Annotated in this window: 55 protein-coding genes and 2 pseudogenes (1 of these 57 cut by a window edge); 29 read left to right on the forward strand and 28 right to left on the reverse strand. The window is 71.7% G+C overall.

The features are described 5' to 3' along the window. The first annotated feature begins 144 nt into the window (after positions 1-144). Both ACIA8D_RS26815 and ACIA8D_RS26820 read left to right on the forward strand, forming a co-directional pair. Positions 145-771: pseudogene (locus ACIA8D_RS26815) on the forward strand (transcriptional regulator). 73 nt (positions 772-844) lie between these two features. Next, entirely contained in the window at positions 845-1,573 is a 729-nt protein-coding gene (locus tag ACIA8D_RS26820; RefSeq protein ID WP_399236116.1) for a class I SAM-dependent methyltransferase, read from the forward strand. Between the two features lie 15 nt (positions 1,574-1,588). Here ACIA8D_RS26820 and ACIA8D_RS26825 read toward each other — a convergent pair whose 3' ends face one another. From ACIA8D_RS26825 to ACIA8D_RS26855, 7 genes are read right to left on the reverse strand one after another with little or no spacing between them, the layout of a single operon-like run. Beyond that, entirely contained in the window at positions 1,589-2,383 is a 795-nt protein-coding gene (locus ACIA8D_RS26825) for an SDR family NAD(P)-dependent oxidoreductase (protein ID WP_399236117.1), read from the reverse strand. Between the two features lie 4 nt (positions 2,384-2,387). Then, a complete protein-coding gene (locus ACIA8D_RS26830; RefSeq protein ID WP_399236120.1) occupies positions 2,388-3,884 on the reverse strand; it encodes an aldehyde dehydrogenase family protein in 1,497 nt (498 codons plus the stop codon). Next, positions 3,881-4,729, reverse strand: coding sequence for an ATP-binding cassette domain-containing protein (locus ACIA8D_RS26835; protein WP_399236121.1), 849 nt, complete (start codon positions 4,727-4,729; stop codon positions 3,881-3,883). Before ACIA8D_RS26835 ends, ACIA8D_RS26830 begins: the two co-directional genes overlap by 4 nt. Beyond that, a complete protein-coding gene (locus ACIA8D_RS26840) occupies positions 4,722-5,762 on the reverse strand; it encodes an ABC transporter ATP-binding protein (RefSeq protein WP_399236123.1) in 1,041 nt (346 codons plus the stop codon). Before ACIA8D_RS26840 ends, ACIA8D_RS26835 begins: the two co-directional genes overlap by 8 nt. Further along, positions 5,759-6,625, reverse strand: a complete 867-nt coding sequence (locus tag ACIA8D_RS26845; RefSeq protein ID WP_399236125.1) for an ABC transporter permease — start codon at positions 6,623-6,625, stop codon at positions 5,759-5,761. Before ACIA8D_RS26845 ends, ACIA8D_RS26840 begins: the two co-directional genes overlap by 4 nt. Next, positions 6,625-7,572, reverse strand: a complete 948-nt coding sequence (locus ACIA8D_RS26850) for an ABC transporter permease (RefSeq protein ID WP_399236127.1) — start codon at positions 7,570-7,572, stop codon at positions 6,625-6,627. Before ACIA8D_RS26850 ends, ACIA8D_RS26845 begins: the two co-directional genes overlap by 1 nt. A gap of 16 nt (positions 7,573-7,588) precedes the next feature. Beyond that, positions 7,589-9,139, reverse strand: coding sequence for an ABC transporter substrate-binding protein (locus ACIA8D_RS26855; protein ID WP_399236129.1), 1,551 nt, complete (start codon positions 9,137-9,139; stop codon positions 7,589-7,591). A gap of 121 nt (positions 9,140-9,260) precedes the next feature. Between ACIA8D_RS26855 and ACIA8D_RS26860 the strand changes: the two genes are divergently transcribed. The 9 genes from ACIA8D_RS26860 (at position 9,261) to ACIA8D_RS26900 (ending at position 18,246) form a co-directional block, all read left to right on the forward strand. Further along, the gene (locus ACIA8D_RS26860) at positions 9,261-10,691 is read left to right on the forward strand and encodes an amidase (protein ID WP_399236131.1); all 1,431 of its coding nucleotides are present in this window, start codon (positions 9,261-9,263) and stop codon (positions 10,689-10,691) included. Next, a complete protein-coding gene (locus tag ACIA8D_RS26865) occupies positions 10,688-11,458 on the forward strand; it encodes a FadR/GntR family transcriptional regulator (protein WP_399236134.1) in 771 nt (256 codons plus the stop codon). Before ACIA8D_RS26860 ends, ACIA8D_RS26865 begins: the two co-directional genes overlap by 4 nt. Positions 11,459-11,738: 280 nt before the next feature. Next, the gene (locus ACIA8D_RS26870) at positions 11,739-12,941 is read left to right on the forward strand and encodes an ATP-binding protein (RefSeq protein WP_399236135.1); all 1,203 of its coding nucleotides are present in this window, start codon (positions 11,739-11,741) and stop codon (positions 12,939-12,941) included. A 17-nt stretch (positions 12,942-12,958) separates the two neighbouring features. Beyond that, a complete protein-coding gene (locus tag ACIA8D_RS26875) occupies positions 12,959-13,777 on the forward strand; it encodes a roadblock/LC7 domain-containing protein (RefSeq protein ID WP_399236357.1) in 819 nt (272 codons plus the stop codon). Further along, positions 13,770-14,153: a DUF742 domain-containing protein gene (locus ACIA8D_RS26880; RefSeq protein ID WP_399236137.1), complete on the forward strand. Its 384-nt coding sequence runs from the start codon at positions 13,770-13,772 to the stop codon at positions 14,151-14,153. The genes ACIA8D_RS26875 and ACIA8D_RS26880 overlap by 8 nt, the downstream gene beginning before the upstream one ends. A gap of 2 nt (positions 14,154-14,155) precedes the next feature. Then, positions 14,156-14,719, forward strand: coding sequence for a GTP-binding protein (locus tag ACIA8D_RS26885; protein ID WP_399236359.1), 564 nt, complete (start codon positions 14,156-14,158; stop codon positions 14,717-14,719). A gap of 10 nt (positions 14,720-14,729) precedes the next feature. Continuing rightward, the gene (locus ACIA8D_RS26890; protein ID WP_399236139.1) at positions 14,730-16,157 is read left to right on the forward strand and encodes a cytochrome P450; all 1,428 of its coding nucleotides are present in this window, start codon (positions 14,730-14,732) and stop codon (positions 16,155-16,157) included. A gap of 89 nt (positions 16,158-16,246) precedes the next feature. Then, entirely contained in the window at positions 16,247-17,494 is a 1,248-nt protein-coding gene (locus tag ACIA8D_RS26895; RefSeq protein ID WP_399236141.1) for a cytochrome P450, read from the forward strand. Then, on the forward strand, positions 17,491-18,246 hold the full coding sequence (locus ACIA8D_RS26900) for an enoyl-CoA hydratase/isomerase family protein (protein WP_399236143.1): 756 nt from the start codon (positions 17,491-17,493) through the stop codon (positions 18,244-18,246). Before ACIA8D_RS26895 ends, ACIA8D_RS26900 begins: the two co-directional genes overlap by 4 nt. 89 nt (positions 18,247-18,335) lie before the next feature. Here ACIA8D_RS26900 and ACIA8D_RS26905 read toward each other — a convergent pair whose 3' ends face one another. Further along, positions 18,336-20,279 carry a primary-amine oxidase gene (locus ACIA8D_RS26905; RefSeq protein WP_399236145.1) on the reverse strand — a complete coding sequence of 648 codons (1,944 nt, stop codon included), beginning with the start codon at positions 20,277-20,279 and terminating at the stop codon, positions 18,336-18,338. Positions 20,280-20,478: 199 nt separating this feature from the next. Here ACIA8D_RS26905 and ACIA8D_RS26910 point away from each other — a divergent pair, with 199 nt between their 5' ends. After that, positions 20,479-21,936, forward strand: a complete 1,458-nt coding sequence (locus tag ACIA8D_RS26910; protein ID WP_399236147.1) for an aldehyde dehydrogenase — start codon at positions 20,479-20,481, stop codon at positions 21,934-21,936. Positions 21,937-22,208: 272 nt separating this feature from the next. Here the strand turns inward: ACIA8D_RS26910 and ACIA8D_RS26915 are convergent, their stop codons facing one another. The 6 genes from ACIA8D_RS26915 to ACIA8D_RS26940 all read right to left on the reverse strand — a co-directional run bounded on the left by ACIA8D_RS26915 (position 22,209) and on the right by ACIA8D_RS26940 (position 28,286). Continuing rightward, on the reverse strand, positions 22,209-22,988 hold the full coding sequence (locus tag ACIA8D_RS26915) for an SDR family NAD(P)-dependent oxidoreductase (RefSeq protein WP_399236149.1): 780 nt from the start codon (positions 22,986-22,988) through the stop codon (positions 22,209-22,211). Further along, positions 22,985-23,347: a hypothetical protein gene (locus ACIA8D_RS26920; protein WP_399236151.1), complete on the reverse strand. Its 363-nt coding sequence runs from the start codon at positions 23,345-23,347 to the stop codon at positions 22,985-22,987. Before ACIA8D_RS26920 ends, ACIA8D_RS26915 begins: the two co-directional genes overlap by 4 nt. A 57-nt stretch (positions 23,348-23,404) precedes the next feature. Further along, a complete protein-coding gene (locus ACIA8D_RS26925) occupies positions 23,405-24,550 on the reverse strand; it encodes an acyl-CoA dehydrogenase family protein (RefSeq protein WP_399236152.1) in 1,146 nt (381 codons plus the stop codon). A gap of 125 nt (positions 24,551-24,675) precedes the next feature. Beyond that, entirely contained in the window at positions 24,676-26,178 is a 1,503-nt protein-coding gene (locus ACIA8D_RS26930) for an ATP-binding protein (protein ID WP_399236154.1), read from the reverse strand. Between the two features lie 6 nt (positions 26,179-26,184). Next, positions 26,185-26,817: a response regulator transcription factor gene (locus tag ACIA8D_RS26935; protein ID WP_399236156.1), complete on the reverse strand. Its 633-nt coding sequence runs from the start codon at positions 26,815-26,817 to the stop codon at positions 26,185-26,187. Then, positions 26,814-28,286 (reverse strand): APC family permease, encoded by a 1,473-nt coding sequence (locus ACIA8D_RS26940; protein WP_399236158.1) that lies wholly within the window; start codon positions 28,284-28,286, stop codon positions 26,814-26,816. Before ACIA8D_RS26940 ends, ACIA8D_RS26935 begins: the two co-directional genes overlap by 4 nt. Before the next feature lie 155 nt (positions 28,287-28,441). Here ACIA8D_RS26940 and ACIA8D_RS26945 point away from each other — a divergent pair, with 155 nt between their 5' ends. After that, complete coding sequence (locus tag ACIA8D_RS26945) at positions 28,442-29,446, forward strand: helix-turn-helix domain-containing protein (protein ID WP_399236160.1); 1,005 nt, start codon at positions 28,442-28,444, stop codon at positions 29,444-29,446. Here the strand turns inward: ACIA8D_RS26945 and ACIA8D_RS26950 are convergent. Genes ACIA8D_RS26950 through ACIA8D_RS26965 form a run of 4 tightly spaced genes read right to left on the reverse strand, consistent with a single transcriptional unit; the run spans position 29,413 to position 32,064 of the window. Then, positions 29,413-29,985, reverse strand: a complete 573-nt coding sequence (locus ACIA8D_RS26950; RefSeq protein ID WP_399236162.1) for a nuclear transport factor 2 family protein — start codon at positions 29,983-29,985, stop codon at positions 29,413-29,415. The genes ACIA8D_RS26945 and ACIA8D_RS26950 overlap by 34 nt on opposite strands. Further along, positions 29,982-31,244 (reverse strand): amidase, encoded by a 1,263-nt coding sequence (locus tag ACIA8D_RS26955; protein WP_399236163.1) that lies wholly within the window; start codon positions 31,242-31,244, stop codon positions 29,982-29,984. Before ACIA8D_RS26955 ends, ACIA8D_RS26950 begins: the two co-directional genes overlap by 4 nt. Then, positions 31,241-31,528 (reverse strand): hypothetical protein, encoded by a 288-nt coding sequence (locus ACIA8D_RS26960; protein ID WP_399236164.1) that lies wholly within the window; start codon positions 31,526-31,528, stop codon positions 31,241-31,243. Before ACIA8D_RS26960 ends, ACIA8D_RS26955 begins: the two co-directional genes overlap by 4 nt. Further along, positions 31,525-32,064: a flavin reductase gene (locus ACIA8D_RS26965; protein WP_399236167.1), complete on the reverse strand. Its 540-nt coding sequence runs from the start codon at positions 32,062-32,064 to the stop codon at positions 31,525-31,527. The genes ACIA8D_RS26960 and ACIA8D_RS26965 overlap by 4 nt, the downstream gene beginning before the upstream one ends. Positions 32,065-32,215: 151 nt before the next feature. On the opposite strand from ACIA8D_RS26965, the gene ACIA8D_RS26970 reads away from it, so the two are divergent. The 7 genes from ACIA8D_RS26970 to catC are packed head-to-tail and all read left to right on the forward strand — an operon-like array spanning position 32,216 to position 38,665. Continuing rightward, a complete protein-coding gene (locus tag ACIA8D_RS26970) occupies positions 32,216-33,514 on the forward strand; it encodes a Rieske 2Fe-2S domain-containing protein (protein WP_399236168.1) in 1,299 nt (432 codons plus the stop codon). Further along, complete coding sequence (locus tag ACIA8D_RS26975; RefSeq protein WP_399236170.1) at positions 33,507-34,025, forward strand: aromatic-ring-hydroxylating dioxygenase subunit beta; 519 nt, start codon at positions 33,507-33,509, stop codon at positions 34,023-34,025. The genes ACIA8D_RS26970 and ACIA8D_RS26975 overlap by 8 nt, the downstream gene beginning before the upstream one ends. Next, entirely contained in the window at positions 34,022-34,975 is a 954-nt protein-coding gene (locus tag ACIA8D_RS26980) for a PDR/VanB family oxidoreductase (protein ID WP_399236172.1), read from the forward strand. The genes ACIA8D_RS26975 and ACIA8D_RS26980 overlap by 4 nt, the downstream gene beginning before the upstream one ends. A 23-nt stretch (positions 34,976-34,998) precedes the next feature. Beyond that, entirely contained in the window at positions 34,999-36,360 is a 1,362-nt protein-coding gene (locus ACIA8D_RS26985; RefSeq protein ID WP_399236174.1) for an MFS transporter, read from the forward strand. Further along, positions 36,357-37,460, forward strand: coding sequence for a mandelate racemase/muconate lactonizing enzyme family protein (locus tag ACIA8D_RS26990; RefSeq protein ID WP_399236176.1), 1,104 nt, complete (start codon positions 36,357-36,359; stop codon positions 37,458-37,460). Before ACIA8D_RS26985 ends, ACIA8D_RS26990 begins: the two co-directional genes overlap by 4 nt. A 42-nt stretch (positions 37,461-37,502) precedes the next feature. After that, complete coding sequence (gene catA, locus ACIA8D_RS26995) at positions 37,503-38,351, forward strand: catechol 1,2-dioxygenase (RefSeq protein ID WP_399236178.1); 849 nt, start codon at positions 37,503-37,505, stop codon at positions 38,349-38,351. A 29-nt stretch (positions 38,352-38,380) separates the two neighbouring features. Further along, positions 38,381-38,665 carry a muconolactone Delta-isomerase gene (catC, locus tag ACIA8D_RS27000; RefSeq protein WP_399236180.1) on the forward strand — a complete coding sequence of 95 codons (285 nt, stop codon included), beginning with the start codon at positions 38,381-38,383 and terminating at the stop codon, positions 38,663-38,665. A gap of 160 nt (positions 38,666-38,825) precedes the next feature. On the opposite strand, the gene ACIA8D_RS27005 is transcribed toward catC, so the two are convergent. The 3 genes from ACIA8D_RS27005 to ACIA8D_RS27015 form a co-directional block, all read right to left on the reverse strand. Next, positions 38,826-40,205, reverse strand: coding sequence for an aminopeptidase C (locus ACIA8D_RS27005; protein ID WP_399236182.1), 1,380 nt, complete (start codon positions 40,203-40,205; stop codon positions 38,826-38,828). A gap of 136 nt (positions 40,206-40,341) precedes the next feature. Next, the gene (locus tag ACIA8D_RS27010; protein WP_399236184.1) at positions 40,342-40,728 is read right to left on the reverse strand and encodes a VOC family protein; all 387 of its coding nucleotides are present in this window, start codon (positions 40,726-40,728) and stop codon (positions 40,342-40,344) included. Positions 40,729-40,771: 43 nt separating this feature from the next. Further along, complete coding sequence (locus ACIA8D_RS27015) at positions 40,772-40,915, reverse strand: hypothetical protein (RefSeq protein ID WP_399236186.1); 144 nt, start codon at positions 40,913-40,915, stop codon at positions 40,772-40,774. Between the two features lie 205 nt (positions 40,916-41,120). Here ACIA8D_RS27015 and ACIA8D_RS27020 point away from each other — a divergent pair, with 205 nt between their 5' ends. From ACIA8D_RS27020 to ACIA8D_RS27035, 4 genes are read left to right on the forward strand one after another with little or no spacing between them, the layout of a single operon-like run. Then, positions 41,121-42,323, forward strand: a complete 1,203-nt coding sequence (locus tag ACIA8D_RS27020; protein WP_399236188.1) for an FAD-dependent oxidoreductase — start codon at positions 41,121-41,123, stop codon at positions 42,321-42,323. A 44-nt stretch (positions 42,324-42,367) separates the two neighbouring features. Further along, positions 42,368-43,801, forward strand: a complete 1,434-nt coding sequence (locus ACIA8D_RS27025; protein WP_399236189.1) for a rhodanese-like domain-containing protein — start codon at positions 42,368-42,370, stop codon at positions 43,799-43,801. Then, positions 43,798-44,649 carry a sulfite exporter TauE/SafE family protein gene (locus ACIA8D_RS27030; protein WP_399236191.1) on the forward strand — a complete coding sequence of 284 codons (852 nt, stop codon included), beginning with the start codon at positions 43,798-43,800 and terminating at the stop codon, positions 44,647-44,649. Before ACIA8D_RS27025 ends, ACIA8D_RS27030 begins: the two co-directional genes overlap by 4 nt. A gap of 41 nt (positions 44,650-44,690) precedes the next feature. Beyond that, a complete protein-coding gene (locus ACIA8D_RS27035) occupies positions 44,691-45,491 on the forward strand; it encodes a GntR family transcriptional regulator (RefSeq protein ID WP_399236193.1) in 801 nt (266 codons plus the stop codon). A 27-nt stretch (positions 45,492-45,518) separates the two neighbouring features. On the opposite strand, the gene ACIA8D_RS27040 is transcribed toward ACIA8D_RS27035, so the two are convergent. From ACIA8D_RS27040 to ACIA8D_RS27060, 5 genes and pseudogenes are all read right to left on the reverse strand, one after another. Then, positions 45,519-46,340: a class I SAM-dependent methyltransferase gene (locus tag ACIA8D_RS27040; protein ID WP_399236195.1), complete on the reverse strand. Its 822-nt coding sequence runs from the start codon at positions 46,338-46,340 to the stop codon at positions 45,519-45,521. Positions 46,341-46,387: 47 nt separating this feature from the next. Beyond that, positions 46,388-46,866, reverse strand: a pseudogene (locus ACIA8D_RS27045) (FAD-dependent monooxygenase); the annotation flags it as partial. Between the two features lie 126 nt (positions 46,867-46,992). Continuing rightward, the gene (locus tag ACIA8D_RS27050) at positions 46,993-47,604 is read right to left on the reverse strand and encodes a TetR/AcrR family transcriptional regulator (RefSeq protein WP_399236197.1); all 612 of its coding nucleotides are present in this window, start codon (positions 47,602-47,604) and stop codon (positions 46,993-46,995) included. A gap of 239 nt (positions 47,605-47,843) precedes the next feature. Then, positions 47,844-49,292: a flotillin family protein gene (locus ACIA8D_RS27055; protein ID WP_399236198.1), complete on the reverse strand. Its 1,449-nt coding sequence runs from the start codon at positions 49,290-49,292 to the stop codon at positions 47,844-47,846. Positions 49,293-49,502: 210 nt separating this feature from the next. Beyond that, complete coding sequence (locus ACIA8D_RS27060; protein WP_399236201.1) at positions 49,503-50,018, reverse strand: hypothetical protein; 516 nt, start codon at positions 50,016-50,018, stop codon at positions 49,503-49,505. Positions 50,019-50,194: 176 nt separating this feature from the next. On the opposite strand from ACIA8D_RS27060, the gene ACIA8D_RS27065 reads away from it, so the two are divergent. From ACIA8D_RS27065 to ACIA8D_RS27085, 5 genes are all read left to right on the forward strand, one after another. Beyond that, on the forward strand, positions 50,195-51,256 hold the full coding sequence (locus ACIA8D_RS27065) for a PucR family transcriptional regulator (RefSeq protein ID WP_399236203.1): 1,062 nt from the start codon (positions 50,195-50,197) through the stop codon (positions 51,254-51,256). 289 nt (positions 51,257-51,545) lie between these two features. Continuing rightward, the gene (dhaK, locus tag ACIA8D_RS27070; protein ID WP_399236204.1) at positions 51,546-52,538 is read left to right on the forward strand and encodes a dihydroxyacetone kinase subunit DhaK; all 993 of its coding nucleotides are present in this window, start codon (positions 51,546-51,548) and stop codon (positions 52,536-52,538) included. A gap of 55 nt (positions 52,539-52,593) precedes the next feature. Further along, positions 52,594-53,202, forward strand: coding sequence for a dihydroxyacetone kinase subunit DhaL (dhaL, locus tag ACIA8D_RS27075; protein ID WP_399236206.1), 609 nt, complete (start codon positions 52,594-52,596; stop codon positions 53,200-53,202). Further along, positions 53,199-53,612 (forward strand): PTS-dependent dihydroxyacetone kinase phosphotransferase subunit DhaM, encoded by a 414-nt coding sequence (locus ACIA8D_RS27080; protein WP_399236207.1) that lies wholly within the window; start codon positions 53,199-53,201, stop codon positions 53,610-53,612. The genes dhaL and ACIA8D_RS27080 overlap by 4 nt, the downstream gene beginning before the upstream one ends. 157 nt (positions 53,613-53,769) lie before the next feature. Further along, positions 53,770-54,774, forward strand: a complete 1,005-nt coding sequence (locus tag ACIA8D_RS27085) for a fibronectin type III domain-containing protein (RefSeq protein ID WP_399236209.1) — start codon at positions 53,770-53,772, stop codon at positions 54,772-54,774. 4 nt (positions 54,775-54,778) lie between these two features. Here ACIA8D_RS27085 and ACIA8D_RS27090 read toward each other — a convergent pair whose 3' ends face one another. Both ACIA8D_RS27090 and ACIA8D_RS27095 read right to left on the reverse strand, forming a co-directional pair. Next, the gene (locus ACIA8D_RS27090) at positions 54,779-55,306 is read right to left on the reverse strand and encodes a PadR family transcriptional regulator (RefSeq protein WP_399236210.1); all 528 of its coding nucleotides are present in this window, start codon (positions 55,304-55,306) and stop codon (positions 54,779-54,781) included. Positions 55,307-55,582: 276 nt separating this feature from the next. After that, positions 55,583-55,657: the 3' end of an FAD-dependent oxidoreductase gene (locus ACIA8D_RS27095; protein ID WP_399236212.1), read on the reverse strand. 1,941 nt of this gene lie beyond the right edge of the window; the window shows 75 of its 2,016 coding nt (coding positions 1,942-2,016); the start codon falls outside the window, past its right edge — the gene reads right to left on this strand; its stop codon occupies positions 55,583-55,585.

Consider the following 55,657-nt stretch of genomic DNA (forward strand, 5'->3'; position numbering starts at 1 on the left):
AGGGAGGCGACGCGGAGCGTCGTCGACCGACGACAACGCCGCGAGCGTGCGTGCCAGGCCCCGCGAGCCCGGCCTGATCCAAACGACAGGCCCTACGTCGTGCGCCTCGAACAGGCCCGCGGGCTGCGGCCCTCCGCGGACGTGGTGGAGGCACTTGCCCGCGCCCTTCGCCTGTCCCCCGTCGAGCGGTCCTACCTCTTCGACCTGGCCCAGCAGCGCCCCCGCACCACCCCGGAGCCGTCCGCCATCGCGGCGCCGCCCTTGGCCCGCCTGGTCAGGGACCTGTCGCCGCTGCCTGCGATGCTGCTGAACCACCGCTACGACATTCTGGCTTGGAACCACGAAATGGCGGGCGTGCTCCTGGACTTCGACACCCTGCCGCCGGAGCACCGCAACGCGATGTGGCTGTGCCTGATGCATCCGCGCATCCGCGAGTTCTACGTCGACCGGGAGCGCGTCCTGCGCTAGGGCGTCGCCCACTTGCGCTCGGCGTGGGCCGCGCATCCCGAGGACCGGGCGCTGAGCGGCCTCATCGCCGAATTCCTCGCCAGGGACGAGGAGTTCGCGCGCCTGTGGGCCGAGCGGGACATCCGGGTGAACGGCCGCGGGGACAAGGCGATGCGGCATCCGGACGTGGGCGAATTCACGGTGCGCTTCGAGGTGCTCATCCCCGTGCAGGACCCGGACCAGCGCTTGCTGATCTTCCACGCGGCGGACGAGGCCTGCCAGTCGGCATTGGACCGGCTGTGCGCACGCGCCCCGGCCTCGTAGGCAGCCGCGTACCGCCGCCCACCGCCGAACAATTGACGCGACAACAGGTCCGGCCGCGCCTACCGTCGACCGCATGGCTGATGCATGCTTCGCCCACTCCCGGCTCGCCGCGGTCTACGACCCGCTCGACCCCGATCGCAGTGATCTCGACGCCTACCTCGGGATCGCGAAGGAATTCGGGGCGCGCCAGGTGCTCGACATCGGGTGCGGCACCGGGGTCTTCGCGCTTCTGCTGGCGGAGCGCGGCATCGAGGTCGTCGGGGTCGACCCCGCCGCGGCATCCCTCAACGTCGCCCGCACCAAGCCGGGTGCCGAACAGGTGCGGTGGCTCGACGGCGATGCCACGACTCTCCCGCCGCTGCGGGTCGACCTCGTGACCATGACGGCGAACGTCGCCCAGGCCATCGCCGACCCGCAGGCGTGGCAGGGCACGCTGCGGGGCGCCTACGAAGCGCTGCGCCCCGGCGGGCACCTCGTCTTCGAGACCCGCGACCCGGCCCGCCGCGCCTGGGAGGAGTGGACCCGCGACCTCACCCATCAGGTGACGGACGTCCCCGGCGTCGGGCCGGTCGAGAAGTGGGTGCAACTGGTCGAGGTGGAGGGTCCGTTGGTGGCCTTCGACCAGACCTATGTGTTCGCCTCGGACGGGCAGGTGCTGACCTCGCGGTCGATGCTGCGTTTCCGGGAGCGGGACGAGGTCGAGCGGGATCTGGTCGCGCACGGCTTCGTCGTGACGGACGTCCGCGAGGCGCCCGACCGACCGGGACGGGAGTTCGTCTTCGTGGCGCGACGCCCGCTCTGAGACCCGTCGTCCGGATCAGCTCGGCGGTGTGTACCGGCCGTCGACGGCCGTCCAGCCGCCGTCCACGAACAGCTGGCTGCCCGTCACGAAGGACGCGGCATCGGAGGCCAAGTAGACGACCGCGCCTGCCAGTTCGTCGGGCCGTGACCAGCGGCCCAGCGCGCTCTTGTCGGCGTACGCGGCGGACCACTCCGGGACCGCGCGGATCTGTTCGGTCAGTGGCGTGGCCACGACGCCCGGCGCGATGGTGTTCACCCGCACGCCCGACGGGCCCAGTTCGGCCGCCGCCGTGCGCGCGAGCTGGACGAGGCCCGCCTTGGTCGCCGCGTACACGCCCTGGCCCGGCTCCACCGTCACCGCGCGGATCGAGCTGAAGCCGATGATGCTGCCCCGGCCGCGCTCCGCCATGCCGCGCCCGAACGCCCGCACCAGGTCGAACGAGGCCCGCAGGTTGAGGGCGACGACCCGGTCGAACTCCTCCGACGTGTAGTCGAGGAGCCGCTTGCGGACGTTCGTCGCCGCCGTGAAGACGAGGGCGTCGACCGGGCCCAACTCGTCGGCCGCGCGAGCGACCGCCTCCGCGTCGAGCACGTCCAGCGCGTACGCCGACATCCCGGGGGCAAGGGACGCCGATTCCTCTGCCGCCTTCAGGTCGCGGTCCGCGCACACCACCTGCGCGCCGTGCGCGGCCAGCGCGAGGGCGCTCTCGCGGCCGATGCCGCCGCCCCCGCCCACCACGACCGCCTTGCGTCCGTCGAGGCGGAACAGGCCCGCGTAGTCGGCGGGCCCGGTCGGTTCCTGGGTCGTCATGGTGTCACCGGTCCTTCTTCGTCGTCGGGCGGATCACGGCCATGCGGGTCACCGTCAGTTCGTCGATCGCGAACCTCGGGCCCTCGCGGCCCGCCCCCGAGTCCTTCACACCGCCGTACGGCATGGCGTCGGAGCGGAAGCCGGGCACCTCGTTGACGACCACGCCGCCCGCTTCCAGGCGTTCCACCGCGGCGAACGCCGTGTCCAGCGAGGCGGTGTAGACGCTGGCGTGCAGCCCGTAGCGCGAGTCGTTGGCCAGGGCGAAGGCCGCGTCCATGTCGGGCACCGAGCGCAGGCACACCACCGGGCCGAAGATCTCCTCGCTCCACACGGGCAGCGCGGGATCCGGGTCCAGGAGCAGCGCGGGCCCGATGACACGGTCCGGGATGTCACCGCCGACGGCCGGCACGGCGCCCGCCTTGACCGCTTCCTCGACCCAGGTGCGTACGCGGTTCGTCGAGCCCTCGTCGATGAGGGCCGACACACGTGTCGTCGCGTCCCTCGGGTCGCCCGTCGCGATCTTGGGGATGCGCCGCTTCAGGAGCGCCACGAAGTCCCCGCGCACCGCCTCCTCCACGATGACCCGCTGCACGCTGATGCAGGCCTGTCCCGACGCGTAGTAGCCGCCGCGCACGACGGCGTCCGCCGCGGCGTCGAGGTCGGCGTCGGCGGCCACCAACAGGGCTGCGTTGGAGCCGAGTTCGAGCAGCGTCCTGGTGGGGGCCGCGTCCTTGGCGATGCGGTGGCCGACGGCGGCGGAGCCGGTGAAGGAGACCGCGCCGATCCGCCGGTCCGTGGTGAGCACCTCGCCCACCTCGGGGCCCCCGGTGACCAGTTGCACCGCCGCCCGTGGCGCCCCGGCCTCGTACAGTGCCTCGCGCAGCAGGTGGACGAGGCAGAGCGTGGCGAGCGGGGTCTGCGGGGCGGGCTTGGCGATGACCGGGCAGCCGGCCGCGACCGACGGCGCGAGCTTGTGCGCGGCAAGCAGCAGCGGGTAGTTGAACCCGGCGATGCCCACCACGACGCCGATGGGCTTGCGGGTCCAGAAGCCGAGCAGTCCCTCGCCGGAGGGCAGCAGGTCGAGCGGCACCGTCTCGCCGTGCAGCCGGGCCACCTCCTCGGCGGACGTGCGCAGCGTCAGCAGGGTGCGGTCCACCTCGACGCGGCAGTCGACCAGCGGCTTTCCCGTTTCCAGGACGAGGAGACGCTCGAAGTCGGCGCGGCGGGCGGCGAGGGCGTCGTGCGTCGACTGAAGGGCCGCGCTGCGCACGTGCGAGGGCAGCGCGCCGACCCGGGTGCGGACCGCGACGGCCTCGTCGAGGGCGCGGCCGGCCAGCGCCGTGTCGCCGACGGGCGCGCGGCCGACGAGCGACCCGTCGTACGGGAAGCGCACCTCGTCGCTCGTGGGGGCCGGCAGCCAGGTGTCGCCGACGGGCAGCCCTTCGGGGAGGTCCGACGTCAACGAGCTTGCCGCCGCGGCGGGTTCGGGGTGTGCGTTCACGAGGAGGGCTCCTGGTTGAGGTCGGCCGCCGTCACTCCGGCCAGTGCCTTCTCCAGCGTGGGCACGGCGGCGATCAGCCTGCGGGTGTACGGGTGCTGCGGGTTCTCGTAGAGCTCCTCGGTGGGTCCGCTCTCGACGATCTCGCCCGCGCGCATGACGGCGACGTGGTCGCACACGTGCCGCACGACGGACAGGTCGTGGGAGACGAAGACGAGGGTGAGGTTCAGTTCGTCGACGAGGTCGGCGATGAGGTTGAGGACCTGGGCGCGCACGGACACGTCCAGGGCACTGACCGGCTCGTCGGCCACGATGATGTGCGGGCGCGGGGCCAGCGCGCGGGCGATGGAGATGCGCTGGCGCTGGCCGCCGGAGAACTGGTGCGGGTAGCGCCGCGCGGCCTCGGCGCCGAGGCCGACGGATTCGAGGAGTTCGGCGACCCGTTCCTTGCGGTTGCCGATGCCCTGCGCGACGAGGGGTTCGGCCACGATGTCGCCGACCCTCATCCGCGGGTCGAGGGAGCTCATCGGGTCCTGGAAGACGAGCTGGAGGCGTTCGCGGACGAAGCGGAGCCGGCGTTCCTTGAGCCGTGTGATGTCCCGTCCCTCGATCTCGACGGTGCCGCTCGTCGGCCTGTCGAGACCGGCCAGGATGCGCAGCAGCGTCGATTTGCCGCACCCCGACTCCCCCACGATGCCGAAGCGCCCGCCGTGCGGCACGGAGAGGCTGACGCCGCGCAGCGCGTGCACGGGCGGGGCGGGGGTGCGCAGGGAGACGCGCGGCCGGTGGTAGTCGCGGGTGACGTCGGTGACGCGGATGGCGTCGCCGCTGGTCTGCTGCTCAGCCACGGCGGGCCTCCTGGGGGTCGGGGGTGTCCGCGCCGCGTACGCCGCCGTGGCCCCGCGGCACGGGATGGAAACACGCGTAGCCGGAGTCGGGGCCCGTCTCGGTCCACGCGGGGCGGGTCGCGCACAGGTCGGTGGCCTTGGCGCACCGGTTGCGGAACACGCATCCTTCAGGGAAGGCGCCGGCCGGTGGCACCGAGCCGCCGATGGTGGCGAGCCGGCCGCGCTCGTCGACGGCCGTCAGGTCGGACGCGCCGATCAGTGCCTGGGTGTAGCGGTGTCTGGGGCGCGTGAACACCTGGCGCACGGGCCCTGATTCGACGATCCGGCCGCCGTACATCACCATGACGCGCTCGCAGGCGGTCGCGACGACCGCCAGGTCGTGCGTGATGAACAGGAGCGCCGAGCCACGGTCCTCGACCCCGCGCACGATCAGGTCGAGGACGCGGGCCTGCACGGTGACGTCGAGCGCGGTGGTCGGCTCGTCGCAGACCAGCAGGGCGGGGTCGTTGGCGAGCGCGATGGCGAGGACGACGCGCTGGCGCTGGCCGCCGGAGAACTGGTGCGGGTAGGCGCGCGCGGCGGCCGCGGGCTCCGGCAGGCCCACTTGGTCGAGCAGTTCCACGGCTGCCGTGTGTGCGGAGGCGCGGTCGGTCCTGGTGCGGTGGACGAGGAGCACCTCGGCGATCTGGCGGCCGATCCGCATCGTGGGGTTCAGGGCCGTCATGGGCTCCTGGAACACCATGGCGATGTCCTTGCCCCGTACGCGGGACATCCGCGCCTCGTCCGCCCCGACCAGGTCGTGGCCGACCCCGGCGAGCCGCACCGATCCCTGGGCACGCAGCCCTTCGGGGAGCAGCCCCATGAGGCTCAGTGAGGTGAGCGACTTGCCGGAGCCGGACTCGCCGATGAGGCCGACGCGTTCCCCCGCGCGGATGGTGAAGTCGACGTCCTGGACGAGGGGTCCGCCGTCGCGGGTGGTCACGTCGAGCCCGCGGACTGTCAGTACGTCGTCGGTCGCGGCAGCGGCTGTCATCGGTGGTCCTCCACCTTGGGGTCGAAGCGGTCGCGCAGTCCGTCGCCGAGCAGGTTGAAGCCGAGTACGGCGACCGCGATGGCGAGGCCGGGGAAGACGGCGAGGCGGGGTGCGGTGCCGAGGAGTTCCTGGCTCTCCTGGAGCATCCGGCCCCAGGACGGGGTGGGCGGCGGGGTGCCGAAGCCGAGGAAGGACAGCGCGGCCTCGGCGAGCACGGCGATGGCGAAGCCGACCGAGGCCTGCACGATGATCAGGCTGCTGACGTTGGGCAGGACGTGCCGCAGCGCGATGGCCAGCCGTCCGCGCCCGGCCGCGCGTGCGGCCATGACGTACTCCGTTCCCATGACCTGGAGGGTGCCGCCGCGGATCAGGCGGGCGAAGCCGGGGATGGCGGCGATGCCGATGGCGACCATGGCGACGCCCGTCCCCGCTCCGTAGACGGCGGCGAACATGATGGCAAGCAGCAGGGCGGGGAACGCGAGGATCAGGTCGTTGCCGCGCATGAGGAGTTCGCCGAGCCGGCGCGAGCCGGCCCCGGCGAGGATGCCGAGCGGCACCCCGACGACCGCGGCGACGCCGACCGCGACCAGGCCGACGTAGAGCGTGGTCCGTGAGCCGATCATGATCTGACTGAAGACGTCGCGGCCGAACTTGTCGGTGCCGAACCAGTAGTCGGCGGACGGTTCCTGCATGCGTACGGCGGGGTCCACCAGCGTCGGATCGTGCGGGGTCCACACGAAGGAGAGCAGGGCCACGGCGACCACGAGCGCGACGACGGCGCCGCCAACGAGGAGGGAGCCGGGCAGCGGCCTGCGGCGGCGACGTGCCGGCGCGCCCGTGTCCACGGCGTTCGAAGCAACCATCAGCCACGCACCCTGAGTCGAGGATCGATCACGAGATAGGCCAGGTCGACGAGGAAGTTCACGAGCAGCACCGCCGCCGCGAGGATCATGACGACGTCCTGGACCACGATGAGGTCCCGTCCCGCGACGCTGTCGAGCAGCATGCTGCCGAGGCCGGGGATCACGAAGACCCGCTCGATGACGACGGCGCCGACGAGCAGCGTCGCCAGTTGCAGCGCGAGGACGGTGACGACCGGCACGGAGGCGTTGCGCAGCCCGTGCCGCACCAACGCCTTCATCGGGCGCAGGCCCTTGGCGCGGGCGGTGCGCAGATAGTCCTCGCGCAGCACGTCGAGCACGGAGCTGCGGACGTAGCGGGTGAGGACGGCGGCCTGGACAAGCCCCAGGGACAGCGCGGGCATCAGCAGCTGTTTGAGGAAGAGCACGGGATCGTCGGCCGGTGGTGTCCAGCCGTTCGCCGGCAGCCAGCCGAGCCCCACCGCGAACACGGTGATCATGAGCATGCCCGCGAGGAACGCCGGTACGGCGACGCCGACTTGGGACAGTGCCGACAGGACGAGCCCGGACGGTTTGCGGTGCCGGACCGCCATCAGCGTGCCCAGGGGCACCGCCACGAGGCACGCGATCACCATGCCCGTGCCGACGAGCCACAGGGTGACCAGGAGCCGGTCGGCGAGCTGCGGGCCGATGGGGGTGTGCGAGATGTAGGAGTCGCCGAGGTCGAAGGTGACCAGGTCGTGCAGCCAGCTCAGGTACTGGTCGACGAGGGGGCGGTCGAGGCCGAACTGTGCGTGCAATTGGGCCACCGCGGAGTCGGAGGCGCCGGTGCCGAGGGCGACGCGCGCGGGGTCACCGGGCAGCACCGCCATGAACGCGAACACCACGACGGAGCTCACGAACAGGCTCGCCAGCAGGATCGCGATCCGCTGCGCCAGACGGACGATCATCGGTTCGGGCCGCCTTTCAGGACGCGTCGGTCCGGCCGGACCGGCTCAGGCCGGTGAGGTCCAGGGATTCGGTGACGCTGTTGACCGGCAGTCCTGTGATGTCCGCGTCCGCCACCATCAGGTTCGGCAGCAGGAACAGCCAGTCGGCGGCGGCGTCCTTCGACAGTGTCCGGGCGGCCTCGCGCATGGTGGCGGTCTGCTCCTTCTGGCTGCCGGTGTCCGCCTTCGCGAGCAGTTCGCGGAAGGCGGGGTTGTCGTAGCGGGTGTAGTAGTTCTTGTCGCCGAACACGGCGGGCATGTCGCGGGGTTCGACGTGGGACATGATCGTCATGTCGTAGTCGGCGTTCTTGAACACGGTCGACAGCCAGGCCGCGGGGAACTCCAGCTGGCTCAACTCGACCTTGAATCCCGCCTGTTCGAGCTGGCTCTTGACGACGGTGCCGCAGGCGGCGGCGTACGGCAGGGTCGGGATCCGCAGCCGCAGGGTGCGCCCGGCCTCGCCCGACTCCTTGAGGAGCCTGCGGGCCTTGTCCCGGTCGTAGGGGTACAGGCCGGTGAGGTCCTGGTACCAGGGGTCGGTGGGCGGCACCATGCTCCCGATGAGCTTGCCGCGCCCGCCCCAGCAGGTGTCGACGAGCGCCTGGTGGTCGATGGCGTACCGGACCGCCTGCCGGGCCTTCTTGCTGCGCATCGGCCCCGACCCGTTGTTCATCGAGAGCATCACCTCGCCGTTGGTGGAGCCTTCGATGACGCGGTACTTGGGGTTGTTCTCGAAGCGGTAGAGGGAGTCCGGTGACTGCATCGCGCCGATGACGTCGATCGTGCCCGTGAGCAGCGCGTTGTTCATCGCCGTCGGGTCCTTGAAGTACTTGAGCGTGACCGTGTCGAAGTGCGGTGCAGGCCCCCAGTAGCCGGGGCGGCGGGCGAGGGTGAGGGAGTCGCCGCGGTTCCACCTCTTGAGTTCGTACGGTCCGGTGCCGACGGGGTCGGTGGCCAGCTTGCCGACGCCGGTGCGGCTGAACATGGCGCCGGTGCGGGTGGTCATCCGGTACAGCCAGTCGTTGCTGGGCCGCTTCAGCGTCACCTTCAACTCGTCGCGGGAGACGGCCCGTACGCGGTCCACGACGCTCATCTGGGCCTTGAGCGCCACCGTCCACTTGGGCACGACGCGCTCGATGGAGAACTTGGCGTCCTCGGCGGTGAACGGTGCGCCGTTGCTGAACTTGGCGTCCTTGGTGAGGTGGAAGGTGTACGTGCGGCGGTCCTTCGACAGCTCCCACGAACGTGCGAGGGCGGGCCGGATCCTGCCGTGCTGGTCGAGCTTCACCAGGTTCTCGTAGACGTTGTAGAGCAGCGCCTGCGGGATGGCGGCGCCGTCGGTCTTCGTGAAGTCGAGATTCGCGGGCTCGGCGGTGACACCGATCGCGAGGGAGTCGCCGGGGCCGTCGGGGCGGGATCCCGCGGCGGTGGAACCGGCGGAGCAGGCTGTGGCCAGGAGCAGAAGACAGCAGGTCAGCAGGGATTCGGCCGCCCGGACGGGTCGCGCGCGTCGTCGGTCCTCGCTCATGCACGACCCTTCCGCCGTAACTGGCCTGACCAGTAAGCTCACTTGACAGGTACCGTGACGACTGAGTCGGTACCTGTCAAGAGGGCGGAACCTGTCCACCGGCATGAAGGAGAGGGTGCGGATGCTCACCGAACAGAACCTGGCCACCATGTCCGCCGTCGAGATGACCGCCCGTTTCGCCGATCGCACGGTGTCACCGGTCGAGGTGCACGACGCCGTGCAGTCGGTGATCGAGGCGCGCGAGGGTGTGCTCAACGCGTTCTGGGTGCGGGACCCCGCCGAGTCCCGCAAGGCGGCAGCGGCGAGCGAGGCTCGCTGGGCGGCCGGGGAGCCGCTGGGGCCGATCGACGGTGTGCCGGTGACCCTCAAGGAGAACATCGCCCGCAGAGGCGTCCCGATGCCTTCGGGCAACGCGGGGGTGGAGCCGGTCGTCCCCGGGCGGGACGCGCCGATCACCGAACGGGTCCTGGAATCGGGCGGGTTGGTCCTCGGCTCGACCGTCATGCCGGACTGGGGCATGCTCTCCTCCGGCGTCTCCAGCCGGCACGGCATCACCCGCAGCCCCTGGAACCCCGCCTGGACGACGGGCGGTTCGAGTTCGGGGGCGGGCGCGGCGGCCGCGGGCGGGTACGGGCCGCTGCACGTCGGCTCGGACATCGGCGGCTCCATCCGTCTTCCGGGCACATGGCTGGGCCTGGCCACGCTCAAGCCGAGCGACGGCCGGGTTCCGCTGGACACCCCGTACCTGGGCCGGGCGGCGGGCCCCATGGCGCGCACGGTCGCCGACCTGGCGCTGCTCATGCGGGTGCTGAGCAGGCCCGATCCGCGCGACTGGACGAGCCTGCCGCCGCAGGACATCGACTGGTCACAGCCGACCGGGGACGTGCGCGGGCTGCGGGTCGGCCTGCACCTCGACGCGGGGTGCGGAGGGCCGCGCGATCCGGAGGTGGTGGAGGCGGTGCGCCGGGCGGCCGACACCTTCGAGGCGGCGGGCGCGACGGTGTCGCAGGTGGAGCCGTTCATGTCCCAGGAACTCCTGGACGACCTGGACCTGTTCTGGCGGGTGCGCTCCTGGAACGACCTGCGCAAGCTGTCCCCCGACGCGGCGCTGCGCGTACACCCGTACATCATGGGCTGGTGCCGCGAGGGCGCGGACGTGCCCGGCACACGCGTGCTGCACTGCTACCAGCAGATCATGCGGATCCAGGCCCGAACGGTGGCGGCGACGCTCCCGTACGACATCGTGCTGTCGCCGGTCGCGCCCGTCGCGGCGTTCGCGGCGGAGCAGCCGATGCCGTTCATGGAACCGGGCAGGACCATGTCACACATCGGCTTCACCGCCCCGTACAACATGTCGGGCCAGCCCGCCGCGACCGTCAACTGCGCCTTCACGGCGGACGGCCGGCCCATCGGCGTACAGCTCTCGGGGCGCCGCTTCGACGACCTGGGCGTGCTGCGGGCGGCGGCCTGGTACGAGAGGAACCGCCCGGCCGAGGCGGTCCCGCGGTGGCCGGACGCCTCGCTGCCGGGCCAGGAGGGGGAGACGACGTGACGCCGGACGGGGCACGGTTCCAGCAGGTCGCGCCGGTACGGCTGTACCAGCGCATCGTTGAACAGATCGAGCAGGCCATCGCCTCCGGCGACCTGAAGCCGGGTCACCGTCTACCCAGCGAACGCGAGTTGGTCAGCCAGTTCGGTGCGAGCCGTCCCACGGTGCGCGAGGCGCTGCGTGTCCTGGAGAGCAATGGCCTCATCCGCTCCCGCCACGGCGACCCGCACGGCCCGGAGATCCTGCCCTTCACCACGGCGGGCCTGGCCAAGGAGATGACCCGCCTGGCCCGCTTCGACACCATCTCGATGGCCGAGCTGATCTCGTTCCGCATGATCCTCGACGGCTCGGCGAGCCAGCTCGCGGCGCGGCTGCGCACGGACGAGGAACTGTCCGCGATGGAGGAGACGGTGACGGCGATGACCCGGGCCATCGACGCGGGCTACGAGGAGTTCAGCACGGCGGACGTGGCCTTCCACGAGGTGGTGGCGCGCGCCAGCCGCAACGCACTGATCGAGGTCTCCAACCAGGTCGTCCGCGGCGCGGTCCTCACCCTGATCGCCGACAAGGTCGCCCACGCGGACAACCGCGAGTCCCTGATGCGTACGTCGCTGCGCCACCACCAGGAGGTCCTCGAAGCCATCCGCACCCGCGACGGCCTGGCGGCGGCCCGCATCTCCCGACGGACGTTGTACGACTACTACGCGGGGTATGTGACGGAGGAGCAACGGGGGCCGTTGCTGGCGCTGGTGGACGAAGCGGGGGACTGAGCCCCGGCTCGGGCACACCTTCCCGTATGTGCCGGGACCGCACGGGAACGCCTGGCTGAAACTCATCTGTTGAGTGGCCTGGACCATTCGCCGACCGGGCGGGATAAGTGGAATCGTCCAACAGGGGTGCTGGGCAGGCCGGTTGAGGCGAAACGATGCTGATAGCATCCCCGCGGCGATCTTGATCAACTCATCCCGCGTGCCGCCTTGACACCTGCCTGCGGGATGAGAGCGGGGGTACGGGTCGCCGATCTACCTGCCCGTGCCAAGAGAGGCGTCCATGACACACGCACTTGTGTGGTGCCTGGGTGCGATTGCGCTGATATCCGTCGCCGCAGTCGTTGCACTCATTGCCCGCAACCGAGCGCTGACCGACAAGAGACGCCAGGCTGACGCCGAGCAGAAACAATGGCTGGCCCAGGCCAACGCGCAGATCGCGGCCCACCAGTCCGAACTGCAGAGGTCCCGCGCGGAGCGGGATGGTGTCATCGCCGAAGCGCGGGCCGCCGCGGAGGACAGCACGAAGTCCGTCCTCAAGGGAGCGGCCAGCTTCCTACAGAGCCTGGCGGCCGAACAGACCGCGCTGCTGGACAACATGCAGCGCAAGTACGGCGGCAACGAAGTCCTCAACGACCTCCTGGACGTGCACCACGCCAATGCCCAGATGGCGCGCAAGGCCCAGGGCATCGCGGTGATGTGCGGGGCGCCGCTGGGCCGCCGCAACCGGCCGGCCAGCGTGTACGACGTGGCGCGCAACGCCCAGGGCCAGATCCGCAACTTCCAGCGCGTCTCGATCATGCAGCAGCCCGGTCTGGCCCTCAAGGCAACCGCGGTCGCGCCGGTCGCACTGGCCGTCGCCGAACTGCTGGACAACGCCGCGAGCTTCTCGCAGCACGACGCGCCGATCGAGGTCACCTTCCAGCGCGTGCAGGGCAACCTGTGCATCGTCATCGACGACGCCGGCGTCAGCATGAGTGACGAGGACCGCCAGCGGGCCACCGCTCTGCTGTCCGGCGACGAACCGCCGCAGTTGCAGCAGCTGGGCACGCAGCCGAAGTTCGGCTTTCCGGTGATCGGCCTGATCGCCCGCCAGTACGGCTTCAAGGTGGACGTCACCGGTGTGTCCCGCTACGGCGGTGTGCGGGCTGTCGTCCTGCTGCCCGAGGAGTTGTGGACCATGGAAGAGGCGACCCCGAAGGCCGCACCGGCCGCGCCCGCTCCCGCACCGGCTGCGCCCGCGCCAGTAAGTCAGGGACCGAGCCGTTCCGAGGTGGCGCCTCTGCGCACCCCGAACGGCCTGCCCAAGCGCGCCAATCGCCAGTCGCCGAGCGCACCCGCGGCACCGGCGGGCACGTCCCGCCCGGACGGCGTCCCACAGCCCGTGCCGCGGGCATCCAGCCGCGGCCTGGGCGCGTTCCAGCGCGGCACCCTGGAAGCCCGTGCGGACGAGGCCCCCCTGGGCGAAGGGTCTGATGAGCGGTGAGCGCCGACCTGTCGTGGATGCTCGACGACATCGTGAAGAACGTGGTCGGGGCGCGCCATGCCGTCCTGCTGTCCGCCGACGGCCTGCCCCGCGCCTCCACCGAAGGCCTGGCCGAGGAAGATCTGCGCACCATCTCCACGGCCATGTCCGGTATCCAGGCCCTGAGCCGTGCCACGGCTCCGTTCGTCGGGGCCGCTCCGGATGCGGCCTGGACGCAGACCGTCATCGAGTTCTCGCACGGCTGGATCTTCCTGATCGGTGCCGGACAGGGCGCCTATCTCGCGGCGGCCGCGGAGCCCGACGTGGACATGCAGCAGATCAGTTACCGGATGCACCGTCTGGTGGCCCGGCTGGGGCACAACATGACCTCCGCGCCCCGCGTGGACGCGGCCGGTCAGCGCGGCCGGCACGGCAGCCGTGAGCCGGCGCCCGGTGAGGTGCTGTCCCAGGTGCTGCCCGAACTCGACCAGGCGCTCGCCGATGTCGACGGCGCTCGGCACGCGGTCCTGCTCGGCGGTGACGGCCTGCCCCGCGGCGCCACCTCGGGCCTGCCCCGCGATCTCGCCGACCGGATCTGTGCGGCCATGACCGGTATCCACGCCAACAGCCGGGCTGCCGCGCAGTTCGCCGGCCCCGTCGCGAACGTGGTGTGGCAGCAGACGGCCATCGAGTTCCAGCACGGCTGGATCTCCCTCATCACTGCCGGGGACGGTGCACTCCTGGCGGCGTCGGCCGACCATGACTGCAGCATCGAGGACCTGACGGGCCGGCTGCACGAAGTGGAGACCAAGATCGCGAGGTCTGCCGCGGCCGGCAGGGCGCCCGGCCATGCCTGAGCCCAGCGACCCGGGCCTCGTGGTCACCTCCGACCTCGTGCCGCTCTTTGTGATCACGGGTGGACGGACCCTGCCCCCGGAGCACGAGTACGAGCACACCGCGATGGTGACCTCGGCCCAGGGCTCCGAGGCCGCGCTGCGCGCCCTGACACCGGAAGCGCGCACGGTCATGGACCTGGTCACCGACGGCTTTCTGTCGGTGGCCGAGGTCGCCGGGCACACCCAACTCCCGGTCGGTGTCGTGCGCATCCTCCTGGCGCAACTCGCGGAGGCCGGCCTGCTCGTCGTGCGCAAGCCGGTCCCCGCCGCCGAACAGGTGGACATGGACGTCGTCAGCGCCGTCCTCACCGGCCTGCAGAAGAAATTCGGAGCGTGAGCGTGTATCTGGAGCCATCCGTCACCCAGGCGGTGAAGATCCTCATCGTCGGTCACTTCGGCGTGGGCAAGACCACGTGCATCGGCAGCCTCTCGGAGATCACACCGCTGCGGACCGAAGAGCAGATCACCGTGGCCAGCGTGGGACTCGACGACCTCACGAACACACCCAACAAGACGACCACCACCGTGGCCATGGACTTCGGCCGCCTCACCCTCTCGGACAGCCTGGTCCTCTACCTGTTCGGCACACCTGGCCAGGAGCGGTTCACGGAGATGTGGGAGGACCTGTCGCGCGGTGCACTGGGCGCGCTCGTCCTCGTCGACCCCGAGCGCCTCGACGAGAGCTTCGCCGTCCTGGACCTGGTGGAATCCTTCGGGCTGACGTACACGATCGGTGTGAACTCCTTCGAGGGCCAGGCCGAGTACGCGCTCGATGAAGTGCACGAGGCACTGAACCTCGAGGCCCGGACGCCGATCGTGCGGTGCGACGTCCGCGACGAGCGTTCCTCTGCCGAGGCCCTGATCACCCTCGTGCAGCACCTCATGACCCAGCTCGCCGCCTAGGAGCCCTTGCATGTCCCAGCCGACCGACCCCCGCTCGATACCGCCCGGCTGCCCCGCGCACGCACACGGCGGCAACGTCCAGCTCTACGGGCCCGACTTCGCGGCGGACCCCGAGGCCTACTACGCGCACCTGCGCACACAAGGCCCCAGCGCCTCCGTCGACATCGCCCCAGGCGTCGAGGTCGAACTCGTCACGAGCTACGACGCCGCCCTGCACATCCTGCAGAACCCGGCCGCCTTCCCGCGCGACTCGCGCCGCTGGAACGCGCTGGCCGAAGGGCGCGTGCCGGCCGACAGCCCGGCCCTGCCGATGATGGCCTACCGACCCAACGCGCTGTTCTCCGACGGCGCCGACCACGCCAAGCTGCGCCAGGCCGTCACCGCCGCGCTCGACACCGTGGACGAGCGGGCCCTGATCCGCCAGACCCAGAAGTCGGCCGACTATCTGATCAGCGGGTTCAGCTCGGACCGCCACGGCCGCGCGGAACTCATGGCCGAGTACGCCGGCCCGCTGCCCCTCCTCGTCTTCTCCCACCTCTTCGGCTGCCCGCCCGAGATCGGCGACCGGGTCATCACCGGGATCAGCGGCATCTTCGAAGGTGCCGCCGGCGCCGACGAGATCCTCGGCCAGGCGCTCGCGGAACTGATCGCGCTCAAGCACCGCCGGCCGGGCGAGGACCTCACCACCGAACTGATCCACCAGCACGCGCTCCTGACGCACAATCAATCCGAAGCCGACGAGGCCGTGCTCCACCAGCTCGTCACGCTGCTCTCCGGCGGCACCGCGCCACTCGCCGCGGCCATCGGCACGAGCAGCGCCCTCTACCTCGGCGAGGACTGGCCCACCGGTCTCCCTGTCGAGGACGCCGTCTCCCAGGCACTGTGGAACTACGCGCCGATCGCCAACTACGCCGGTCACTACCCCGCCATGGACATCGACCTCGGCGGGCGGACCGTACGGGCCGGCGACCCGGTGCTCATCTCCTTCGCCGCGGCCAATACGGACCCGCGGCTGACCGAACACCGTGCGCAGCTCAACTCGAAGGCCCATCTGGCCTTCGGCGCGGGCCCTCACGCGTGCCCCGCCAAGGACCCGGCCTTCATGATCGCGGTGACAGCGGTCGAGTGCCTGCTCAACCGGCTGCCCGACATAGAGCTGGACGAGGCCTTCGCCTCGCTCAGCTGGGTCCCCTCGCCGTGGAGCCGCGCCCTGAGCGAGCTGCCCGTCCGCTTCTCTCCGCGGCCCACCCCCATGGCCCCGGCTCCGTACGAGTCCGCGGCCCCCGTGGTCTCCCAGCCCACGCCCGACCTCCAGCAGCCCGCCGCTCAGCCCACCGTCGCGCCTACCTCCGGCAGCGCTCCTGAGCCCGACCCGCAGCACAAATCCCGCAAGGGAGGACTCTTCAGCCGCTTCCTGGCATGGACCAAGGGAGAGTGACAGAGGCAATTCCACTTCGCCGCGGTGTTATTGGATACTCAAATGATCTTGTGGGTATCGATGGCGACTGATGCTCGGGAAGGAGCACAGTGGGAATCGCCTTACTGCCGCAGGATCTTCGCCGCGCCACCGCCAGAGTCTTCTCACGCCTGCGCACCTCGCAGGGGCAAGCGGATCCGCTCCCCTTCTACGCCGAACTCGCCGCCCCAGGACCGGTCGGCCCCGCCCCCTGGGGTGGCCACCTCATCACCGGGTACGCCGAGTGCGACCAGGTCCTGCGCGACCGCGACTGGCTCGAACCCGACAGGTCCTGGCGTGAGAGGCAAGGCCAGGGCACCCGCTGGACGGCGCCCTCCGCGCAGGAGATGAGCCACACCCTGCCCACTCTCAACGGGCCTGAGCACAACCGAATACGCCGGGCGGCCGGCGGCTTCGACCGCACCGCCATCAGCCGCCTCGCCCCCGTGATCACATCGGCCACGGACCGTCTCCTGGACGCATTCCACGAGCAACTCCGCCACGGAGAGGCCGACTTCGCCACCCTGGTCGGCGAGGAACTGCCCATCGCCACGGTCGGCCACTGGCTCGGCCTGCCGCGCGCCGACTGGCCCCGGCTGCGCGAGCTCACCCACGACCAGGTGTTCACGCAGGAGCTCTTGCCCACGGCCAGCCAACTCGCCCGCTCGGACGCCGCCACCGTGGAGCTGCGGGCGTACTTCACCGACCTCGTGCGGGCTCGCCGCGCCCGCCCGGGCGACGACCCGGTCTCGCAGTGGATCCGTACCTGGGACACCCTCGAGATCGACCGTGACCAGGCCGACCACCAGGTGTACCACCTGGCCCGTTTCGTCCTGCTGGCCGCGCTGGAGACCACTGCGACCCTGCTGTCGCAAGCGGTCCTGCGCCTCGTCGAACACCCCGCGCACTGGGACGCGCTCACCGCCGACCCCGAACTGGCCCCGGGCGCCGTGGAGGAGAGCCTGCGCTACGACCCGCCCACCCACGTGATCAGCCGCGTCGCCGCCCACGACACCGTCCTGGCCGGCCACGGCATCCGCGAGGGCGAGATGGCCCACCTCCTGATCGGCGCGGCCCACCACGACCCGCACCGGCACCTGCACCCCGCCACCTACGACCCGCGGCGCACCCCCGGCCATCTCGCCTTCAGCGGCGGCGCCCACTACTGCCTGGGTGCCCCCATGGCCCGCCTCGAAGCACAGACCCTCATCACCCACCTCACGCGGCGCATCCCCCGCCTCACCCTCGTACGCCCGCCCACCTGGGCGCCCCGCGTCGCCTTCCGCCGCCTCCTGAATCTGGACCTCGCCCTCACATGACCGACCACCCCCAGCCCTCCGACGGTTACAAAACCCTCCGCATCGACCAGGACGGCCCCGTCCTGAACGCCCGGCTCCACGCCGGCCGCCCGGACGCCGTGCTCGACGTCGCCGCCATCGACGACCTCCTGAAACTGTTCGACAGGCTCACCGAGCGCACCGACGTGAAGGTCCTGGTCCTGTCCTCGCTGTCCGCGGACTTCTGCCTGGGCGCCGACCGCACCGAGTTCGCCGAGGCACGCAAAGCCGACCCGTCCGGTGCGGCCCTGCGCCGCATCGTCGACAAGGGCTACCGGCTGTGCCAGGCCCTGGAGGCCACCGATGCCATCACCATCGCGCGCCTCAACGGCCGGGTCACGGGCGCCGGCCTCGCGCTCATCTCCTACTGCGACCTTCGGGTCGGCGCCGACACCAGCCGCTACCGCATGCCCGAAGGAGTCCTCGGACTCCCGCCGGCCTGGGGCGGCGCCACCGGCCGCCTCATCACCGAGGTCGGGGTCTCGCGCATTCGCGAACTGATGCTCACCTGCCGGGAGTTCGATGCCACCACGGCGCACCGGATCGACCTCCTGCACGAATCCGTGCCCGAAGAAGACCTCGACCGCACGGTCACCGCCTGGACGCGCCTGCTCGGCCGCCGCTCACCCGAGTCCATGATCGCCGCCAAACGCATGCTGACCGGCTACGCCCGCGCCGGTCGCGCCGTCGACCTGGGCCCGCTCGACGCCAATCTCCTCACCGCACACCTGTAGCTCAGGACGAATTCGCAGGGCCCACCAGGAGCAGGGGCGGGGCTCCACACTCCGCCGGGTCCACCCAGTGAGAGTCTGCCGCGCACCACTCACCCGTGGCAGTCGGGCGTACCGCACGCGCCGTGGGCGGATCCCGGACGCGGTACGTCCAGCGTCGGGTTGCGGTCGAAGAAGCCGAACGGCTTGAGGGTGAAGCCGGTGCGGTCGACCGGCATGATCGGCCAGTCCTCGGGGCGGGGCGCGTGGGTGAGGCCGAAGGTGTGCCACAGCGTGAGGGGCTGTCCGTCGAGGTCGCGGTCGGCGGCGGCGTACGCGGGCAGGCCCGCCCCACCGGGGTGCTGGTTGACGAAGTCGCCCGCCGGGTAGCGCTCGGCGGCGTCGGAGCGGGTCACCCACAGATGCCTCGTGGCGAAAGCGGCGCGCGCGGCGACCGAGGACGCCGGGTCGGCGAGCAGGGTCGGCTTCCCCTCGGGGAACAGGGCGTAACCGACGGGCCTGCCGAGGTGGTTGAGGGATTCCGGGTTGGTGACGTGCCAGGTGCGGTCGGCGGCCGGGTCGGCGTCGCGCTGGGCCGCACGCTCGGTGAGCAGCGGGGTGCGGCGCAGGGTGAACGCGTTGCCGCGCGGGTTGTCCGGGCCGACCGGGACGCGCACGGCGTCGACCTCCTCGACGCGGTTGGTGACCCCGTCGACGGCCATGTCGAGGCGTGCGCAGAACAGGTGCTGATGGAAGGGCGCGCCGAGCCCCGGCGCGATCTCGGCCCGGAACCGCTCGTCGCCCTCGTACGCGGCGGTGAAGACGACGCCGGTTGCCTTGGCCTCGAAGGCGAGGGTGCCGTCGAGGTACAGGTACCAGTAGAAGCCGTAGTCGTAATTGCCGATGGTGGTGAAGAAGGAGAGCACCATGCGGCGCTGGCGGCGGGTCTCGGCGGAGCCCGCCCACAGGTCGGTGTGCTTCCACAGGATCCCGTCGTCCTCCTCGTGCAGACAGATCGCGTTGCGCAGGGTGCGCGGCCCGCCCTGCTCGTCGGCGATGACGGCGTCGAGGTACGTGATGTCGCCGACGCAGTCGCAGCCCAGTTCCAGGGCGTTGGCGCAGCGGCCGATCAGATACTCGCCGGTGTCGAAGTAGTTCTGCCAGGAGCGCACCGGGGACGGGTCGGCGTAGGGCACGACCATTTCGGCTATGGAGGCGCGGTGGAGGATCGGCCGGGTGCGTCCCGTGTCGCGGTCGGCGAAGGCGACACGGTGCAGGACGAGGCCCTCGCGGGCGTCGAAGCCGATGTCGAGCGACCAGTTCTCCCACGTCAGGCGGTGGCCGTCGAGGGTAAAGCTGGGGCCTTCGGGCTGGGTGATCTCGATGGGGCGCTGGGTGGTGCGCGCGGGTCCCGCGACCGCGGGGTCGTCGAAGTTGCCGGAGCCGGTGGGTACGGGGACGGGGCCGAGGTCGACGACCTGGTCGACGGTGCGGTGGGTGACATCGACGTAGCCGACGAGCCCGTCGACCGGGTGTGCCCAGGCGTGGTCCGCGCCGTGGTCCTGAACGAAGGCGAGGCCGCGCAGGATGCGCCGCCCGCTCTCCTGCGGGTACTCGTCGGCGTACACACCGGCGGACAGAGGTGCGACGCGCACCTTTTGGACGTCGAGGCCCCGGCTCTCCAGGGCGGCGAGCCACCGCTCATCCTTGGCGAGCAGCTCCTCTACGGCTCCGAACTCCTCTTCCAAAACGGGCAGTTGGCCATCCTTCACCGGGTCGACCTGCCGGTCCGACAGCACGCGCGCGTCCGTCAGGGACACCACCACGTCGTGGGCGGGCGCCCCGGCCGTGTCCTGAAGCAGGACCCGCACCCGGCGCCAGCCGTCCGCACCGGTCCCGCCGCCGAACAGCACTTCCTTCGCGGGTTCTTCGAGGCCCAGGTAGGCGAAACGGGTGGTGTCGGCGAGCAGGCCCGCGGCGCTCAGAATGTCCCGGGCCGCCCGGATCTCCTCGGCGGTCACCGGTGCGAGCGGATCGTGATCGTGCAGGTCACTCATGAGGCGCTCCCGAAGCGTTGCCCTACGTCCGTGTCACCGCGAACGTAGGCCGGTGGACTCGCGCCGGTGCGGCAGCGCGTGCACGCGAAGGCGCCAATGCGTGCACCCAGTGGTGTCCCGCGCCGCGCGCGAAGGGTCAAGGTCGCAGCATGCCGTCCCCGCCGGGAACGGTCCACCGAGCGACCTACGGAGTACGCACATGGACGATCGCCGCGACCACCTGTACATCGGCGGGGCATGGGTGCGCCCGAGCACCGGGCGGCGCCTGACATCGGTCGACCCGAGCACGGAACTGCCGCTCGGCTCGGTCCCAGAGGCGGTGGAGGCGGACGTCGACGCGGCGGTGGCCGCCGCGCGCGTCACCTTCGACTCCCCCGGCGGCTGGACGAGTTGGGAGCCGGAGCGGCGCGCCGAGGTGATGGAGCGGTTCGCCGCGGAGCTGGACGCGCGGGCACACGACATCGCGACACTGGTCAGCTCGCAGAACGGGATGCCGGTGAGCATCGCCCGCCAGCTGGAGGTCGGCTACCCGAGCACGGTGCTGCGCTACTACGCGGGCCTGGCCCGCGAGAGCACGTTCGGCGAGGTGCGCACGGGGCTGCTCGGCGGCCGGGTGGAAGTGCGCCGGCTGCCGGTGGGCGTCGTGGCGGCGATCGTGCCGTGGAACTATCCGCAGGTCCTGTCGATGTTCAAGATCGCACCCGCGATGGCGGCCGGCTGCACGCTCGTCCTCAAGCCGTCCCCGGAGACCGTCCTCGACTCCTTCCTGGTCGCCGAGGCGGCGCAGGCCGCGGGGGTGCCGGCGGGGGTGCTCAACATCGTGCCGGGAGGACGGGCGGCGGGCGCCCACCTGGTGGCCCACCCGGGCGTGGACAAGGTCGCGTTCACCGGCTCGACGGCCGCGGGCCGCGTCATCGGCGAGACCTGCGGGCGTCTGCTGCGGCCCGTGACACTGGAGTTGGGCGGCAAATCGGCCGGCATAGTCCTCGACGACGCCGACCTCGACCCGGCCGCCATCGGCCAGGACCTCGTCGCGGCCACCCTCACCAACAACGGCCAGACCTGCTTCCTCAGCACCCGCGTCCTCGCCCCGCGCGGCCGCTACGACGAGGTCGTCGACCTCATCACGGACCTGGCCCGCTCCCTCCCCGTCGGCAACGCCCTCGACGCGGCGACCCTCGTCGGCCCCCTGGTCAGCTCCGCGCAGCGCGAACGCGTCGAGGGACACGTGGCCAAGGGCCTCGCCGAGGGCGCCCGCCTCACCACGGGCGGCCGCCGCCCGGCCGGGCTCGACCGCGGCTGGTTCCTGGAGCCGACCGTCCTCGCCGACGTCGACAACTCCTGGACCGTCGCCCGCGAGGAGATCTTCGGCCCGGTCCTGTGCGTCATCCCCTACGAGGACGAGGAGGACGCCGTCCGCATCGCCAACGACTCCGACTTCGGCCTCGGCGGCACCGTGTGGACCGCCGACCCGGAACACGGCGCGGCCGTCGCCCACCGCATCCACACCGGCACGATCGGCGTGAACGGCTACCTCCCGGACCCGGTGGCCCCGTTCGGCGGCACGAAGTCCAGCGGCCTGGGCACTGAACTCGGCCCCGAGGGCCTGACGGCATACCTGCGCCACCAGAGCGTGTACGGATCGGGCTCCGCGTAGTCAAGCCCGCCAGCAATTGAGGCGCGGGGCCCGGGACTCGGGGCAGAGCCCCGCAATTCAAGCCCCCGACGATTGAGGCGCGGGACCTGGGGCGATCCCCGCAAATCAAGCCCCGCCGGCAAATGAGACGCGGGACCTGGGGCGAGCCCCGCAATTCAAGCCCCGCCGGCGATTGAGGCGCGGGGTCCGGGGCAGAGCCCCGGGGCGTAGGGACGGCCCACCGCCACGGGACCGGCAACCGCCACCCCGGGGTGACCGCCCCCAGGGGACCGTCACCGCATGAACAACCCCCCGTTCGCATCCCAACACGCCCCGGTCACCGCATCCGCATGCTCCGCAGCCAACAACACCACCATGTCGGCAATAAATTGCGGCCGCCCGAGCCGCCCCACCGGGATCTGCGCCTCGACCCGCGCCAGCTGCTCGGGCGCGACCGTCTCCCGCACGACCGGCAGATCCTGCGGACCCGGCGAGACGGCGTTGACGGTGACACCACGCGGGCCGAGGTCGCGGGCGAAGACCTTGGTCAGCGTGGCGACGCCCCCCTTGGACGCCGCGTAGTGCGCACCGGTCGCGGTGCCACCGTTCTGGCCCGCGAGCGAACCGAGGTTGACGATGCGTCCGTAGCCGCGCTCGGCGAAGTACGCGCCGAAAACCTGGCAGCCGAAGAAGGTGCCGTGCATGTTCGTCTCCACCACGGCGGCGAAGCTCTCCGGGGTGATGTCCATGAGCGACTCGACCTTGGAGTGCCCGGCGTTGTTCACGAGGACGTGCACGGCGCCCCAGCGTTCGACGAGTTGGTCGCGGACCCGCGCGAGGGCCTCCTTGTCACGGACGTCGAGCGCGAGGCCGACGGCGTTCTCGCCGGTGGGGTCGAGCTCCGCCGCGGCCTTGGCGGCGGCCGCCTCGTCCAGGTCGGTCAGGGCGACCCGGTACCCGTGGTCGTAGAAGCGCGCGGCGATGCAACCACCGAGGCCGCCGGCCGCCCCGGTGACCAGGACCACGCGGTGCGTGTCGTCCTCCCAGCGCTCCCCGACGCCCTGCGGGCTCACTTCGTCACGTCCGGCAGCGGGCGCCCGACGCGGGCCTCGATCTTCATGTACCGCCACAGGCCGTGCTCGCCGACCTGCACGGTACGGAAGAGGTTGCAGGCCGCGGCGACGGTCGGCTGGTCCACGACGTCGGCGAGGACATAGCTGGTCCAGGGCCAGGAGCCGGAGGGGCCGACCATGTGCTGGTCGTCGTCGATGGTGCCGATGACCTCAAGGCCCGGCAGCTCGTGCAGCTGGCGCAGCATGCTGGTGAAGCCGTCCCAGACCGCCTTGCCCTGCCCGGTCGGCAGGTCGAAGAAGTTCTGGTTGACGCCGATGCAGAACAGCACCCGCAGGGGCGCCTGGGGGGAAGTGGACATGTGGGTCACGCCTTTCGTGAACTCGTGAACGGGGTTGCTGACAAGGCCGGTTGAGGTTCAGAGGTAGCCGGGGAACGGGTCGACGCCCATGAGCACGGCCCCCGCCCCGTCGTACAGGCCCTCCTGAAGGAACGCGTGCTGCGGCACCACGGACGCGTCCCGCAGATAGCGCTGCATCGGGCTGCCGTCCGCGATGGCCCGGATGCCGGCGAGCTGGTAGGCGGTGCGGGCGACGTCGAAGGCGTCGTGCGCGAGGGTGGTCGAGGCGAGGCGCAGCAGGCTCGCCTGCTGGGCGCTGGCCGGGTCGCCGCTGAGCACGGTCTCCCACACCTCTTCGGTGATCTCGTAGAAGAAGGCGCGGGCCGAGCGCAGCCGGGCCTCGGCCCGCCCCACGGCGATCCGGTAGGCGGCGCGGTCCGCGGCGACCGGCCCTCCGGTGTAACTCGCGCGCCCGCCCTCCGTGATGACCTGGTCGAGCGCGGCCCGCGCCACGCCGAGTCCGACGACGGCGAGGACCTGCGCCGCGTACGGGACGGCCGGGTAGCGGTAGAGGGGTTCGTCGACGGTCGGCTCGTCGCCGCGGACGAAGGTCCACTCCTCGGGCACGACGACGCCGTCGACGGCGAGGTCGTGGCTGCCGGTGCCGCGCATCCCGATGACGTCCCAGTTCTCGACGATCTCGACGTCCTCGGGGCGCAGCACCGCGGTGCGCGGCCGGCCCGCCCGGTCCTCGCCCACCTTGATGCCGACGCCGAGGACGTCGGCGCCCTTGCAGCCGCTCGCGAACTTCCAGCGGCCCGACACCCGGTAGCCGCCGTCGACCGGTTCGGCGGGCTGGACGGGGAAGAGGCCGCCGGCGAAGGCGACGTCGGGCCCGTCCGCGTAGAGCCGTTCCTGGGTCTCCAGGGGCAGCGCCGCGAGATAGATCAGGGAGGAGCCGAAACTCGCGACCCAGCCGGCCGAGCCGTCGACGCGGGAGATCCGCTCGATCAGTCGCAGGAATTGGGCGGGCGGCAGCGGTTCGCCGCCGAAACGCCGCGGCGCGCTCGCCCGGTAGAGGCCCGCTTTCTTGAATTCGGCGATCATGTCGCGCGGTACGTGCCGCGCGTTCTCGAATTCCGCCCTGCGCTCGGCCACCAGGTCAAGAACGTGCTCGAAGGCTGCGTCGGTGGAGGTCGAGGGCGGATCCAGCGTCTGTGTCATGAGTAATTCCCCTGCCTGGGCTGCGAGTTGATCGCTCGAACTCGATGCACCCATAACGCTAGGCGGGAGATCGTGCGCCAACAATTGGGAATGGGTGGCGCCGCGTAGGGGATTTCCCTGATCGTTTACGCCGCCGGGCCGCGCAGCGGCAGCCGGAAGCGGAAGACGGTGCCGCGCGGGGAGTTCGGGCACGCCTCGATCTCGCCGCCGTGGCGGGTGATGATGCGGTGGCTCAGGGCGAGGCCGATGCCGTGGCCGTTGCCCTTCGAGGTGAACACCCCGTCGAAGATCCGCCCGTCCGATGACGCCGGCAGTCCGCCGCCGGTGTCGCGCACCTCGACCACCGCCCAGTCGCCGTCCCGGCGGGTGGCGATGGTGACGTGGCCCGGTTCGTCGGGCCAACGGGCCATCTCCTCCAGGGCGTTGAAGGCGAGGTTCATGACGACCTGCCCGATGAGCACCTTCTCGCAGCTGACCGGCAGGGCCTCGGCCGCGCTTTCCCAGCGCACGGCGACCTGGTGCGCCCTGGCCCGTACGTCGACGAAGTAGGCGCAGTCGGCCACGACGTCGCCCAGGTCGACGGCCCGTTTCGCGTCCTCCAGGCGCACCACGTAGGCGCGCAGGCTCGACAGGATCGTGGTGGCCCGCTCCAGTTGGCGTGCGGCGTGGTCGAGGCCCCAGCTCAGCGAGCCGGTCTGAGGGGTGTCGTCGATGCGGCCGAGGGCGCCGGCGACGAAGTTGTGGGCGGCCGCGATGGGCTGGCTGACCTCGTGGGCGATGGCCATCGCCATGTCGCCCATCGCGTTGTAGCGGGCCAGGTGGTTGAGGTACTGGGCGTCGCGCCGGTGCTCCTCCTCGGTGTGCACCGTGTCGGTGATGTCGTGGAAGAGCAGGAGCAGGCCCCGCAGGTCGTTCTCGATGTCGATGTACTGGCAGCGCGCCGCGAACCAGCGGTCGGGGCCGCCGCCCGCCCCCTCCGAGACCGAAAGGCGGTAGCGGGCGTCGGTGGGCCGGCCGCCGCGTGAGGTGTCCTTCAGTACGGCGCGCAGCACGGCGGTGGAATCCGCCGCGAGGAACTCCGCGAAGTCCGCGCCGAGCAACACGTCGGGGTCCCGGTCCAGCAGGATGCCCGCCGATTCGCCCGCGAAGACGATCCGGCCGTCGTCGTCGAGCACCACGATGCCCTCGTCGAGGTTGCGCAGGAACGCCTGGAGCCTGGCCTCGGTGCGGGTCAGATCGCGGCGGGTCGCCTTCTCCTCGGCGATGTCGCGGAACTGCACCATGACGACGGGCCCCACCGACAGCTCCACGCGCACCGCAAGGGCCTCGCTGAGGATGTCGGTGCCGGACTTCGACCGGTAGCACCACTCGATGCGGCTGCGGCCCTGGTCGGCGGCGCGCTGCAGCCAGGCGACACCGATGTGCCGCGCGTACTGCGCCGCGTTGGAGCTCATGTCGGGGGCCTTGAGCGGCTTGAGCTCATCGAGGGTGAAGCCGAGGGCGGTGCGCGCGGCCGGGTTGGCCCACAGGATGTCCTTGGTGGCGGCGTCGTGCACCAGGACGCAGCCGTCGATGGCCTCGAAGAGACGGGCCAGGTCGGGGCAGGCGAGGTCGGCGGTGGGGGGCATGGCGCGTCACACCTCCTCGGGGCGCAGGCCGCAGCGCATCATGTCGCCGATGAGGGCGCCGAGGGTGTCGGCGTCCGTCTTCTCGCGGATCCGCGCCCGGTGGGCGTCGACCGTCTTCAGGCTGATGCCGAGCTGCCGCGCGATCACCTTGCTCGGGACGCCCTCGACGACCTGGCGCAGGATCTCGCGTTCGCGCGGGCTGAGGTGGGTGATCCGCTCGCGCAGCGAGCGCTGCTCGGCGCGGCGCGCATAGCGTTCGCCGGCCACCCGCAGGGCGTTCTGCAGGATGTCGAGCAGCCGCTGGGGGTCGTAGGGCTTCTCCAGGAAGTCGACGGCCCCGGCTTTCAGGGCGCGCACCGACATGGGGATGTCGCCGTGCGCGGACACGAAGACGATGGGCAGCGCCGCGCCCCGGTCGTTGAGGAGTTCCTGTACGTGGAATCCGCCGATGCCCGGCATCCGTACGTCGAGGACGAGGCACGCCGGGCGGTCCGGGTCGAAGGCGTCGAGGAAAGCGTCGGCGTCGGTGAACCACTCCGTCTTGATGTGCACGGACTCCAGCAGCCACGCCAGGGAGAGGCACAACTGCTCGTCGTCGTCGAGCACGTAGACGAGGTCGGCCGCCGGCTCACCTGTCATGATTCCTCGCTTTCGTCATGTGTACGGACCTCCGGCCGCAGGCGGCCGAGGGCCGCTCCCCCGGCGAACACGGCGACCACGGTCAGTTCCAGGACCAGCGCCGTGCTCTCGGGCGCGGAGACCAGGGTGGTGAAGTTGCGCAGGGCCAGCACCGTCGCGCCGCACAGCAGGGCGATGGCGAGCAGCGGGGCGAGCATGGTGTGCCAGATCCTTTCATCGAGCCGGGTCCTGCGGAAGAACACGATCACGGACACCGAGGTGAGCAGGTACAGCAGCATCAGGGCGAGCACGCTGACACCGCCGCCCCAGGTCAGCAGCGTGAGGACCGGGTCGGCCCCGGCGAGCGCGAACGGCACGACGAGGACGGCCGCGAGCACCGTCTGCGTCAGGCTCGCCGCAAAGGGCGCCCCGTGCCGGTTGGTGCGGGCGAGCGCGCGGGGCAGCACCCCGCTCTCGCCCAGCGAGTGGAAGTAGCGGTTGATCCCGTTGTGGAAGGCGACGACGCCCGCGAGCAGCGAACTGGCCAGCAGGATCTGCGTGACATCACCGGCCCAGCCACCGAGTGTGTGCGTGAGCGGGGTCAGGACGACGGAGGTGGCATCGCCCGCGCGCAGCGCGTCGAGTGCGGCGCCCTGGACGCGGTCCGCTCCGTAGTAGCTCACGATCATCCAGGAGACGAGGGCGAAGAACAGCGAGATCACCGCGACCGACACATAGGTGGCCCGTGGCACCGTACGCGCGGGGTCCCGCGCCTCCTTCGCGTACAGGGCGGTCGACTCGAAGCCGAGGAGACAGCCGATCGCGAAGGTCAGCGCCACGCCGGGCGCGCCCGTGAAGAAGGCGGAGGGGGCGAAGGACCCGGCGATGTCGAGCCCGTGCGGGCCGCCGCCGGTGAAAAGTTCCCGGCCCGCGAACAGCAGCAGCACCGAGGTCTCGGCGACGACGAGGACGGCGAGCAGGCGCGCCCCGAGCTCGATGTTCAGGGAGCCGAGCGCCTGCACGAGGAGCATCGTGGCGAGCGTCCACGCCCACCACGGCAGGTCGAGCGAGAGGTAGCGCTGCGCGAGTCCCTGCACGACCACGCCGTACAGGCCGTAGAGCGCGGCCTGGGTCGCGCTGTAGCAGAGGATCGCCGTCTGGGAGGCGCCGACGCCGAGCGGCCGGCCGAGGCCGCGGGAGACGTAGGCGTAGAAGGCGCCCGCGTCCGTCACGTGCCGGCTCATCGCGATGAACCCGACGGCGAACAGGCCGACCATGACGCCGACCACGAGGTACACGGCGGGCGCGGCGCCGCCGTTGCCGAGGCCGAGCGGGATGGGCAGGGTGCCCGCGACGCCGGTCAGCGGCGCCTGCGCGGACAGCACGAAGAACACCATCCCGGCCACGCCCACGGCGCCCTTGCGCAGTCCGGTGCGCGGCTCGGGTGCTGCGTGCGGTCCTGCTTCCGGTGCTGCGGGCTGCTCGATCACGCGGTCTCCTCGCGGCCGGAGTTCGGTGGGGTCGGGACGTACTGTGCGCGCGGTGGGCGGCCCGGGAGTGCGGGTGCGTGCATCCGTTACCGCCTTTGCATGCACGCGCGGGCGGACTACCTTGATCGAAAGTCCTCCGGCGGGTGGAGCGCAGCATGCCTTCGTACGTGACCACCGAATACCCGAGCACCGACGGCGTCGCCCGGGCCGACCGGTTCGCCCACTGGGCGCGGGAGATCTCGCAGGTGTTCGGCGGGCTCGACACCCGCCCGGTCGCGGCGAACGCCTTCCACGGCACGGCCACCTGCGACGCGCTCGGACAGCTCCTGCTCGGCTCGATCAGCGCGGGGCCGCTGCGGGTGCGGCGCACCGAGCGGCAGACGTCGCGCGGCGAGGACGACCACTACAAGGTGGCACTCCAGGTCGCCGGCACGTGTGTCGTCGAACAGGACGGCACGTACGGGACGTTGGGCCCCGGCGACCTCGCGATCTGCGACACCACCCGCCCGTACGCGTTCCGCTACGACGCCGCGTTCCGCACCGTGCTGATGCTGGTGCCGCGGGCGATGCTGCCGGTGCGGCCCGAGGCGGTGCGCGGGCTCACGGCGCGCCGGCTCGCCGGGGAGAGCGGGGCGGCGGCCGTGGTGGGGCCCTTCCTGCGCTCGCTCGGCGAACAGGCCCGCGTCTGCGCTGGGCCCGCGGAGACGGGCCTGGCGGACGGGGCGGCATCCCTGGTCACGGCGCTGGTGTCGGAGGGCCTCGACCGGGCGGCGCCCGCGGAGCCCGGGCACGCGATGATGCTGCGGATCCGCGCGCACATCGACAGCCGGCTGCCCGACCCCGGTCTGACGCCGGACTCGATCGCGCAGGCGCACGGCATCTCTCGGCGCTATCTGTTCAAGCTGTTCGCCGCCGAGGGCCTGACGGTGGCGGGCTGGATCCGGACGCGCCGCCTGGAGCGGTGCGCGCGGGATCTGGCCGGTCCCGCAGCGGCCCGGCAGCCCATCGGCATGATCGCCGCGCGCTGGGGACTCCTTGACGGCCGCCACTTCAGCCGGGTCTTCAAGGCGGCGTACGGACAGACGCCCCGCGACTTCCGCCGCCGCGCGCTCACGGAGCGGGCACCTCACGGCCGCATCAGCACGGAGGCCGACGGATAGCTCTCGGCGACGTGCGCGGGCAGCGGCGCGACGAGCACGTTCTCGGTCCTGGTCCGGGTGATCCGCCAGATGCCGTCGTCCTCGCGCCGGAAGGCGTTGTTGAGGCGGCTGGAGCGCAGCAGCGCGGTGCCGTCGGCGTAGAGCCAGGGCTGCATGTGGATCCACTGGCCGGTGGCCGTGGCGCCGTCGACGTGGATCTGCTCGGACGTCAAGTAGTGCGCGTTGAGGATGAGTTGGGGATCCTGCCGCTCTCCCCAGAACGCCTCGAAGTGGGCGCGGACCGCGGCGTGCCCCTCGGCGCGGCCGAACTGGCCGTCGTAGTACTCGCCGACGCCCTCCCACACGGCGTCCTTGGCGTACAGCTCCATGATGAGGTCGATGCGGTGCGTGTCGTCGCGCACGCCGAACTCGGGACACGGGGTGTCGCACAGGAACATGTAGCGGGCCTGGAGGCGCCGGATGTCGGCCTCGGCCTCCAGGGTCTCGACGCGTTCGACGAGGGCGGCGAGGGTGTGCGGATCGGTGTGCGTGTCGGTCATCGGTGGGCGCCTTCCGTGTCGTCGGGGGTCGTGAGCGCGGACTCGATCCAGTCGCCGTGCGCGAGCAGCGCGGACTCGCCGCGGGCCGGGCCGACGGCCTGGATGCCGAGCGGCAGCCCGTCGGTGTCGCGCAGTCCCGGCACGGTCGCCGCCGGGAGCCCGAGCGCCTGCCAGGCGCGGCTCAGCACGGGGTCGCCCGTGGCGTCGATGCCCCGCGGGGCGGCGCCGAGGGCGGCCGGGCCGAGGACGACGTCGTACGTGGCGAACAGCGCGGCGACGCGGGTGCGGGCCTGCTCGACGGTGCTGCGGGCACCCGCGTAGTCGGTCTCGGAGGTGGCTGCGCCGGTGTGCAACAGGTTCCGCAGCGGTTCGCTGAGCCGGGCGGACTGGTCGAGTTCCGCAGCGCGTTCGCGGGCCGCTTCGTACGCCATGACGACCGGGTGGGCGGCCGTGACCTCCGCGACGAGCTTCTCCTCGGGGAAGGGCTCCACCACGGCTCCGGCGGCGGTCAGTCGCGTCCGCGCCGTCTCCACGGCCTCACGCATCGCGTCGCTCACGTCGAACGGCTCGGCGCCCCACAGCAGGACGCGCGGTGGCGCCGCCCGCCGGGGTGTCTCGCCGGTGAGGGCGTGCCAGGCGAGGGCGAGGTCGCGGACCCCGGCGGCGTAGAAGCCGTGGCTGTCCAGGCTGGGGCTGAGGCCGACCACGCCGTCGACGGGGAAGCGCCCGTGGGTCATGACCAGGGACGCGACGCCGCAGAACGCGGCGGGCCGGGTGACGGAGGCGGCCGTCTGGGAGCCGATCGCGAGCGGCACCTGGCCGGCGGCGACGGCCGCCGCCGAGCCGCTGGACGAGCCGCCCGGGGTGTGCTCGGGGGCGGCGGGATTGCGGGTGGGGCCGGGCGCGAAGAAGGCGAACTCGGTGGTGACGGTCTTGCCGATGACATCGACGCCCGCATCCCGCCAGGCCCGCACGATCGCCGCGTCGGCGGTGGCCGGTGCGCTGTCGGCGCGCAACCGCGACCCGCAGCGGGTGGGGTGCCCGGCCACGTCGATGATGTCCTTGACGCCAAAGGGAACTCCCGCGAGCGGCCCGGTGGTCGGCGCGGGCGCACGGACCGGTTCGACCCACGCCGACACCTCGGGCTCCGTCCGCGCGGAGCGGTCCTCGGCACGGGCGCGGGCGGCGGCTGCCGTGGTGCGTCCCGCCGCGAGGTCGTCCACCAGCTCCCGCAGGGACCAGGGCTGCCACAGGCTCATGCGTCGTCCTCCCATTGCGCGTCGGCCTCCCAGTAGTCCATGCCCGCCGCGCTGACCGAATGGCGCCACGGGGAGGTGCGTCGCAGCGTCGGCTCGACGCGGGCGGTGGCGGCGTCGGCCGCCTCGGGGCCGTCGGCGTCAACGGTCCAGTGCACCCAGCCGAGTTCGCGTCCCTCGGCGTCGTGGGTGAACAGGTCGACGTGCCGCCACCCGTAGTCGAAGGTGTCGTTGTAGCAGGTCAGCGTCATGCGCCGGCCGTCCGTGCCCCGCATCGCGCCGCTCACGCGGTCAGCGACGTGGGGATCGAGTGGAACTGGCGGCGGAAGTAGACCAGCGCGCCCGCGCCGTCCTCGCCGACGAGCACCCGCTCCGCCTCGATGAACATCACGGTGTGCGAGCCGCGTTCGGCGGTGCCGGTGACCCGCCCGACGACCGAGGCGGCGGAGCCCTTGAGCACCGGGACGTCGGCCAGCGTGTGGTCCCAGACGTCGCCGCAGGCCGCGAAGCGCTCCTCGGCGGGTACGCCGCCCGCGAAGGCCGTGGCGACGTCGGCGTGGTCGGGGCCCAGGACGTTGACGCAGACGCGGCCGTTCTCGGTGAACAGGTCGTGGCTGCGGCTGGACTGGTTGATGCAGACGAGCATGGTGGGCGGGTCGTCGGTGACGGAGCAGGCCGCGCTCACCGTGATGCCGGCGCGGCCGCGCGGTCCGTCCGTGGTGACGATGTTGACGCCTGCGGACAGGTTCGCCATCGCGTCACGGAACGAGAGTTGGTTCGGGGTGAGTTGGTCCACCGCTGCCCTGCGTGTCACGGGTGTCATGGCTGTCACGGTAGGGCGCGGCGGGCGGCCCGCGATATCGAGAGTTCCTTCGGGGCGCTTAAGGATTTCCCCTATGCTGGGCGAGTCAATTCCCCATTGTCCGGCCCCTGTCACCGTCCTAGCGTCTTGGGCATCGAACGACGGAGGCACGATGACGCTTGAGTTCAGTGCGGACACCGTCCACGACCTGGCCCCGCACGATCTGGTGGGCGAGGACCGCGTGGCGGGGCGCATGTACACCGATCCCCGGCTCTTCGAGCGGGAGATGACCGCGATCTTCGAACGGACCTGGGTGTGGGTCGCCCACGACAGCGAGCTGCCGAAGGCGGGCAGCTTCAAGTCGACGTACGTCGGCCGGCAGCCGGTCATCGTGACGAAGGACCGCAAGGGCAACGTCAACACCCTGCTCAACCGCTGCCGGCACCGCGGCGCGAGCCTGTGCGAGAAACGGACGGGGCAGGCCAACGGCTTCACCTGTCCGTATCACGCCTGGTCCTACGGCCTCGACGGCAAGCTGCGCGGCATCCCGTACCCCGACGGCTACGAAGGCGTCGTCGAGAAGGGCGAGTTGGGGCTGCGCAAGCTGCGTACCGAGTCGTACGGCGGCATGATCTTCGCGACGTTCGCCGAGGACATCGAGCCGCTGGAGGACTTCCTCGGTGACGTGAAGCTGTGGATCGACCGGTTCATGAAGCAGGGCGGCGGCTACCCGGTGAAGGTGCTGGGCACCCACCAGTTCCGCTTCCGCGGCAACTGGAAGATCCAGCTGGAGAACACCACCGACGGCTACCACTTCCCGATCGTGCACCGCTCGTGGATGGCGTCCGTCGACGCCGAGACCGCGGACATGATGTCGTTCATGACGGACCCCGAGGCGGTCACCCACGACCTGGGCCACGGGCACAGTGTCATGCAGATGGTGCCCGGCCACGCGGACCTCGACGCCGACGACGGCACGGAGCCGCTCCAGCCCCGATTCGACACGCTGGTGGGCGAGTTGAGGTCTGCGGGCCTGGACGACGCGGCGGTACGCAAGCTGGTGCGGGCCGTGCACGGCACCGGGTTCAACCTCAACCTGTTCCCGAACCTGTCGATGTCCAACTCGTTCCTGCGCGTCCTTCGCCCGCTGTCGGCGAACGAGACCCTCATCGAGCACGTGGCGCTCGGCCCCGACGGACCTCCCGAGGTCGTGGACCCGGTCAACCGCGAACGGCTGCGCATCCACGAGCACTTCCAGGGCCCGTTCGGCTTCGGCACCCCCGACGACGCCGAGGGCTGGGACCGCGTCCAGCGCGGCGTCCAGGCCGCGCCCGACATGCCGATCCTGGTCAACCGCGGCCTGTCCCGCGAGACACCGAGCCCCGAGGGCTGGCCGACCGCACATGTCACCGACGAGACCGGCATGCGCGCCGCGTACGCGCAGTGGAAGGAGATGATGCGCGATGACTGACACCCTGGCGACGTCGGCCGAGGGCCTGCTCGGCCTGTCCGACCCCCGCGTGCTGCGCGCGATCTCCCTGGTCTGGCACGAGGCCGACCTCCTCGACCGCAGGCAGTACGAGCGGTGGCAGGAGCTCTACACCGACGACGCGCACTACGTGATCCCGATCGATCCGGACACCGAGGACTTCTCGGGCACCCTGAACATGGTGTACGACGACGCCCGGATGCGGCGGATGCGGGTGACCCGGATGACCGAGGGCTATGCCATCGCCGCGGTCGACGCCGCGCGCACCGTGCGGACGGTGTCCCGGTTCGTGCCCGAGGAGGTCGACGACACGGAGGTGACACTGCGTTCGGCGCAGGTGCTCGTCGCCTACAAGCGGGGCCGGCACGACCTGTGGGCCGGCGAAGTGACGCACCGGGTCCGGCTCTCCGAGGACGGTGACCGGATCGCACTGAAGGTCGTACGCCTCGTGGACAGCGAGGACGCCGTACCGGCGGCCGGGTTCCTGCTGTGAGCGTCGAGGTCCGGGTCCGCGAGGTCACTGAGGAGACGCCCGACATCCGCGCGCTGCGGCTCGTGCGCGCGGACGGGGCGGCCTTCCCGGCGTATCCGGCGGGCGCGCACATCGACGTGAAGGGGCCGACCGGCGTGCTGCGCCAGTACTCGCTGTGCGGCCCGCCGTCCGACCCGTCCTCACTGCTCATCGCGGTGAAGCGGGAGCCGTCCTCGCGCGGCGGCTCGCTGGCCCTGCACGGGGTGAGCGAGGGCGACCGCCTGGAGATCGACGGCCCGCGCAACCTGCTGCGCCTGGCCGAGGACGCCGACCGGCACGTCCTGGTGGCGGGCGGCATCGGCATCACCCCGCTGCTGAGCATGGCGTACGAACTGCACCGCACGGGCGCCGACTTCGAGCTGCACTACTTCGCGACCAGCCGCGAACGGGCCGCGTTCGTCGACCTGTTGGAGCGGCGCGCCGAGTTCCCGGACCGGGTGCGCCTGCACTTCGGGACGGCCAGGGAGGAGCGGCCCGCGCTGCTCGCCGACGCCGCGGCGGGACTCACGGGAGCGTCCCACGTGTACACATGCGGCCCGGACGGCTTTATGCGGCAGGTCACCGACGTCTTCGAGCCGGTGGTCGGGGCGGCACATGTGCACATCGAGCACTTCGAGGCCGCCGAGGTGGACACCAGCGCCGACCGGGCGTTCACCGTCGAGCTGGACACCGGCGAGGTCTTCGAGGTCCCCGCCGACCGGTCGGTCCTCTCCGTCCTGGAGGAGGGCGGGATCGACGTCTTCAAGTCCTGCGAGGAGGGCATCTGCGGCTCCTGTGTCTCCGGCGTCCTCGAAGGAACCCCGGACCACCGCGACAACTGCCTGTCCGCGGCGGACAAGGCGGCGGGCACGCAGATGGCGCTGTGCGTGTCACGGGCCCGGTCGGAGCGGCTCGTCGTCGAGCTGTACTGACCGAGCCGTACTGAAGGAGACACATGACCTCGACGGGGACCGCGTCCCGCAAGCCGAGCGTGCTCAGAGTCGGCCTCGCCGCCGGCGTCGGCACCTCGCTGGAGTTCTACGACTTCGCGATCTACGGCACCGCCGCAGCCCTCGTGTTCGGCGAGCTGTTCTTCAAGACGGGCGACGCCTGGTTCGGCACGTTCATGAGCCTGGCGACGTTCGCGATCGGTTTCCTCATGGCGCCGCTTGGCGCCGCGCTGTTCGGTTCGCTGGGCGACCGGCGCGGCCGCAAGGTGGCGCTGCTCGCCGCGTTCGTCACCATGGGCGCGGCCACCTTCGCCATGGGTGTGCTGCCGCCCTACGCCGCCATCGGCATCGCCGCCCCGGTCCTGCTGGTGCTGCTGCGCCTGGTGCACGGCGCGGCGCGCGGCGGGGAGAACGCGGGCGCCGCGGTGTTCGCGATCGAGCACGCCCCTGACCGGCGGCGCGGCCTGTACGGCTCGTTCGTGGCGATCGGCTCGCCGGTCGGCTCGATCCTCGCCAACCTGGCGTTCGCCCTGGTGCTGCTGCTCCCGGAGGACGACATGGTGGGCTGGGGGTGGCGGGTCCCGTTCCTGGTGGGCGGCCTCGTCGTCATCGTCGGCCTGTGGATCCGCAGGGGCGTCGCCGAGAGCCCGGCCTTCCAGGAGATGGCCGAGCAGGAGGGCGGACAACCACCCTCGCACTCACCGGTGTTGGAGGTGCTGCGCACCAACTGGCGGCGGGTCGCCCTGACCGCGGGCGTGAACATCGGCCTCAACGCCAGCACGTTCGCGCTCGCCACCTTCATGCTCTCCTACGCCACCGCGGACGCACCCGAGGGCCTGGAACTGCCCCGGCAGCCCATCGTCAACGGCAGCCTGATCGGGCTGCTGTGTCACGCCCTGCTGAACGTCGGCTCGGCCTGGCTGTCGGACCGGATCGGCCGCAAGCCCGTGATGATCGTGGGCGCGCTGTTCTCCCTGGCCTCGGCGCTGACGATGTTCCACGTCACGGGCCTGGGCACGGTCGCCGCCGTCAACACGGCCGTCATCATCGGGTTCTCCGCGACCGGCCTGCTGTTCGGCCCGATGTACACGTACTTCGCCGAGCTCTACCCGCGCGAGCAGCGCCAGTCGGGGCTCGGCGTCGGCTTCCACGTCGGCGCCGTACTGGGCGGCGGCATCTCCCCGATGGTCGCGAACCGGATCATCTCCGGTACGGGCGACGCCCTCAACGTCGGCTACTACCTGGCGACACTCCTTCTCCTCACGCTGGCCTGCCTGTTCGCCCTCCCGGAGACGGCCCCGGCCCGCACCTCCCGGCACGAGAACACCCCGGCCGCCCCCGAGCCCGTCACTCCCGGAGCACGATGAAGATCACCGCGATCGAAGCGATCCCCTTCGCCATCCCGTACCGAAAGCCCCTGAAGTTCGCCAGCGGCGAGGTGCACACCGCCGAACACGTCCTCGTCCGCGTGCACACCGACGCCGGACTGACGGGGACGGCGGAGGCGCCGCCGCGCCCGTTCACGTACGGCGAGACGCAGGAGTCCATCGTCGCGGTGATCGGGAAGATCTTCGAGCCGCAGCTGCTCGGCCTCTCCCCCGTCCGCCGCGAGGCCGTGCACGCGCGCCTGAACCGCACCGTCGGCAATCCGACCGCCAAGGCCGCGATCGACATGGCGCTGTGGGACATCGTCGGCCAGGCCGCGGGCCTGCCCGTGAGCGAACTCCTCGGCGGGCACGGGGAGTTCATGCGGGTCTCGCACATGCTGGGCTTCGCCCCGCCGCAGGAGATGGTGGACGAGGCGCGGCGGATGCGGGACACGTACGGCATCACGACGTTCAAGGTGAAGGTCGGCCGCCGCCCCTTCCGCCTGGACGTCGAGGTGTGCCGGGCGCTGCGCGAGGCGTTCGGCGACGGCGTCGAGCTGTACGTCGACGGCAACCGCGGCTGGACGCCCTCGGAGGCGGCGCGCGCCCTGCGCGCCATGGACGGCCTGGACCTGACACTGGCCGAGGAGCTGTGCCCGGCCGACGACGTCCTCGGCCGCCGCCGGCTCGTCGCGGACTGCCCGGTCCCCTTCGTCGCCGACGAGAGCGCCACCCGCACCGGCGAGGTCACCCGTGAACTGCTCGGCGGCTCGGCCACCGCCATCAGCATCAAGACGGCCCGCACCGGCTTCAGCCACTCCCAGCGTGTGCTCTTCGAGAGCGAGGGGCTCGGCGTGGAGGTGGTGATGGGCAATCAGATCGACGGCCAGCTCGGCTCGTTGTGCTCGGTCGCCTTCGGCGCCGCGTACGAGGCGACCTCGCGCCGGGCGGGCGAACTCTCCAACTTCCTCGACATGACGGACGACCTGCTCGCCGAGCCGCTGCGCATCAGCGGGGGAACGCTGCGCGTGCGCGAGGGCACGGGCCTCGGCATCGAACTCGACGCCGCGAAGCTGACCCGCTACCGCCAGGACCTCTGAATCGCTTGTGCAACCCCTTCCGCATTCCCAAGGAGCCGCATCATGACCACCTCCACCGAGCAGGCCACGGCCGCCGCGTCCGGCAACGCCGCCACCGCCGCGTTCGCCCAGAAGTCCCGCTCCGGCGCCGCCAGCAGCACGGAGCGCGTCGACACCCTCGCCTCCGAACTCATCGCGGCCGTCCATGACATCGTCCGCCGCCACAAGGTCACGTACGCCGAGTACGACGCGCTGAAGGCGTGGCTGATCCAGGTGGGCATGGACGGCGAGTGGCCGCTGTTCCTCGACGTGTGGATCGAGCACGTCGTCGAGGAGGTCGCCAACGAGTCGCGCGAGGGCTCCAAGGGCACGATCGAGGGCCCCTACTACGTGCCGGACGCGCCCGAACTGCCCGCCGAGGCCACGCTCCCCATGCGCCCCGGCGAGCAGGGCACACCCCTGCTCTTCCAGGGGCAGGTGACCTCTGTCGACGGAACTCCCCTGCCGGGCGCGCGCGTCGAGATGTGGCACGCCGACGACGACGGCTACTACTCGCAGTACGCCCCCGAGCTCCCCGAGTGGAACCTGCGCGGCACGGTCGTCGCCGATGACACGGGCCGCTTCGCCATTCACACCATCGAGCCGGCGCCGTACCAGATCCCCACGGACGGCTCCTGCGGCAACCTGATCGCCGCCGCGGGCTGGCACGCGTGGCGCCCCGCCCATCTGCACCTCAAGGTGTCGGCCGCGGACCACCAACTCATCACCACGCAGCTGTACTTCAAGGGCGGCAGCCATATCGAGGACGACATCGCGCAGGCCGTGAAGCCGGAACTGGTCCTCGCCCCGACCAAGGCGACGAACGGCACAGGACACGAGGTCACCTACGACTTCGTCCTCGACCCCGCCTGACCCCCTGCCACCGACCGAGGAGCCCGGCCATGCTGTTCGCCGTCACGATGGACGTCCGCATCCCCACCGATCTCGACCCCCAGGTACGCGCGGACACCGTCGCCCGCGAGAAGGCGTACTCCCAGGAACTCCAGCACAAGGGTGTCTGGCTGCACATCTGGCGCCGCGTGGGCCAGTACTCCAACCTCAGCATCTTCGACGTGCGCGACAACGAAGAGCTCCACGACATCCTGTGGGGCCTGCCGCTGTTCCCGTACATGACGCTGGAGGTGACACCCCTGGCCGCACACCCGTCGGACATACTCCACACATGACGTCTTCGCTGCCGTGCCTGGTTCGTGCACGGTGACACCGACCGCACGGCAGCGTGCCAGGAGCTGCTCCGGGCTTGACGGCGGAGCAGCTCCTGGCACGCCCCGGGCTTGACGCCGTGGTGACGGCTCCGACCTCCCCGGTGCTCCCCTGACGGTCCGGTCAGTCGGCGAGCGCGCCCATCGGGTCCCAGGCGGGCAGCACGATCGGCGGCTCGTCGAGGGCCGCGGACAGCTCCGGCGGAAGTGCGGAGCGGCGGACCGCGACCTCGAAGACGTGCTCGCCGAACCACGAGTCGTTCATGGTCCAGAAGCCCTTGTCGGCCTTCTCGTCGCCCCAGCTGTTCTCGACCCGCCAGCGGCGTGGCACGCCGTCGACCACGTCGACGCCGGTGAAGAGCATCGCGTGGGTCATCTGGGTCTCGTGGTGGAGGAGCCGGTCGGCCTTGTCGAGCTCGAAGGCCGCGTCGTACACGGCCTCGTAGTCGAAGAGTTCGGCGTCCCAGATGCCGAGGTCGGGGCGCATCTGCTGGGCGACGTCGCAGCCGAACCAGACCGGCTCGCCGCCCACCACGGCCTCCATGGTCAGGCGCTTGAGCAGGTCGATGTCCGCGTTGAGGTAGACCACGGGCGGGGCCTCGACGATGTTGCCCAGGTGCTCGACGGTGAAGGTGCGCCCGGCGGGGCTGGACTCGCGCGGATCGTGGACGAGACACACGTACTCGTCGAGGGGTATCTGCACATACGCGTCGGCGAACTCGGTCGGTGTCATCCAGCCGTCGCGGTGGAACTCCTGGTCGCTGTCCCGCCACTGCCACAGGAACGTCTGCGGGGGCGTGCCGAGGTGGATGCTGAGCACACGGTGGATCGCGCCGAGCACCTCGGCCTTGCGGGCGCGCTGCGCCTCGACACCGTCGGCGGCCGCCGCGCGCAGATCACGCGCGCCCTGCCTGAGCAGGCTCATCAGCGCCCGGTTCATCGGCCCGGTCGCCGAGGAGCTCTCGGTCTCCGGCATCGCCGACTTGGGCACGAGACCGTGCTTGGCGACCAGCGCGACGAACATGTTCCACTGCCCGCCGTCGCTGATCGGGTCGCCGAGCAGATGCGCCACGGTGCGGTCGTCGACATCGCGGGCGGAGGTGTCGATGACACTCTCCAGGAAGTGGTTCGCGCGCTCGAACTTGTCCCACCACAGCACGTAGTTCTGGGAGAACTCGAAGTCCTTCACCCCGAGCTTGCGCGCGGCGCCCACGCGCAGCAGATTGAGCCCGGCGAACATCCAACAGCGTCCGCTGCGCTTCTGGTTGGTGACTTTCCAGTCGTCCAGGTGGTGCGAGACGGAGTGGTCGAGGGCCGTGACGATCCGCCGGTCGAGCGCGATGTCGTCCACCGTCGTCTGCGTGACGGCGTTCTGCATCAGCCGGTTCGCGGGACGGGCGGCGAACTCCTTCTCATAGGACTCGAGTTGTGGCGGTGTGAGGCTGCGGTCGCTGTCGGCCGGGGCATCGGTGGACTGAGAGGTGTACGCAGGTCCGAGCGTCACGGTATCCGCTTCCCGTTCTCGAATCGGCCCTGCTCGCGCGGGGCCTTGGCAGGCAAAAGGGGGAACGCGCTCTCACCGTCGCACGGCCGTTCTAGCCAGTCAACGGACTTGGGTCCGCGGTCGTTGGCCGCGCCACTCAGTTCTCCGCGTCCTGCGGATACCACCGCAGTTCGACGGTGTTCCCGTCCGGGTCCTTGACGTACACGGACTGCGCCTGCCCCCGCGCCCCCCAGCGCGGCACCGGCCCCTCCAGCACGTCGAACTCCCCCGATTCGATGACCTCCTGCCAGTCGAGGGGGTCGACGACGAGGCAGAAGTGATCGACGTTGGACTCGACGCGCGCGGCGGCGAACAGGTCGATGACGGTACTGTCGTCGATCCGTACGGACGGGAACGGCACCTTCCCGGCCCGCCACTCCGCCACCCGCTCGGGCGCGAGCCCGAGGCGGCCGGTGTAGAACTCCAGCGACTTGTCGACGTCGGCCACGTTCAGCACCAGATGATCGAGAGCCTTGACGCGCATGGTTTCCGTCCCCGTTTCTGTCGGTTGTCCGGTCTTGGACTGCCTAACCCATGTCCTGGCGAACGGCAAGGGGTTGCGCCCCCGGCGCGTCCGCGCCCCAGCTCCGACCCGCCCAGTCCTCCAGCACCGCGTGGATCTGCCGCAGCCGCGGCCGCGGGACCAGGTGTCGGCGTCGATGGACGGACATAGCCCCACACCTTCACGCCTCACCCTGCCCACCGCATCCGGATTTCCCGGGCCACCGGTCACATCTGGGCGGCGTAGGCCCGCCGCGGCCCATCGGGGCGACCTTAAATGTACGTACAGCTCGCGCCACAAACCCGGCAGCCACTTGTACACCGGCGGTCGGGCGTCCTAGCGTAGATGTACGTACATTAGCTGGAGGGATTCCCTTGGTGACCAAGCAGCACCACCGGACGGTGATCGTGGGAGGCGGCTCGGCCGGTATCTCGGTCGCGGCGCGGCTCCGGCGTGCCGGCGAGCGCGACGTCGCGGTCCTCGACCCGAGCGAGCGGCACTACTACCAGCCGCTGTGGACGCTGGTCGGCGGCGGCCGGGCGCCGCTGAAGGAGAGCATCCGGCCGCAGACGTCGGTGATGCCGAAGGGGGTCCGCTGGATCCGGCGCGCGGCGGTCGCCGTCGACCCGGAGACCCAGGAGGTGACCCTGGACGACGGCGGCATCGTGCACTACGACCACCTCGTGGTGTGCGCCGGCATCCAGCTGGACTGGGGCGGCGTACCGGGCCTGGAGGCCGGACTCGGCCAGAACGGCCTCTCCAGCAACTACCTTCCGCACACCGCGCCCATGACCTGGCGTTTCATCCGCGAGGCCCGCTCGGGCAGCGCCGTGTTCAGCATGCCGCCGGGAGCCATCAAGTGCGGCGGCGCCCCGCAGAAGATCGCCTACCTCGCCGCCGACCACTGGCGCCGGCAGGGCGTTCTCGACCGGATGGACATCCACCTGGTGCTCCCGACGGACACCATCTTCGGAGTCCCGGAGTTCGCCCGGGTCCTGGAGGGCGTGGCCCGCCGGTACGGCATCCACGTCCACTACGGCAGCGAGGTCACCGAGGTCCGCCCCGAGGCCCGCGAGGTCGTCGTCAGCGACCGCGCCACAGGCGACAGGACGACGCTCCCCTACGACATGGCGCATCTCGTACCGCCGCAGAGCGCCCCGGACTGGATCAAGCGCGGCCCGCTCGCGGACGCCGCCGACCCGGCCGGCTACGTCGAGATCGACAAGCACACCATGCGGCACGTCCGGTACCCCAACATCTGGGCCCTCGGCGACGCCGGCTCCTCCCCGAACTCGAAGACCGGCGCGGCCGTGCGCCAGCAGGCGCCCGTGGTCGTCGAGAACCTGCTCGCGACGATGCACGGCCAGGAACCCCTCGCGGTCTACAACGGCTACTCCTCGTGCCCGCTGACCACGGCCCGCAACAAGATGCTGCTCGCCGAGTTCGACTACAGCGGACGGCCCGCCCCGTCGATCCCGCTGATCGACACGGTCCGCGAGCGCACCGACATGTGGTATCTCAAGCGGCACGGTCTGCCGTTCCTGTACTGGAACCTCATGCTCCGCGGGCTCGCGTGACCCGCACACCCCGCCCCCAGCACTTCATGACCCAGGAGTCCGTCATGCCCCAGGAGCCCGTCACCCACGACGGCACCGGACCGTTGATATTCGAGCAGTTCTACCTCGACTGCCTCTCGCACGCCTCGTACCTCATCGGCGACCGCACCACCGGCCGCGCCGTCGTGGTCGACCCCCAGCGCGATGTCAACGCCTACCTCGACAGCGCCGCACACCACGGCCTCACCATCGAGCGCGTCATCGAGACCCACGTCCACGCCGACTTCCTCTCCGGCCACCTCGAACTGGCCGAGCGCACCGGCGCCCGCATCTCCTACGGCGCCGCCGCCGACGTCGGCTTCGCCACCGACCCCCTCGCCGACGGAGCGCACCTCCGCCTCGGCGAGGTCGACCTGCAGATCCTGCACACACCGGGCCACACCCTGGAGTCGGTCTGCGTCGTCGTCCGCGAGCACGCCGCCGACACCGTCCCCTACGGCGTCCTCACCGGCGACACCCTGTTCATCGGCGACGTCGGCCGGCCCGATCTGCTCAGCGCGCGCGGCCGGTCCGCCGAGGAGATGGCCCGCGCCCTGTACCGCTCCACCCGCGAGCGCCTGCTCACCCTCCCCGACGCGACCCGCGTCTTCCCGGCGCACGGGGCGGGCTCAGCCTGCGGCAAGAACCTCTCGACCGCGCTGAGTTGCGACCTCGGCACCCAGCGCCGCACCAACTACGCCCTGGCCGACATGTCCGAGGACGCCTTCGTCGAGGCCGTGACCTCGGGGCAGTCCGCCGCGCCCGCCTACTTCCCGTTCACCTCCGCGCGCAACCGCGAGGCACGTCCGGTGCTCGACGAAAACGCACCCGTGCCCGCGCTCGCCCCGGACGCCGTACGGCAGGCCGTCGCCGACGGCGCGACCGTCCTCGACACCCGGGACCCCGACGCCTTCGCCGCCGCCCATCTGCCCGGCGCGGTCAACGTCCCGCTCGGCGGCCGGTTCGCCGAACTCTGCGGCGAGGTACTGCCGTCGGGCGCGGACCTCGTCCTGTGCGGGGATCCCGACACCGCGCGCGAGGCCCGCAACCGCCTCGCCCGCATCGGCTACGACCGGGTCCTCGGCGGCCTGTCCGCCGACACACTGGGCGCCGGACACACCCTCTCCGTGCCGCGCATCGAGGCGGAGGCCCTCGCCGACCGCCTGGCCGAGAGCCCCCGGCCCTGCACCGTGCTGGACGTCCGCGGCCCCGGCGAGATCGACGACACCGGCACCCTCCCCGGCGCCCGCACCATCCCCCTGCCCGAACTGATCGCCAGGTGCGGTGACTTGACGGGCCATCAGCCCCTCGTCGTCGTGTGCGCGAGCGGCAACCGGTCCTCCGTGGCCGCCTCCGTGCTCCGGGCCCGCGGCTTCGACGCCGACGACCTGCGCGGCGGCTTCGCCGCGTGGCGCGGACCGGTCGAGCACCCGTCCCGCGGGGGCGGCGTCCGCGCGTGAGCATCCTGATCCTCGCCGTGCTCTGCGGCGCCGTCGTCGGCCTGGCCCTCGGCGGGCTCGGCGGCGGCGGTGGCGTGCTCGCGGTCCCCGCCCTCGTCTACCTCCTGGGCGTCGACCCGGCCGACGCGGGCACCACCAGCCTGGTCATCGTCACCGTCACCTCGGCCACCGCCCTCGCCCGCCACGCGGGCACCGGAACCGTCCGCCGGCGCACCGGCGCCCTGTTCGCCGCGGTCGGCGCGGTGCCCACCATCGGGGCGTCGATGCTCGCGCACCGCCTCCCGCAGAACCTGCTGACCGGCGCGTTCGCCGTACTGGCCGGGGTGGCCGCCGCGGTGATGCTGCGCGGCACCCGCACCCGTCGGGACGCGGCACCCGCATCGCGCACCCTCCCGCCGGCGGCGGGGCCCGCCCCCGGCCTCGTACAAGTCCGGGAAAAGGCAGCCACAACCACCGCCACCAGCGCAACAGACGGCCGCACGAGCCCCCTTCGGACCGCGGGAGCCGGGGCCGGGCTCGGCACGGTGACCGGGCTGCTCGGGGTGGGCGGCGGGTTCCTCGCCGTGCCCACCCTGGTGTCCGTGCTGCGGCTGCCGATGCGGGTGGCCGTCGGCACCAGCCTCGTCGTCACCCTCCTCAACTCGCTCGTGTCCCTCACCACGCGCCTGACGACCGAGGGCCTCTCCATCGACCCCGTGGTGCTCGGCCCCTTCGTCGGCGCCGCGATCCTCGGGGCGTGGGACGCGAGGCGGCTCGCGGCCAAGCTGTCGGGACCGGCGCTGCAACGCACGTTCGCGGTCCTGCTGCTCGCGACGGCGGCGTTCATGCTGGTGGACGCGTTCGTGTGAGCGGGTCCCGGCGTTTGCACCGCCTCCGTAAATCGACGAGCATGCATCCCGTGCCCACCAGCAGCTCACAGTCCGGCCCCCGCCCGCTCACCCGCTCCAAGGGCAAGCCGCTGTGGTCCCAGCTCCGCGCCGACCTGCTGCGGCGCCTGGAGGACGGCGAGTTCCGGGACGTCTTCCCCGGCGAGCACGACCTCGTCGCCGAGTACCAGGTCAGCCGGCACACCGTCCGCGAGGCACTGCGCACGCTGCGCGCGGAGGGCCTGGTCACGGCGCAGCGCGGCCGGGTGTCCCGGTTCGCGGCGAGCCGGCCGCTGGAGCAGAAGGTCGGCCAGGCGTACAGCCTGTTCCGCTCCGTCGAGGAGGTGGGCGCCGTCCAGCGCAGCGTCGTGCGCCGCCTCGACCAGCGCGCCGACGGCGTCATCGCGGCGCGCCTGGGCCTGGAGGAGTCCACTCCCCTCGTCCACCTCGAACGCCTGCGCCTCGCCGACGGGGAGCCGCTCGCCGTCGACCGCGTCTGGCTCCCCGCGGACCTCGCCCGCCCGCTGCTGTCCGTCGACTTCACGCACACCTCGCTCTACGACGAGCTGGAGCGCCACTGCCGTACGCACATCAGCGGCGGCTGGGAGCGGATCCGGGCCGTCGTGCCCACCCGCGCGGAGCGGGCGCTGCTCGACTGCCCCGAGTCCACGGCGCTGTTCGCGATCGACCGGCTCGGCCACGACGCCGACCGCCGCCAGGTCGAGTGGCGCCAGACGCTGGTCCGCGCGGACCGCTTCGCGGTGGCCGCCGCGTTCTCGGCCGACGACGGCTACCGCTTGGGCGGCCCGGTGCCCACGCCCTGACAGGCCGCCGTTGCCGGTTCGCAGGTGTCACAGCCTGCGCACGCGCAGCACGCCCGTCCGCATCGGCAGGACGAACTCACCGCGGGCGGTCTCCGGCACACTGTCGAGGAAGCCACGAACCCGCCCCAACAGGGCCTCCCGCTGCCCCTCCGGCATGACCAGCACCCCGGCACGCGTGGCGAGAGTCCGGACAAGGGAGTCGGCGGTACGGCGCTGTCCATGCGCGAACTCGACCTGCTCCGGCGCCCCGAACCGGACGGCCGCCGCCCCGGCCCTCGGAAGGTGCATGCCGGCGGTCGCCGCACGCCAGGCGGCGGGGGTGTCGCGAGGACCGACGGCCGCGCCACCGGCGACCCGGGCGAGCCCGGCGACCCACTCCACCTCGTCGTCCATCAGGTTCCACAGCCCGGCCAGTACGCCGTCGGGCGCGAGGACGCGGGCGATCTCGGGCCCCGCGACCGCCATGTCGAACCAGTGCATGGCATTGCCGGCCACCACGACATCGACCGAGGCATCCGGCAGCGGAATCGCCTCCGCGCTCCCCGACATGGCCCGGACCCCCGGCAGCGCGCGCCGCAGCTCCGCCAGCATGGCGTCGTCCGGTTCCACGGCGACGACGTCGACGCCCAGCGCTGCGAGCGTGGCCGTCAACTTGCCGGTCCCTGCACCGAGATCGAGCACTCGCACCCCGGGCGCACCGCCGACCGCCCAACGCACGGCGTCCCGCGCGTAGTCGGGCCGATGCTCGGCATACGAAACCGCCGCCGCACCGAACGAGGAGGCGTGCCGCTGTCGCTCGGCGTCTCGTGCCTGTTTTACGTGCCTGGATGAAATCGGATCGTGGTCCACGCGGTCACCGTAGCCGTACGGAGGACGCGTGGACGAGGGGCCGCGCCTCAGTCAACTCCCTTGCGGTCAAGGGTCGGTGGGGTCCAGTCGTGGTGCCGCAGCATCATGCGGACGGCGGTACGGGAGGGTGTCAGTCGCATCGCCGTGTTGCGCAGGGCTACGGGCAGCGGCCGGACGAGCTGCTGCCCCATGCGCCCGGCCCGACGCGCGGCGCGTGCGACGGCCTGGCCGCGGGGGCGGCGCTCGGCGTCGTAGCGGGCGAGCGCGGCCTCCACGGTGGGCTCGGAGCCGAGGGCGGAGGCGAGGGTGACCGCGTCCTCCAGCGCCTGGCAGGCCCCTGCCCCAGGTTCGGCGTCATGGCGTGGGCCGCGTCGCCGAGCAGCGCGACCCGGCCGACCACGTACGAAGCCAGCGGCGTACGCAGCTCGTTGACGTCGTGGTGCAGAACGGCGTCCGGGTGCGTCGCGTCGAGCAGCGTGGGGATCGGCTCGTGCCAGGCACCGAAGCGGCGCCGCATCTCGCGCAGACGCCGACGGATCCCCTCGTGCGACCACTCATGAATGAGCGCCCCTCCCCCACGTGCTCCGGTTGTCCCCACAACCAGATGTAGCCGCACTACTTGAGCGGGACATGGGCGGTGCGCCGACCGTCCTCACGTACGGGCCGCCCGTCGCACCGAACGCGGCCGATACTCCACCACCGTCAGCGCCAACGACACATACCGCTCGACGAGTTCGTCGGGGGTCACCTCGCCGTCGGTGCGGTACCACTGGGCGATGGCGTTGCACATGGCGATCACCGCGCGGCGGGCGTCGTCCGGGTGGGGGGTCAGGAACACGCCCTGGGCCACGCCCCGTTCGATGACCTCGCGGAACTGCTGGGTGCCGCGCTCCTCGTTCTTGCGGTAGCGGGCGAGGTGTTCGGGCTCCAGGCTGCGGCCCTCGGTCAGCACGATGCTGCTCTTGACCGGGTGCTCGATACGGAACTGCACCGTCGCCGTGACGAGGGCCTCCAGCTGCTCCGCGGGATCGTCACCGGCCTCTTCGAGAGCTGTGCCGCAGGCGCCGAAGTAGGCGTCGAGGCCCTCTTCGAGGATGGCGACGAGGAGGTCCTGCTTGCCCTTGTAGTAGTAGTACAGCGCGGACAGGCTGACGCCGGCGCGGCCCGCGATGTCGCGGATCGAGGTGGCCCCGTAGCCCTGCTCGGAGAACTCTTCGCGGGCGGCCTCGATGATGGCCCGGTGACCTGCGGGTCGAGTGGACACGATGCTCCGATCTACTGGGCCGCTCGGTCCGCCCCGCGACTGAACAATCGTAAAGCCGGCGACGGCGCCGTCATCGTAGCGCCGTGTGTCCTCGCCGCCGAGCCCGCAGCGGAAGTCGGGCGACAGGGGATCGGTGTCCCTGTCGCCCGCGGTGACCCCGAAGAGTGCCTAACGAACGTTCAGCCACGGTCGTGCCTCGGCGGCCCGCCCCCGTACGGGCCGCCGAGCGGTTCAGTGGTTCAGTCGCTGATCGCGATGTGGCCGTTCGCCGATTCGCCACCCACCGGTTCGGCGGTCTTCGGTGCGGGCACCGCCGCACCCTTCCCACCCGTGATGTTCTTCAGCAGCGCGGCAAGGTCCACGCCCGTGGTGGAGTTCAGGAGTTCCACGCCCTGCGCCACGTTGTCCGCGACCGTACGCGACAACTGGCTCGCCCCGTCCGTGGAGATCACCGTCATCTTGTCGACGGCGCCCAGCGGTTCGGAGGCCTTGGCGACGACCTGCGGCAGCACCTCGACCAGCATCTGCAGCACGGCCGCGTCGCCGTACTGCGCGAACGCGTCGGCCTTCTTCTGCATGGCCTCCGCCTCGGCGGCACCCTTCGCCCCGATCGCCGCCGCCTCGGACTCGCCCTCGATGCGGACCGCGTCCGCGAGCGCGGCACGGTGCGCCTTCTCGCCCTCACCGGTGAGCCGGGACCGCTCCGCATCCGCCTCGGCCTGCTTGACCATGCCGATCCTGCGGGCCTCCGCCTCCTGCTCGGCCTGGTACCGGGCGGCGTCCGCGGGCTTGCGGACCTTCGTGTCCAACTCCCGGTCGGTCAGCGCCGCCTGACGCTGCGCCACCTTCTCCTGCTCGGTCAGCACCTCCTGCTGCCGGGCCGCGTCGGCCAGCGGACCCGCCGCGTTCGCCTGCGCGGCGGCCCGGTCGGTCTCCGCCTTGATCTCGGCCTGCTTCAGCGCGAACGTGCGCTGCGCGATCGCGATCTCCTCCTCGGCCTTCAGCCGCGCCTGCTCGGAGGCACGGCGCGCGACGGCCTCCGCGATGTCCGCCTCCTGCTTGGCGCGGGCGGCCTCGGGCCGGCCCAGGTCCTCCAGGTAGGAGCCCTCCGTCGTGATGTCCTGGATCTGGAAGGCGTCAAGCACCAGGCCCTGCCCGGACAGCGACGCCTCCGCCTCCTCGGCGACCTGCCCGGCGAACGCGGCCCGGTCCCGGATCACGTCCTCCACGGACATCCGCCCGACGATGGAGCGCAGCGCGCCGGACAGCACTTCCTGCGTGAAGCCGACGATGCCGTCCTGCTGCATCAGGAAACGCTGGGCGGCCGCGCGGATCGAGTCCTCGGTGCCGCCCACCTTCACGATGGCGACGCCCTCGAGGTTCGCCTTCACGCCGCGCAGGGTGACCGCGCCGCGCACCGCGACGGGGATGTGCCGCGAGGACAGTTCGAGCGTGAACTTCTGCTGCACGAACGGGACGACGAACACGCCGCCGCCGACCACGACCTTCTGGCCGCTGTTGTCGGTGATGACGTGGCCGGTCTCCGGATCGGTCGACTTCTTGCCGCGCCGCCCGGTGACGATGAACGCCTCGCTGGGTCCGGCGACCTTGTAGCGGGTGATGACGACGAGCGCCAGCAGGACCAGGAGTACGACGACTCCGGCCACGGCGATGGTGACAGGGCTCATGATGGCCTCCCCCTCTGCCCCGTCTGCCCCCTCGCCTCCCGGGAGACGGCAGTCGGTCGGTGATGGTTCGTAGGGTTGGTGATGGCTCGCACGCGTCGTGACGGGTCGCACGACCCGCCGCGACGCGTACGGAACGGTGAACAGCGGCCGATGGTCAGTGGTCAGCGATCAGTGACCCGTGGTCAGCGGCCGCTGGTCAGTAGCCGCGGGTCAGCGGTCGACGGTGCGGACCTCGACCGAGGTCGGCGACAGGACGTCCGCCACCCACACCTCGCCCCCGCGGGCGACAGCACTCGCACTCTTCGCCGAGAACTTCGTCGGCTGCCCGGCGAGCTGCAACAGCACCTCGCCGTACCCGCCGACCGGGATGGCGGTGACCACGGTGCCCGCGCTGCCGACCAGATCGTCGCCGCGAGGCGTGAGCGCGGTCTGGTCCCGCATCAACGCGCGGGTCAGCTTCCACGTCAGCCAGCCGGCGCCGCCCCCCGCGACGGCACCGACGGCAGTGGCGGACCCGGCACCGAGGCCGGTCGTGCCGAGCACGATCGCGCCGCCGAACCCGAGCATGGACACGAAGCCCGCGATCACGGGCAGCGACAGCAGGCCGTCGAAGAGCCCGTCCAGCGCCCCGACCCCGTCGAACAGCCCCTCCAACACCCCGTCGAGGACCAGTGACAGGGCGAGGAGCACCACGCCCACGATGCCGAGGCCCAGAAACCACGTCATGTCACTGGCCTCCCCTGATGCGTCCCTGTTCCGCTGCTGCCCTGGATGCTGCCATGGGCAACCACCTCGCGTAACTGCCGGAATCCGGCAATCTTTACGCGATTTTGATGCCTGCGTGCTCATCGGCTAAGAATGCGGAGGAACTGACGAGGACCGGCACGGCGATGGGGGTGGGTATGGCGTCGCAGCAGGACGTCCCCGACGAGTATCTGGACGGATATGTCCGGACGGTGGCCGACGCCTCCGCCACCGGACGCCGCCTGACCCGGGACGAACTCGACGCCCGCCGCGCGCTCGGCGAACGCGCCGCGGAGGCCGGGTTCGGACTGCGCGCGCTGGTCGCCGCCCACCTCGCGCGCACGCACACCGGCAACCTGGGCACCAGGGTGGGCGTCGACTCCGTCGTCGCGGCCGGCGCGCAGGCCATCGACGCGTTCGCCGAGGGCTACGAGCGCGCGCAGCAGCAGACCATGCGCCGGGAGGAGGCGGCACGCCGCGAGTTCATCGACGACCTGCTCTACGGCCGCAGCGACCTGGGCAAACTCGCCGAGCGCGCCGAGCGGTTCGGGTTGCGGCTGTCGGACGAGCACGCCATAGCCGTGGCCCGCGGCGACCGCGCGTACGAGGAGGGCGACACCGTCCCGCGTGACATCGAACGCGCGGTGATCGCCCGCTTCGGCAACCGGAACATCCTGCTGACCACCAAGGAAGGCCGGCTCGTCTGCATCGCCCCCGGCGACCAGAGCGAGGTCCTCACGTACTTCGCCAAGCAGGCGTACGCCGCCGCGGACGGTGGCCAAGTCGCCATCGGCCGCGCGCAGTCGGGCCCCGGCGGCGTCGTCCAGTCCTACGAGGAGGCGTTGAGCGCCCTCGACCTGGCCACCCGCCTCGGCCTCGACGCCCCCGTGCTGCACGCGGCCGACCTGCTCGTCTACCCCGTCCTCACCCGCGACCGGCAGGCCATGACCGATCTGGTCCACAACACGCTGGGGCCGCTGCGCCAGGCCCGGGGCGGCGCCCAGCCGCTCATCGACACCCTGATGGCGTACTTCGACTCCGGCTGCGTATCGGCCGAGGCCGCCCGCCAACTGTCGCTCAGCGTACGGGCCTTCACATACCGCCTCGCCCGCATCCACCAGCTCACGGGCATCGACCCCGCGGTCCCGGCCGACCGCTACACCTTGCAGACCGCAGTGATCGGCGCCCGCCTCCTCGCCTGGCCGTCGGATTTCATCTGAACCGGCACCTCTGTGTTCCTTGACGGCTAAATTCAAGCGTCTCGTGCCTGTAATACGTCCCGGTCTCGCATGGACACAAAGACCGTCGGCCTGAGGTTCGCCGAGTGAGTCGCAACAGGTGCCCAACGCGACCGGGCCGTCGATACTGGCGTAGGAGCACGAAACGTCGACAATCAGCGCCGAACGTCCCGTCAGTAGAGTCGGGACAGAGCCAAAACCACTCACAACCACTCTGAACAGGCAACACACAGGTCACGCCGCCGCCTGCCAACGCCACCCGGAGGTATTCATGAAAATGCTCATCAACGTAGCCGAGACGGTCGTCGCCGACGCCCTGCGGGGGATGGCCGCCGCCCACCCCGAGCTGAGTGTGGACGTCGAGAACCGGGTGATCGTGCGCCGGGACGCGCCGGTGGCCGGGAAGGTGGCGTTGGTGTCGGGTGGCGGGTCGGGGCACGAGCCGCTGCACGGCGGATTCGTCGGCCCGGGGATGCTCGCCGCGGCCTGCCCGGGCGAGGTGTTCACCTCGCCGGTGCCGGACCAGATGGTGCGGGCCGCCGCCGCGGTGGACAGCGGCGCCGGCGTGCTGTTCATCGTGAAGAACTACACCGGTGACGTGCTGAACTTCGACATGGCCGCCGAGCTCGCCGAGGACGAGGGCGTGCAGGTGGGCAAGGTGCTTGTCAACGATGATGTCGCCGTGACCGACTCCCTCTACACCGCCGGGCGGCGTGGCACCGGCGCCACCCTCTTCGTCGAGAAGATCGCGGGGGCCGCCGCCGAGGAGGGGCAGTCGCTGGAGCGCGTCGAGGCGATCGCCCGGCAGGTCAATGAGAACGCGCGGAGCTTCGGCGTCGCGTTGAGCGCCTGCAGTACGCCCGCCAAGGGCGCGCCCACCTTCGATCTGCCGTCCGGTGAGCTGGAGTTGGGGATCGGGATCCACGGCGAGCCCGGCCGGGAGCGGCGGCCCATGATGACGTCCGGGGAGATCGCGGACTTCTCCGTGAACGCGGTCCTGGAGGACCTCAACCCCAGCAGCCCGGTGCTGGTGCTGGTCAACGGGATGGGCGCCACCCCGCTGCTCGAGCTGTACGGGTTCAACGCCGAGGTGCAGCGGGTGCTCGGAGAGCGCGGCGTGCCCGTCGCCCGCACGCTCGTCGGGAACTACGTCACCTCGCTCGACATGGCCGGTGCCTCCGTCACGATCTGCCAGGCCGACGAGGAGCTGCTGCGGCTGTGGGACGCGCCCGTCAGTACGGCCGGCCTGCGCTGGGGCATGTGACCCACCTGCCCGGGCATCCGATCACGTCAACGAACCCGAACAGCAAGGAGATCACGTGCTCGACGCCGACTTCTTCCGGCGCTGGCTGACGGTGGCCGCCGCGGCCGTGGACCGCGAGGCCGACCGGCTCACCGACCTCGACTCGCCGATCGGCGACGCGGACCACGGCAGCAATCTGCAGCGCGGTTTCAACGCCGTGCGCGCCACCCTCGACAAGGACGCCCCGGACACCCCGGGAGCCGTACTCACCACGGCCGGACGGCAGTTGATCTCGACGGTGGGCGGCGCGTCCGGGCCGTTGTACGGGACGCTGCTGCGCCGCACCGGCAAGGCGCTGGGCGACGCGAGCGAGGTGAGCGAGGCCGACTTCGCGCAGGCGCTGAAGGCGGGAGTCGATGCCGTCGCCGCGCTCGGCGGCGCCGCTCCCGGCGACAAGACGATGCTCGACGCCCTGGTGCCGGCGGTGGAGGCCCTCGGCGACGGGGACTTCGCGGCGGCGCGCTCGGCGGCCGAGCACGGGGCCGAGGCCACCACCCCGCTCCAGGCCCGCAAGGGGCGGGCGAGCTACCTCGGTGAACGCAGCATCGGGCACCAGGATCCGGGTGCCACCTCGTCGGCGCTGCTGATCGCCGCGCTGGCCGAGGCGTCGGGGGCCGGGTCGTGAGCGCCCCCGGCAAGCCCGTCGGCATCGTGCTGGTCTCGCACAGCAGGGACGTCGCCGATTCCGTGGCGCGGCTCGCGACGGGGCTCTCCGGAGGCGGCGACACCGCGCCCGTCGCGGCGGCGGGCGGTACGGAGGACGGCGGTCTCGGCACCAGCTCCGAGCTGATCTCGGCGGCCGCCGCCGAGGTCGACCGCGGCGCGGGCGTCGCGGTCCTCGTCGATCTCGGCAGCGCCGTGCTGACCGTGAAGGCGCTGCTGGCCGAGGGCGATGAACTCCCGGACGGCACACGCCTGGTGGACGCCCCCTTCGTGGAGGGTGCGATCGCCGCGGTCGTCACCGCCTCCACCGGGGCGGACCTGGACGCGGTCGCCGCGGCGGCCTCGGAGGCGTACACCTACCGCAAGGAGTGACGGGGTGACCGAACCCCCTCCGCTCACGTCTCCCGCACGCCTCCGGACCTTCCTCAACGAGGCTTTGGTACAGACCTGTTGGCGCGAACCCCTTGAGGGGAACCCTCCTCCCGTGCCATACAGGTCTGTACCAATCCGCTCGAACGGAAGGCCCTCCGTGCGACGCCTCCCCCCACGCGCCCTGCTCGCCCGCACGCTCTGCGCCGCCGCTCTCGCCCCCGGGCTCGCCTCCTGCGGCCTGCTGTCCGACGGCGCGAAGGCCGAGGGACCCGCCCTGTCGGCGCCCGCCGGGGTCACCGCGCAGGCCGGGAGCGCCACCTCCGTGCACGTCATGTGGAATCGGCCCGCGAGCACGGCGGAGGTCGAGGGGTACGAGGTGTACCGCGGCGGCAAGCGCGTGAAGCGGCTGACCGCGCGGCAGCACATGGTCGACGTCACCGGGCTCGCACCCAAGTCCCGTTACGTGTTCACGGTGCGCGCCCGCGGCACCGACGGCTCCCTCGGGCCCGCCGGCCCGCGTGTCACCGTCACCACCCCGGCCGCCGTCGCGGAGGACCGCGCCGCTCCGACCCGGCCGACCGGACTGCGCGGCGAGGCGGACGGGAGCCGGGCCGTGTCGCTGGCGTGGCACAGGGCGACGGACGACCGGGGCGTCGCCTCGTACGACATCTACCAGGGCGCCACGAAGATCCACAGCGTCGGCGGGAAGGAGACGCGGGCGCTGGTCACCGGGCTGCGGCCGGGTACCGCCTACGCGTTCAGCGTGCGTGCACGGGACGTCGCCGACAACACCTCCGCCGCGAGCGGGACCCTCCGACTGACGACCGCGCGGGGCAAGGGCGAGCAGGGGCCCGGCACCGCCCCGGCCGAGTTCGAGGCGTCGGCGCGGCGCGCGAAGGGCGCGTACTACCTCGACCTGGCGTGGACTCCGCCGCGCACCGGCGGCGAGGTCCCGGCGTACCAGGTGTACCTGGACGGCCGGGAGGCGACGACGGTGATGTGGGGCGAGGGCGCGCCGGCCGACTCGGCGACGTACAGCTTCTACATCGACAGGAAGCCGCACGTGACGCACCGGGTGAAGCTGCGCGCGCAGCTTCCGGACGGGACGTGGGGCGCCTTCTCGGCGGAGCGGACCGTGACCACCGCGGCGAAGCGGGACTGAGCCCTCAGCCCAGCTCCGTCAGGGTGCGCTCCAGCCAGTCCACCCAGAAGCGTTCGAGGTCGATGCCCGCGCGCAGCACCGCGTGCTGCAATCGGTCCGCCTCGCTGTTCTTCTCCGGTGGGAAGTCCCGCTTCTCGATGTCCTCGTACGTCGCCAACTGCTCGCGGTGCAGGGCGAGATGGCGGGTCAGGTCCTCGGCGATCCCCGCCGTGCCGACCACGGCCGCCGAGCGCAGGCGCAGTGGCAGCGGGTCGCGCAGCGGTTTGGGGTCGTGCGGGGTGGCGGTCCAGCGGGCGAGTTCGGCCCGGCCCTGGGGCAGGACCTCGTACTCCTTCTTCTGGCCGCGCGCGGGCGTCTCGGTGGGCAGCGCGCGGATCAGTCCTTCGCGTTCGAGTTTGCCGAGCTCCCGGTAGATCTGCTGGTGCGTGGCCGACCAGAAGTAGCCGATGGACTTGTCGAACCTGCGGGTCAGTTCGAGGCCCGACGACGGCTTCTCCAGGAGCGCCGTGAGGATCGCGTGCGGGAGTGACATGGTGCCCAGAGTACGAGTAGGTGGAGGGTGGGGGGGGGGGGGGGGGGGCCCGCCCCCCGCCCCCCCCCCGGCGGGGGGGGGGGGAAACCCCCCCCCCCCCCCCGGGGCCCGCGGTGTTGGGGCGGTGGGGGTGTGGCCGCGCCCCGCCGCGGCCTGCCCCCGGGGCGGGTTGGGGCGGGGGGGGGGTGGGGCCTGGGGCCCCCCTGTCCTGGGGGGGGGGGGGGGGCCGGGGGGGGGGGGCCCCCCCCCCGGCCACCACCCGGTCTCGGAGGGGTCCTACAGCGCCGCCGCGACCTCGGTGCCCTGCTTGATGGCGCGCTTGGCGTCGAGTTCGGCCGCGACGTCGGCGCC

Source organism: Streptomyces sp. NPDC051684, assembly GCF_044453445.1.
Classification (GTDB): Bacteria; Actinomycetota; Actinomycetes; order Streptomycetales; family Streptomycetaceae; genus Streptomyces.

Excerpts from the sequence above, each read along its gene's own strand:
- ACIA8D_RS26820 (WP_399236116.1), top strand. The coding sequence starts at position 845 with ATGGCTGATGCATGCTTCGCCCACTCCCGGCTCGCCGCGGTCTACGAC.
- ACIA8D_RS26825 (WP_399236117.1), bottom strand. The coding sequence starts at position 2,383 with ATGACGACCCAGGAACCGACCGGGCCCGCCGACTACGCGGGCCTGTTC.
- ACIA8D_RS26840 (WP_399236123.1), bottom strand. The coding sequence starts at position 5,762 with ATGACAGCCGCTGCCGCGACCGACGACGTACTGACAGTCCGCGGGCTC.
- ACIA8D_RS26845 (WP_399236125.1), bottom strand. The coding sequence starts at position 6,625 with ATGGTTGCTTCGAACGCCGTGGACACGGGCGCGCCGGCACGTCGCCGC.
- ACIA8D_RS26850 (WP_399236127.1), bottom strand. The coding sequence starts at position 7,572 with ATGATCGTCCGTCTGGCGCAGCGGATCGCGATCCTGCTGGCGAGCCTG.
- ACIA8D_RS26855 (WP_399236129.1), bottom strand. The coding sequence starts at position 9,139 with ATGAGCGAGGACCGACGACGCGCGCGACCCGTCCGGGCGGCCGAATCC.
- ACIA8D_RS26860 (WP_399236131.1), top strand. The coding sequence starts at position 9,261 with ATGCTCACCGAACAGAACCTGGCCACCATGTCCGCCGTCGAGATGACC.
- ACIA8D_RS26870 (WP_399236135.1), top strand. The coding sequence starts at position 11,739 with ATGACACACGCACTTGTGTGGTGCCTGGGTGCGATTGCGCTGATATCC.
- ACIA8D_RS26875 (WP_399236357.1), top strand. The coding sequence starts at position 12,959 with ATGCTCGACGACATCGTGAAGAACGTGGTCGGGGCGCGCCATGCCGTC.
- ACIA8D_RS26880 (WP_399236137.1), top strand. The coding sequence starts at position 13,770 with ATGCCTGAGCCCAGCGACCCGGGCCTCGTGGTCACCTCCGACCTCGTG.
- ACIA8D_RS26890 (WP_399236139.1), top strand. The coding sequence starts at position 14,730 with ATGTCCCAGCCGACCGACCCCCGCTCGATACCGCCCGGCTGCCCCGCG.
- ACIA8D_RS26900 (WP_399236143.1), top strand. The coding sequence starts at position 17,491 with ATGACCGACCACCCCCAGCCCTCCGACGGTTACAAAACCCTCCGCATC.
- ACIA8D_RS26905 (WP_399236145.1), bottom strand. The coding sequence starts at position 20,279 with ATGAGTGACCTGCACGATCACGATCCGCTCGCACCGGTGACCGCCGAG.
- ACIA8D_RS26910 (WP_399236147.1), top strand. The coding sequence starts at position 20,479 with ATGGACGATCGCCGCGACCACCTGTACATCGGCGGGGCATGGGTGCGC.
- ACIA8D_RS26920 (WP_399236151.1), bottom strand. The coding sequence starts at position 23,347 with ATGTCCACTTCCCCCCAGGCGCCCCTGCGGGTGCTGTTCTGCATCGGC.
- ACIA8D_RS26925 (WP_399236152.1), bottom strand. The coding sequence starts at position 24,550 with ATGACACAGACGCTGGATCCGCCCTCGACCTCCACCGACGCAGCCTTC.
- ACIA8D_RS26930 (WP_399236154.1), bottom strand. The coding sequence starts at position 26,178 with ATGCCCCCCACCGCCGACCTCGCCTGCCCCGACCTGGCCCGTCTCTTC.
- ACIA8D_RS26935 (WP_399236156.1), bottom strand. The coding sequence starts at position 26,817 with ATGACAGGTGAGCCGGCGGCCGACCTCGTCTACGTGCTCGACGACGAC.
- ACIA8D_RS26945 (WP_399236160.1), top strand. The coding sequence starts at position 28,442 with ATGCCTTCGTACGTGACCACCGAATACCCGAGCACCGACGGCGTCGCC.
- ACIA8D_RS26950 (WP_399236162.1), bottom strand. The coding sequence starts at position 29,985 with ATGACCGACACGCACACCGATCCGCACACCCTCGCCGCCCTCGTCGAA.
- ACIA8D_RS26955 (WP_399236163.1), bottom strand. The coding sequence starts at position 31,244 with ATGAGCCTGTGGCAGCCCTGGTCCCTGCGGGAGCTGGTGGACGACCTC.
- ACIA8D_RS26965 (WP_399236167.1), bottom strand. The coding sequence starts at position 32,064 with ATGACACCCGTGACACGCAGGGCAGCGGTGGACCAACTCACCCCGAAC.
- ACIA8D_RS26970 (WP_399236168.1), top strand. The coding sequence starts at position 32,216 with ATGACGCTTGAGTTCAGTGCGGACACCGTCCACGACCTGGCCCCGCAC.
- ACIA8D_RS26975 (WP_399236170.1), top strand. The coding sequence starts at position 33,507 with ATGACTGACACCCTGGCGACGTCGGCCGAGGGCCTGCTCGGCCTGTCC.
- ACIA8D_RS26985 (WP_399236174.1), top strand. The coding sequence starts at position 34,999 with ATGACCTCGACGGGGACCGCGTCCCGCAAGCCGAGCGTGCTCAGAGTC.
- ACIA8D_RS26990 (WP_399236176.1), top strand. The coding sequence starts at position 36,357 with ATGAAGATCACCGCGATCGAAGCGATCCCCTTCGCCATCCCGTACCGA.
- catA (WP_399236178.1), top strand. The coding sequence starts at position 37,503 with ATGACCACCTCCACCGAGCAGGCCACGGCCGCCGCGTCCGGCAACGCC.
- catC (WP_399236180.1), top strand. The coding sequence starts at position 38,381 with ATGCTGTTCGCCGTCACGATGGACGTCCGCATCCCCACCGATCTCGAC.
- ACIA8D_RS27010 (WP_399236184.1), bottom strand. The coding sequence starts at position 40,728 with ATGCGCGTCAAGGCTCTCGATCATCTGGTGCTGAACGTGGCCGACGTC.
- ACIA8D_RS27015 (WP_399236186.1), bottom strand. The coding sequence starts at position 40,915 with ATGTCCGTCCATCGACGCCGACACCTGGTCCCGCGGCCGCGGCTGCGG.
- ACIA8D_RS27025 (WP_399236189.1), top strand. The coding sequence starts at position 42,368 with ATGCCCCAGGAGCCCGTCACCCACGACGGCACCGGACCGTTGATATTC.
- ACIA8D_RS27035 (WP_399236193.1), top strand. The coding sequence starts at position 44,691 with ATGCATCCCGTGCCCACCAGCAGCTCACAGTCCGGCCCCCGCCCGCTC.
- ACIA8D_RS27055 (WP_399236198.1), bottom strand. The coding sequence starts at position 49,292 with ATGAGCCCTGTCACCATCGCCGTGGCCGGAGTCGTCGTACTCCTGGTC.
- ACIA8D_RS27060 (WP_399236201.1), bottom strand. The coding sequence starts at position 50,018 with ATGACGTGGTTTCTGGGCCTCGGCATCGTGGGCGTGGTGCTCCTCGCC.
- ACIA8D_RS27065 (WP_399236203.1), top strand. The coding sequence starts at position 50,195 with ATGGCGTCGCAGCAGGACGTCCCCGACGAGTATCTGGACGGATATGTC.
- dhaK (WP_399236204.1), top strand. The coding sequence starts at position 51,546 with ATGAAAATGCTCATCAACGTAGCCGAGACGGTCGTCGCCGACGCCCTG.
- ACIA8D_RS27090 (WP_399236210.1), bottom strand. The coding sequence starts at position 55,306 with ATGTCACTCCCGCACGCGATCCTCACGGCGCTCCTGGAGAAGCCGTCG.